The organism is Kitasatospora sp. NPDC090091 (genome assembly GCF_044747365.1).
Lineage (GTDB): Bacteria > Actinomycetota > Actinomycetes > Streptomycetales > Streptomycetaceae > Kitasatospora.
This window is the reverse complement of sequence record NZ_JBIVDY010000001.1, coordinates 502,219-559,889: the sequence shown is the minus strand read 5'-3', so window position 1 is coordinate 559,889 and position 57,671 is coordinate 502,219. Positions and strand designations below refer to the sequence as shown.

At 74.1% G+C, this 57,671-nt stretch carries 47 protein-coding genes and 1 pseudogene (1 of these 48 running past the window's edge); 35 read left to right on the top strand and 13 right to left on the bottom strand.

Going from position 1 to position 57,671, the window contains the following annotated elements; translation table 11 throughout:
- On the bottom strand, positions 1-564 hold the 5' portion of the coding sequence (locus tag ACIPSC_RS02515; RefSeq protein WP_400822495.1) for a cation diffusion facilitator family transporter. The gene continues 537 nt to the left of window position 1, outside the view; the window shows 564 of its 1,101 coding nt (coding positions 1-564); its start codon is at positions 562-564; the stop codon falls past the left edge of the window.
- A 187-nt stretch (positions 565-751) separates the two neighbouring features.
- Here ACIPSC_RS02515 and chrA point away from each other — a divergent pair, with 187 nt between their 5' ends.
- A complete protein-coding gene (gene chrA / locus ACIPSC_RS02510; RefSeq protein WP_400822373.1) occupies positions 752-1,900 on the top strand; it encodes a chromate efflux transporter in 1,149 nt (382 codons plus the stop codon).
- A 131-nt stretch (positions 1,901-2,031) separates the two neighbouring features.
- Here chrA and ACIPSC_RS02505 read toward each other — a convergent pair whose 3' ends face one another.
- Positions 2,032-2,775, bottom strand: a complete 744-nt coding sequence (locus ACIPSC_RS02505; protein ID WP_400822372.1) for a gamma-glutamyl-gamma-aminobutyrate hydrolase family protein — start codon at positions 2,773-2,775, stop codon at positions 2,032-2,034.
- Positions 2,776-2,929: 154 nt separating this feature from the next.
- Here ACIPSC_RS02505 and ACIPSC_RS02500 point away from each other — a divergent pair, with 154 nt between their 5' ends.
- The 3 genes from ACIPSC_RS02500 to ACIPSC_RS02490 all read left to right on the top strand — a co-directional run bounded on the left by ACIPSC_RS02500 (position 2,930) and on the right by ACIPSC_RS02490 (position 6,552).
- Positions 2,930-4,411, top strand: coding sequence for a glutamine synthetase family protein (locus ACIPSC_RS02500; protein ID WP_400822371.1), 1,482 nt, complete (start codon positions 2,930-2,932; stop codon positions 4,409-4,411).
- 73 nt (positions 4,412-4,484) lie between these two features.
- Entirely contained in the window at positions 4,485-5,312 is an 828-nt protein-coding gene (locus ACIPSC_RS02495) for a 3-oxoacyl-ACP reductase (RefSeq protein WP_400822370.1), read from the top strand.
- Positions 5,313-5,439: 127 nt separating this feature from the next.
- Complete coding sequence (locus ACIPSC_RS02490) at positions 5,440-6,552, top strand: DUF2510 domain-containing protein (RefSeq protein WP_400822369.1); 1,113 nt, start codon at positions 5,440-5,442, stop codon at positions 6,550-6,552.
- A 189-nt stretch (positions 6,553-6,741) separates the two neighbouring features.
- On the opposite strand, the gene ACIPSC_RS02485 is transcribed toward ACIPSC_RS02490, so the two are convergent.
- The 3 genes from ACIPSC_RS02485 to ACIPSC_RS02475 form a co-directional block, all read right to left on the bottom strand.
- Entirely contained in the window at positions 6,742-7,662 is a 921-nt protein-coding gene (locus ACIPSC_RS02485; protein ID WP_400822367.1) for a lytic polysaccharide monooxygenase, read from the bottom strand.
- Between the two features lie 249 nt (positions 7,663-7,911).
- A complete protein-coding gene (locus ACIPSC_RS02480) occupies positions 7,912-8,343 on the bottom strand; it encodes a hypothetical protein (protein WP_400822366.1) in 432 nt (143 codons plus the stop codon).
- 122 nt (positions 8,344-8,465) lie between these two features.
- Positions 8,466-9,692, bottom strand: coding sequence for an alanine racemase (locus tag ACIPSC_RS02475; protein ID WP_400822494.1), 1,227 nt, complete (start codon positions 9,690-9,692; stop codon positions 8,466-8,468).
- Between the two features lie 114 nt (positions 9,693-9,806).
- Here ACIPSC_RS02475 and ACIPSC_RS02470 point away from each other — a divergent pair, with 114 nt between their 5' ends.
- Complete coding sequence (locus ACIPSC_RS02470) at positions 9,807-10,550, top strand: SseB family protein (protein WP_400822363.1); 744 nt, start codon at positions 9,807-9,809, stop codon at positions 10,548-10,550.
- A gap of 100 nt (positions 10,551-10,650) precedes the next feature.
- On the opposite strand, the gene ACIPSC_RS02465 is transcribed toward ACIPSC_RS02470, so the two are convergent.
- Positions 10,651-11,028, bottom strand: coding sequence for a DUF1844 domain-containing protein (locus tag ACIPSC_RS02465; RefSeq protein WP_400822362.1), 378 nt, complete (start codon positions 11,026-11,028; stop codon positions 10,651-10,653).
- A 451-nt stretch (positions 11,029-11,479) separates the two neighbouring features.
- Here ACIPSC_RS02465 and infC point away from each other — a divergent pair, with 451 nt between their 5' ends.
- The 9 genes from infC to ACIPSC_RS02420 all read left to right on the top strand — a co-directional run bounded on the left by infC (position 11,480) and on the right by ACIPSC_RS02420 (position 21,669).
- On the top strand, positions 11,480-12,211 hold the full coding sequence (gene infC / locus ACIPSC_RS02460) for a translation initiation factor IF-3 (protein ID WP_400822493.1): 732 nt from the start codon (positions 11,480-11,482) through the stop codon (positions 12,209-12,211).
- Positions 12,212-12,351: 140 nt separating this feature from the next.
- Positions 12,352-12,546: a 50S ribosomal protein L35 gene (rpmI, locus tag ACIPSC_RS02455; protein WP_030286227.1), complete on the top strand. Its 195-nt coding sequence runs from the start codon at positions 12,352-12,354 to the stop codon at positions 12,544-12,546.
- A gap of 108 nt (positions 12,547-12,654) precedes the next feature.
- Positions 12,655-13,050, top strand: a complete 396-nt coding sequence (rplT, locus tag ACIPSC_RS02450; RefSeq protein WP_030055649.1) for a 50S ribosomal protein L20 — start codon at positions 12,655-12,657, stop codon at positions 13,048-13,050.
- Positions 13,051-13,200: 150 nt separating this feature from the next.
- On the top strand, positions 13,201-14,070 hold the full coding sequence (locus ACIPSC_RS02445; protein ID WP_400822359.1) for a TrmH family RNA methyltransferase: 870 nt from the start codon (positions 13,201-13,203) through the stop codon (positions 14,068-14,070).
- Between the two features lie 212 nt (positions 14,071-14,282).
- Positions 14,283-15,386 (top strand): ATP-binding protein, encoded by a 1,104-nt coding sequence (locus ACIPSC_RS02440; protein WP_400822357.1) that lies wholly within the window; start codon positions 14,283-14,285, stop codon positions 15,384-15,386.
- A 304-nt stretch (positions 15,387-15,690) separates the two neighbouring features.
- Positions 15,691-16,812 (top strand): phenylalanine--tRNA ligase subunit alpha, encoded by a 1,122-nt coding sequence (pheS, locus tag ACIPSC_RS02435; RefSeq protein ID WP_400822355.1) that lies wholly within the window; start codon positions 15,691-15,693, stop codon positions 16,810-16,812.
- Entirely contained in the window at positions 16,812-19,313 is a 2,502-nt protein-coding gene (gene pheT, locus ACIPSC_RS02430; protein WP_400822354.1) for a phenylalanine--tRNA ligase subunit beta, read from the top strand. Before pheS ends, pheT begins: the two co-directional genes overlap by 1 nt.
- Before the next feature lie 186 nt (positions 19,314-19,499).
- Complete coding sequence (locus ACIPSC_RS02425; RefSeq protein ID WP_400822352.1) at positions 19,500-20,336, top strand: chitosanase; 837 nt, start codon at positions 19,500-19,502, stop codon at positions 20,334-20,336.
- A 241-nt stretch (positions 20,337-20,577) separates the two neighbouring features.
- On the top strand, positions 20,578-21,669 hold the full coding sequence (locus ACIPSC_RS02420) for a sugar ABC transporter substrate-binding protein (protein WP_400822351.1): 1,092 nt from the start codon (positions 20,578-20,580) through the stop codon (positions 21,667-21,669).
- A gap of 108 nt (positions 21,670-21,777) precedes the next feature.
- Here the strand turns inward: ACIPSC_RS02420 and ACIPSC_RS02415 are convergent, their stop codons facing one another.
- Positions 21,778-22,647, bottom strand: a complete 870-nt coding sequence (locus ACIPSC_RS02415; RefSeq protein ID WP_400822349.1) for a 3-hydroxybutyryl-CoA dehydrogenase — start codon at positions 22,645-22,647, stop codon at positions 21,778-21,780.
- A 280-nt stretch (positions 22,648-22,927) separates the two neighbouring features.
- On the opposite strand from ACIPSC_RS02415, the gene ACIPSC_RS02410 reads away from it, so the two are divergent.
- Positions 22,928-23,746, top strand: a complete 819-nt coding sequence (locus tag ACIPSC_RS02410) for an SDR family NAD(P)-dependent oxidoreductase (RefSeq protein WP_400822347.1) — start codon at positions 22,928-22,930, stop codon at positions 23,744-23,746.
- Between the two features lie 63 nt (positions 23,747-23,809).
- Here the strand turns inward: ACIPSC_RS02410 and ACIPSC_RS02405 are convergent, their stop codons facing one another.
- Both ACIPSC_RS02405 and ACIPSC_RS02400 read right to left on the bottom strand, forming a co-directional pair.
- A complete protein-coding gene (locus ACIPSC_RS02405) occupies positions 23,810-24,808 on the bottom strand; it encodes a ketopantoate reductase family protein (RefSeq protein WP_400822346.1) in 999 nt (332 codons plus the stop codon).
- A gap of 133 nt (positions 24,809-24,941) precedes the next feature.
- Positions 24,942-25,883 (bottom strand): polysaccharide deacetylase family protein, encoded by a 942-nt coding sequence (locus tag ACIPSC_RS02400; protein WP_400822345.1) that lies wholly within the window; start codon positions 25,881-25,883, stop codon positions 24,942-24,944.
- Between the two features lie 254 nt (positions 25,884-26,137).
- Between ACIPSC_RS02400 and ACIPSC_RS02395 the strand changes: the two genes are divergently transcribed.
- Positions 26,138-27,031 carry an SAM-dependent methyltransferase gene (locus ACIPSC_RS02395; RefSeq protein ID WP_400822344.1) on the top strand — a complete coding sequence of 298 codons (894 nt, stop codon included), beginning with the start codon at positions 26,138-26,140 and terminating at the stop codon, positions 27,029-27,031.
- A 209-nt stretch (positions 27,032-27,240) separates the two neighbouring features.
- On the opposite strand, the gene ACIPSC_RS02390 is transcribed toward ACIPSC_RS02395, so the two are convergent.
- Both ACIPSC_RS02390 and ACIPSC_RS02385 read right to left on the bottom strand, forming a co-directional pair.
- Positions 27,241-27,615: an RNA-binding S4 domain-containing protein gene (locus ACIPSC_RS02390; RefSeq protein WP_400822342.1), complete on the bottom strand. Its 375-nt coding sequence runs from the start codon at positions 27,613-27,615 to the stop codon at positions 27,241-27,243.
- A 117-nt stretch (positions 27,616-27,732) separates the two neighbouring features.
- The gene (locus tag ACIPSC_RS02385; RefSeq protein ID WP_238739856.1) at positions 27,733-28,134 is read right to left on the bottom strand and encodes a VOC family protein; all 402 of its coding nucleotides are present in this window, start codon (positions 28,132-28,134) and stop codon (positions 27,733-27,735) included.
- Between the two features lie 97 nt (positions 28,135-28,231).
- Here ACIPSC_RS02385 and ACIPSC_RS02380 point away from each other — a divergent pair, with 97 nt between their 5' ends.
- The 17 genes from ACIPSC_RS02380 (at position 28,232) to cobA (ending at position 50,273) form a co-directional block, all read left to right on the top strand.
- Positions 28,232-29,434, top strand: a complete 1,203-nt coding sequence (locus ACIPSC_RS02380) for a methyltransferase (RefSeq protein WP_400822341.1) — start codon at positions 28,232-28,234, stop codon at positions 29,432-29,434.
- A 198-nt stretch (positions 29,435-29,632) separates the two neighbouring features.
- Entirely contained in the window at positions 29,633-30,661 is a 1,029-nt protein-coding gene (gene argC / locus ACIPSC_RS02375; RefSeq protein WP_400822338.1) for an N-acetyl-gamma-glutamyl-phosphate reductase, read from the top strand.
- The gene (argJ, locus tag ACIPSC_RS02370; protein WP_400822337.1) at positions 30,658-31,830 is read left to right on the top strand and encodes a bifunctional glutamate N-acetyltransferase/amino-acid acetyltransferase ArgJ; all 1,173 of its coding nucleotides are present in this window, start codon (positions 30,658-30,660) and stop codon (positions 31,828-31,830) included. The genes argC and argJ overlap by 4 nt, the downstream gene beginning before the upstream one ends.
- Before the next feature lie 58 nt (positions 31,831-31,888).
- On the top strand, positions 31,889-32,821 hold the full coding sequence (argB, locus tag ACIPSC_RS02365) for an acetylglutamate kinase (protein ID WP_400822336.1): 933 nt from the start codon (positions 31,889-31,891) through the stop codon (positions 32,819-32,821).
- Entirely contained in the window at positions 32,818-34,026 is a 1,209-nt protein-coding gene (locus tag ACIPSC_RS02360; RefSeq protein ID WP_400822335.1) for an acetylornithine transaminase, read from the top strand. Before argB ends, ACIPSC_RS02360 begins: the two co-directional genes overlap by 4 nt.
- Before the next feature lie 17 nt (positions 34,027-34,043).
- Positions 34,044-34,592, top strand: coding sequence for an arginine repressor (locus tag ACIPSC_RS02355; protein WP_238739850.1), 549 nt, complete (start codon positions 34,044-34,046; stop codon positions 34,590-34,592).
- A 276-nt stretch (positions 34,593-34,868) separates the two neighbouring features.
- Positions 34,869-36,062 (top strand): argininosuccinate synthase, encoded by a 1,194-nt coding sequence (locus ACIPSC_RS02350; protein WP_400822333.1) that lies wholly within the window; start codon positions 34,869-34,871, stop codon positions 36,060-36,062.
- Positions 36,063-36,149: 87 nt separating this feature from the next.
- On the top strand, positions 36,150-37,589 hold the full coding sequence (gene argH, locus ACIPSC_RS02345; protein WP_400822331.1) for an argininosuccinate lyase: 1,440 nt from the start codon (positions 36,150-36,152) through the stop codon (positions 37,587-37,589).
- Between the two features lie 112 nt (positions 37,590-37,701).
- Positions 37,702-37,959: a hypothetical protein gene (locus tag ACIPSC_RS02340; RefSeq protein ID WP_400822329.1), complete on the top strand. Its 258-nt coding sequence runs from the start codon at positions 37,702-37,704 to the stop codon at positions 37,957-37,959.
- Between the two features lie 368 nt (positions 37,960-38,327).
- Positions 38,328-38,831 carry a GNAT family N-acetyltransferase gene (locus ACIPSC_RS02335; RefSeq protein ID WP_400822328.1) on the top strand — a complete coding sequence of 168 codons (504 nt, stop codon included), beginning with the start codon at positions 38,328-38,330 and terminating at the stop codon, positions 38,829-38,831.
- Between the two features lie 557 nt (positions 38,832-39,388).
- Positions 39,389-40,429 (top strand): methionine ABC transporter ATP-binding protein, encoded by a 1,041-nt coding sequence (locus tag ACIPSC_RS02330; RefSeq protein ID WP_400822327.1) that lies wholly within the window; start codon positions 39,389-39,391, stop codon positions 40,427-40,429.
- Entirely contained in the window at positions 40,426-41,163 is a 738-nt protein-coding gene (locus ACIPSC_RS02325; protein WP_400822326.1) for a methionine ABC transporter permease, read from the top strand. The genes ACIPSC_RS02330 and ACIPSC_RS02325 overlap by 4 nt, the downstream gene beginning before the upstream one ends.
- Positions 41,164-41,221: 58 nt before the next feature.
- Positions 41,222-42,049, top strand: a complete 828-nt coding sequence (locus tag ACIPSC_RS02320; protein ID WP_400822325.1) for a MetQ/NlpA family ABC transporter substrate-binding protein — start codon at positions 41,222-41,224, stop codon at positions 42,047-42,049.
- A 197-nt stretch (positions 42,050-42,246) separates the two neighbouring features.
- Positions 42,247-42,912, top strand: a complete 666-nt coding sequence (locus ACIPSC_RS02315; protein ID WP_400822324.1) for a GNAT family N-acetyltransferase — start codon at positions 42,247-42,249, stop codon at positions 42,910-42,912.
- Between the two features lie 215 nt (positions 42,913-43,127).
- Positions 43,128-44,414, top strand: a complete 1,287-nt coding sequence (gene cbiE / locus ACIPSC_RS02310) for a precorrin-6y C5,15-methyltransferase (decarboxylating) subunit CbiE (protein ID WP_400822323.1) — start codon at positions 43,128-43,130, stop codon at positions 44,412-44,414.
- Positions 44,415-45,288: 874 nt separating this feature from the next.
- Positions 45,289-48,861, top strand: a complete 3,573-nt coding sequence (gene cobT, locus ACIPSC_RS02305) for a nicotinate-nucleotide--dimethylbenzimidazole phosphoribosyltransferase (protein ID WP_400822492.1) — start codon at positions 45,289-45,291, stop codon at positions 48,859-48,861.
- A 101-nt stretch (positions 48,862-48,962) separates the two neighbouring features.
- On the top strand, positions 48,963-50,273 hold the full coding sequence (gene cobA, locus ACIPSC_RS02300; RefSeq protein ID WP_400822321.1) for a uroporphyrinogen-III C-methyltransferase: 1,311 nt from the start codon (positions 48,963-48,965) through the stop codon (positions 50,271-50,273).
- Positions 50,274-50,429: 156 nt separating this feature from the next.
- Here the strand turns inward: cobA and ACIPSC_RS02295 are convergent, their stop codons facing one another.
- Positions 50,430-53,198, bottom strand: coding sequence for a SpoIIE family protein phosphatase (locus ACIPSC_RS02295; protein WP_400822320.1), 2,769 nt, complete (start codon positions 53,196-53,198; stop codon positions 50,430-50,432).
- A gap of 99 nt (positions 53,199-53,297) precedes the next feature.
- On the opposite strand from ACIPSC_RS02295, the gene ACIPSC_RS02290 reads away from it, so the two are divergent.
- A complete protein-coding gene (locus ACIPSC_RS02290; protein WP_400822319.1) occupies positions 53,298-54,107 on the top strand; it encodes a TrmH family RNA methyltransferase in 810 nt (269 codons plus the stop codon).
- 1,318 nt (positions 54,108-55,425) lie between these two features.
- Here the strand turns inward: ACIPSC_RS02290 and ACIPSC_RS02285 are convergent.
- Positions 55,426-56,640: pseudogene (locus ACIPSC_RS02285) on the bottom strand (serine/threonine-protein kinase); the annotation flags it as partial.
- 432 nt (positions 56,641-57,072) lie between these two features.
- Between ACIPSC_RS02285 and ACIPSC_RS02280 the strand changes: the two are divergent.
- Entirely contained in the window at positions 57,073-57,270 is a 198-nt protein-coding gene (locus ACIPSC_RS02280; protein WP_400822317.1) for a hypothetical protein, read from the top strand.
- The last annotated feature ends 401 nt before the right edge of the window (positions 57,271-57,671 follow it).

Genomic DNA, 57,671 nt, shown 5'->3' with positions numbered 1-57,671 from the left:
CGCGCCCTCGACGTTCAGCGAGCTGCGGTTGGCCTTGGACATGCACCACGCCGCGGCCAGATTGACCACGATCCCGACCAGCGCGGTGACCAGCACCAGCGAACCGGTCACGTCCGGCGGCTCGATCAGCCGGGTGACCGCCTCGTAGGCGAGCCAGGCCGAGAGCACCAGTAGCGTCACCCCGTTGGCCTGGGCGGAGAGGATCTCGGCGCGCTTGAGGCCGTAGGTGTAGCCGCCGCGGGCCGGGCGGGCCGCGAGCCGCATGGCGACCAGCGCCAGCACGATCGAAGCGGCGTCGGTGAGCATGTGCGCGGCGTCGGAGATCAGGGCCAGCGACTGGGCGGCGAAGCCGACCACGACCTCGCCGGCCATGAACACCACGATGAGCGCGAGCGCGCTCAGCAGCCACCGGCGGTCGGCGTCGGCGGCGACGCCGTGGCTGTGCCCGCCGTGCCCGCCATGGCCGCCGTGGCCGTGGCTGTGCCCGCCGTGGCCGTCGCGGCCGCTGCGCCCGTGCTGCTGGTCATGCGCATGATCATCGTGCGAGTGCTCGTGCCCGGCCATCGAAGTCCTCTCCTGGACGCGCGGGGGTCTGGACATGCGGGGATCGCGGAAGGGGCGCAACTGCCCTGCACCCGAAGTGAACCTCAGATCGGACGAAGATCCAAAGGCTGCATTGGAGACCGTTGTCATTGCCGTCGCGACACCCGGCTCCGGTATCGTCGCGCCGCCGTCGAACAGGGGAGCAGCCGTGCTGGAGCAGCGGGTCGGACTGGGGGAGATCGCCCGGGAGTGGGGCCGGATCGGGCTGCTCGGCTTCGGCGGCCCGCCCGCGCACATCCTGCTGCTGCGCCGGCTCTGCGTGGAGCGGCGCAAGTGGATGGAGCCCGGCGAGTTCGAGGACGGCATCGCGGCGACCAACCTGCTGCCCGGCCCTGCCTCCACCCAGCTGGCGATCTTCACCGCCTGGCGGCTGCGCGGCACCGCCGGCGCGCTGGTCGGCGGAGCCTGCTTCATCTCGCCCGGACTGGTGCTGATCCTCGCCCTCTCAGTGCTCTTCCTGGCCGGCGACCCGCCGCTCTGGGTGCTGGGCGCGGCGGCGGGCGCGGGCGCGGCCGTCCCGGCGGTCGCGGTGCAGGCCGCGACCTCACTGGTCCCCGGCAGCTTCGCCCGGGTGGGGCGCGAGCGCGCCGCCCGGGCCCGCTGGGTCGGGTACGCGCTGGCCGGCGCGGTCGCCGCGATCCTCACCGGGCCGTGGCTGGTGCTGGTCCTGGTCGCGGCCGGGCTGGCCGAGGTCGCCGTCCGGGCCCGCGGCCGGCGGGTCGCGCTGCCGGCGGCGGTCGCGCTGCCCGCCCTGCCCGTCCTCGGCGGGCTGGGTGCGGTGGCCTGGGTGGCGTTCAAGGTGGGGGCGCTCTCGTACGGGGGCGGCTTCGTGATCATCCCGTTGATGCAGGACGACGCGGTGCACCGCTACCACTGGATGACGGACGGACAGTTCCTCAACGCCGTCGCCCTCGGCCAGGTCACCCCCGGCCCGGTGGTGCACACCGTCGCCGCAGTCGGCTACGCGGCGGCCGGGCTCGGTGGCGGACTGCTGGCGGCCGCGGTCGCCTTCGCGCCGTCCTTCCTGTTCGTCGTCCTCGGCGCCCGCCACTTCGACCGGCTCCGGGCGGACCGGCGGGTGCAGGACTTCCTCACCGGCGCCGGCCCGGCGGTGGTCGGCGCCATCGCCGGCTCGGCCGTACCGCTGGCCGCCTCGCTGGGGGAGGGCTGGCAGTGGGGCGTGCTGGCCGCCGCCCTGCTCTGGCTGGTCGCGGCCCGCCGGGGCGTCGTGCTCACCCTGCTCGCGGCCGGCGCGGCCGGCGTGATCGCCGCGGCGGCCGGGCTGCCGGTGTCCTGAGACCGGCCGCGACGAGGCCCCGTCCGGCCCGGGCGGCAGAGGGGGCGCCCCGGCCCGCCGGCGGAGGGGCCGCCCCGGTGGCCGCCCCGGTGGACGGCCCGCGGGCCCGGCCCGCGGGCCGGTGCCCCGGATCAGCCCAGGGCCGACTCGACCGCCTCCAGCGGGACGGTGCGGGCCGCCGTCGCCGCGCGGACCAGGGCCTGCATGACCCGCAGGTCGTCGCCCTGCTCCGGGTGCCACTGCACCCCGAGGGTGAAACCGGGCCCCTCCACCGCCTCGACCGTGCCGTCCGGCGCGTGCGCGCTCACCCGCAGGCCCGCGCCGAGCCGGTCCACCGCCTGGTGGTGGAAGGTCGGCACCGTCAGCTCGCTCTCCGGCAGCAGCCCGCCGAGCAGCGTCCCGGGCACCGGCCGCACCAGGTGCCGGCCGTACGTGCCGGGGGTGCCGGCGTGCATGTCCGGGTCGACCACGTCCGGCAGGTGCTGGATGAGCGTGCCGCCGCAGACCACGTTCAGCACCTGCATGCCGCGGCAGATCCCCAGCAGCGGGATGCCGGCCGCCAGCGCCGCCCGGATCAGCGCCGACTCCCAGTGGTCCCGCTCCGGGCAGCTCGCCTCGGTCAGCGGGTGCGGCGGCTGGCCGTAGTACGCCGGGTCGATGTCCGGCCCGCCTGCGATGACCAGTGCGTCCAGCCGGGCCAGCACCTCGGGGGCGCGCTCGGGGGCATCCGGCGGCAGCAGTACCGCGATCCCGCCCGAGTCCCGCACGTAGGCGGTGTACCGCTCGGGCACCAGTGCCACCGGGCGGGCCCGCCAGTCGCTCCAACTCGCGTCCACCTGGTAGGTGCTGACGCCGATGAAAGGCCTGCGATCCATGGCGGGCATTCTCCTCCCGTCCCACCTGATACCCCGTCAATCACGCCTCTCGGCGCGCCACACCCGCCCGCCCTCTTCCGCGCTGTCGGTGGCAGGCCGTACGGTTCGCTGTGACCGCTTGATCTCGCTGCGTGATCGAGGAGGAGGTTCCGCCATGCCCGACGCCACGCCGCCCGGTGCCACGCCGCCCGGTGCCACGCCGCCCGGTGTCGCCGCCGCGCCCGACGACACCGCGTCCGACGACACCGCGGGCGCGCCCCGGCGCGCACCGCTCACCCTGGACGAGCTCCGCACCCTGGTCGACGCCGGCGAGATCCACACCGTCGCACTGGCCTTCACGGACATGCAGGGGCGGCTCCAGGGCAAGCGGTTCGCCGCCCGGTTCTTCCTCGACGAGGTGGCCGAGCACGGCGCCGAGGCCTGCGACTACCTGCTCGCCGTCGATGTCGACCTCAACACCGTGGACGGCTACGCCCTCTCCTCCTGGCAGACCGGGTACGGCGACTTCGCCATGCGCCCCGACCTCGCCACCCTCCGGCTCACCCCCTGGCAGCCCGGTACCGCCCAGGTCACCGCCGATCTGACCCGGCACGGCGGCCACCCGGTGGACGCCGCGCCGCGGCAGCTGCTGCGCCGCCAGATCGAGCGCCTCGCCGAGTACGGCTTCGCCGCCGACATCGGCACCGAGCTGGAGTTCCTGGTCTTCCGCGACACCTACGAGCAGGCCTGGTCGGGCGGCTACCGCGGGCTCACCCCGGCCAACCAGTACAACGTCGACTACTCCATGCTCGGCACCGCCCGGGTCGAGCCGCTGCTCTCCCGGATCCGTCTGGAGATGGCCGGCGCCGGCCTGGTCGTGGAGTCGGCCAAGGGCGAGTGCAACCTCGGCCAGCACGAGATCGCCTTCCGCTACTCCGACGCGCTCACCACCTGTGACCAGCACAGCGTCTACAAGACCGGGGCGAAGGAGATCGCCGCCCAGCAGGGCTGCGCGCTCACCTTCATGGCCAAGTACAACGAGCGCGAGGGCAACAGCTGCCACATCCACCTCTCGCTGCGCGACCTGCGGGACCGCTCGGCCGGCCCCGGCGGCGTCCCCGCCTTCGCCGACCACGGCGGTCGGATGACCGACACCATGCGGCACTTCCTGGCCGGCCAGCTGGTCGCGCTGCGCGAGTTCAGCCTGCTCTACGCGCCGAACATCAACTCCTACAAGCGCTTCCGTCCCGGCTCGTTCGCGCCGACCGCCGTCGCCTGGGGCCGGGACAACCGGACCTGCGCCTACCGCGTGGTCGGCCGCGGCCCCGGGCTGCGGATGGAGAACCGGATGCCCGGCGGCGACGTCAACCCGTACCTCGCCGTGGCCGGCATGATCGCGGCCGGGCTGCACGGCCTCCAGCAGAAGCTGGAGCTGCCCGCGCCCTGTCTCGGCAACGCCTACGCGGCCGACGAGTACGCCAGGGTGCCCGGCTCGCTGCGCGAGGCCGCCGACCTCTGGGCCGGGAGCGAACTGGCGCGGGAGGCCTTCGGCGCCGACGTGGTCGAGCACTACCTGCACACCGCCCGGATCGAGCAGGCCGCGTACGACAGCGCCGTCACCGACTGGGAGCGCTACCGCTCGTTCGAGCGGATGTGAGCCCGGCGCGCGGTCCGCGACCGGGGCCGTCGTCACCCGCCGTCCCACGAAGAGCGAGGAGCAGGAGCCGGCCATGACAGAGAAGCCCCCGGCCCGGGAGAAGCCCCCGGCCCGGGAGAAGCCTTCGGCCCGGGACCACGGCGGACCGGTCTGCCGCCGCCTGGTCGGCCGCACCGCCGTGGTCACCGGCGCGGGCAGCGGCATCGGCCTGGCCGCCGCCCGTCGGCTGGCGTCCGAGGGCGCGAGGGTGGTCTGCGCCGATCTCGACGAGACCACCGGGAAAGCGGCCGCCAAGGACGTCGGCGGACTCTTCGTGCACACCGACGTCACCGACCCGTACATGGTCGAGGCGCTGTTCGATGAGGCCTACGAGACGTACGGCAGCGTGGACGTCGCCTTCAACAACGCCGGCATCTCGCCGCCGGAGGACGACTCCATCCTGACCACCGGACTGGAGGCCTGGAAGCGGGTCCAGGAGATCAACCTGACCTCGGTCTACCTCTGCTGCAAGGCGGCGCTGCCGTACATGCGCCGGCACGGGCGGGGTTCGATCATCAACACCGCCGGCCTCGTGGCCCGGATGGGCGCGGCCACCTCGCAGATCTCCTGCACCGCCTCCAAGGGCGGGGTGCTGGCGATGTCGCGCGAGCTGGGTGTGCAGTTCGCCCGCGAGGGCATCCGGGTCAACGCCCTCTCGCCCGGCCCGGTGGACACCCCGCTGCTGCGGGAGCTGTTGGCCAAGGACCCGGAACGGGCCGCCCGCGGCCTGGTGCACATCCCGCTCGGCCGTTTCGCCCGGCCCGAGGAGATCGCTGCCGCGGTCGCCTTCCTGGCCAGCGACGACTCCTCCTTCATCACGGCGAGCGAATTCCTGGTCGACGGCGGCATCTCGGGGGCGTAGGTGACACCGGTCCAAGAAGGGCACTGACGGGGCGCTCGCGGCTTCTCACCGTAATCTCATGGAGAATGCCGGGAATTGTGGGCTCCACTGATATCGCGTTTATCCGAGTGCCTTTAGATTCACTGGTGTGAGTGAGCAGATTCCCGCCGGGTGGTACCCGGACCCCAAGGACACCAGCGAGCCGAGACCGCAGCGCTGGTGGGACGGCAAGGGCTGGACGGCCAGCACCCGGCCCGCACCCCTGGACGCCCCGCCGCCGGAGCCCCCGGCCGCGCCGGCTCCGGGGCCGGAGGCGACCGACGAGACCCGGGTGCTGGAGGGGGAGGTGCTGGAGAGCGGCCCGACCGTCCGCTACCCCGAGCCGCCCCCGTTCGGCACCGTCTACGGATCGCCCATGCCGCCGGCGCCGAAGCCGCGCCGCCGTCCGTCCCGGCTGGTGGTTGCGGCCACCGTGGCCGCCCTGGCCGGGCTGCTCGTCGGCTCCGGGGTCACCTACCTCGCCATGGACGGCCACGGGGAGAAGCGGGCTTCGCACCGTGCCGCCCCCAAGGCCCCGCCGTACGGCGAGAACGGCCCCTGGGGCGGCCTGCCCGACCTCGGCGGCCCGGACGCCGGCGACGGCAACGGCAAGAACGGCGGCAACGGCGGCAACGGCAATGGGAACGGCGGGAACGGCAACGGCGGCCGGGGCAACGGCAGGAACAGCAGCACCGCGGCCGACCTGGTGAACCGGATCACCCTGCCGGTCCCGGCCGGCTGGAAGGGCGGCACCACACAGGACGGCTTCGCCGGGCTGACCGTGGGCTCCTACGAGTGCGAGGGCGGCGGCGACTGCTCGCTCGGCGGTGCCAACACCGGCCGGATCACCGGCGCCGGCACCGACGTCCAGGCGGCGGCCAAGGCCGACATCGAGAAGGCGGCCAAGGCCTCCTACAACGACATCAACTCCCACGAGGAGCTGAAGTCGGAGGCGGTCAAGGTCGACGGCCGGGACGGCTACCTGGTCCGCTGGAAGGTCGACGCGGCCAAGGGCAACGACGGCTACGTGCAGACCGTGGTCTTCCCCTCCGCCGACGGCAAGGCGCTGATCTCCCTGCACCTGGGCTTCGACATCGCCGACAAGGCGCCCGATGTCGCCGTGATGGACACGATCGTCAAGGGCGTCGCCGACTACAAGGGGAAGCTGCCGCCGATCCCGGGCGCCCCCGACGGCCCGGACGGCGGGACGTCGAACACCTGACGCGCTGCTCCGCTCACGTACGGCGGGCCACCCGGAGGCGCTCCGGGTGGCCCGCCGTACGTGTCGGTCGCGGCCCCGGGGTGTCCGGCGTCCGAGGCGTGCCGGCGCGCGGCGCCCGCCGCCGTACGTGGCGTGTGCCGGGGCCGGACCGAACGGGGGTGTGCTCGGTCCGGCCCCGGCCTCCGGCGGTCAGGAGTCGCGTCGAACAGCCTCGAAGCGACGGCGCCGGAGCACCATGCCGGCCCAGCCCACGCCGATGGCGGCGGCGCCGGCCAGCAGCAGCGGGCCGGTGGGCGAGCCGCCGCCGACGGCGGCGCTGGCGGTCGGCACCACGGCGCCGGCCGGCTCGTTGGCGTTGCCGCCGTGCCCGTGGTGGGCCACGGTCGACTTGGACAGGCCCGCGGTGATCTGCTCCTCGCTCGGCGCGGCCGGTGCCTGTGCGGCGAGCGCGGCGGCGGGCTGGGCGGCGGCGGTCTTCCCGAAGTCGATGTCGGAGCAGCTGTAGAAGGCCTCGGGGCTGTCGCTGCGCTGCCAGATCGTGTAGAGCAGCTGGCGGCCGGTGCGCTGCGGCAGCGTGCCGGCGTAGTTGTAGTAGCCGTCCGTGGCGGTCCGGGTGACCGGCACCTGGGCGACTGGGGCCGGGTCCAGGTCCGACCACTTCAGCGGCTGGGTCGGGTCCCAGCTCTGCTTGGTGATGTAGACGGTCTGGGTGCCGAGGTGCGGTGCGGTGGTGCGGAACTTGAAGTTGAACGCGCCGGAGCTCACCGGGGTGGCCGGCCAGTCGGCGCGGGGGAGGTCGAGCGCCTTGTACTTGTCGCGGTTGGCGGAGCAGAGCTTGCCGTCCGGGATCAGCGCCTGGTGGTGGCCGTCCGCGTTGGCGATGTTGACCTCGTTCCAGTCGTACAGCGGCTGGGTGCCGCTCATCGCCACCAGGTCCTTGCAGATCTGGGACTTGGGGTTCTCCGGCCCCTCGGCGTAGCAGGCCGCGATCCGGCTGACGGGGTTGGTCATGGTGCCGTGGGCGGCGGCGGTGCCGGCGGTGGTGGCCGCCACGGCGAGGACCGCGGCGCCGATCACGCCGACGGACAGGGCACTTCGCTTGATGGACATGGGGTGGGGACTCCTTGGCCGTGTGCCGGGCCGAGAACGTGGGGGACGGGCACGCCTGCCCGGGGGCCGCCGACCCGGCGCGCGGACCCCGGCCAGAGCGTATGATTGGACTAGACCAACTGGCAATAGCCGTTCCCGGCGTACTTTCTGACGGACAGTAGCCGTACGCGCAGCACAAAGGCCCGACGGGAAGCCGGAGTTAGGCTTCCCATCGGGCCCGCTTAAGGTTCTGCTCCCGGACGCGTCCGGTCAGCGCGGCCGCGGCTCCTGCGGGAGCACGCCGTTCACCGTGGAGGTGTGCGCCTGGATCACGATGCCGCTGCCGAACGTGCCGCCGTGGATGTTGTTGGTCAGCACCGTGGTCCGCTGCGGCAGGTGGTGCTTGAACTCGTCCAGGATCTCCTGGAGTTCGGCTGCCGCGGCCGGGTCCTGGCGGACCAGCCGGCGGATCCGGCCGCGCACCTCGGCGGTGCTGTCCTCGACCAGCCCGGCATCGTGGTCGGCGCGCATCACCTCGACCCGGATCTCCTCCAGTTCGGCGGACACCTCCTCGGCGCCCCGGCCCCGCGCGAACAGCGCCGCCAGGCGCGCCCGGACCTGCGTCCAGGCGTCGGTGGCCATCAGCCCGACCACGGTGGTGGCGCCCGACGCCATCACCTGCTGCACGATCTCGCCCTCCACGGCGCCCCCTCAGGGTTGTTGCGAAGCCTCCGCCCACCACGCTAGAGCACCCGGGTGCGACGGCGGGCGGAAGTGGCGCAGGTGCCGGTCGGTCAGACCGCCTGCGCCGCCGCCCCGGAGGCTCAGAGGAAGGTCTTCCGCTCACCCCGGTAGGTCGGGACGGTGCGCACCACCGCGTCGCCCTCGATCAGGTGCAGTTCGGCGAAGCGCTCGCAGAGTTCGCCGGCCTTGGCGTGCCGGAACCAGACCCGGTCGCCGATCAGCAGGTCGTCGGCGGCCGGGCCGAGCAGCGGCGTCTGAACCTCGCCGGCGCCCTCCATCGGGTCGTAGCGCAGGCCCGGCGGCAGGTACGGCACCGGCGAGCGGTCCTGCCCGGCCGCGCCCGAGGCGGGGTAGCCGCCGCCCAGCACCGTGACCACGCCGACCCCGGGGCGGCGTACCACCGGCTGCCCGAAGAGCGCGGCCGGGCGGCCCCGGAACGCCCGGTAGTTGTCGAAGAGCCGGGGCAGGTACAGCCCGGAGCCGGCCGCCACCTCGGTGACCACCCGCTCCGCCGCGGTGGACTCGACGCTGCCGGTGCCCCCGCCGTTGACGAACTCCAGCTCGGCCACCTGCCGCAGCCGGCGCACCACGGCGGCGCGCCGCTCGGCCAGCTCGGCCCGGGCCTTCGCCTGCATCAGCCGGATCATCCGCGAGCGGACCGGCCGGCCGGGCACGTCGTCGCCCACCCCGGCGACGTGGCCCTCGTACGCCATCAGCCCGACCACCCGGAACCCCCGGCGGCGCTGGACCAGTTCGGCGAAGGCGCCGAGGTCCTCGGGCGTGCGCAGCGGCGACCGCCGGGCGCCGACCCGTACCCGCCCGCCGAACAGGTGCAGCGAGGTGTCCAGCTCCAGGCAGACCCGGACCTCCGCGGAGCCGGCCCGGGCCGCGTCGATCAGGTCGAGCTGGGCCGGGTCGTCCAGCAGCACGGTGACGTCGGCGGCGAGCTCCGGGTCGGCGGTGAGCTCGGCGAAGCCGGCCCGGTCGGCCGAGGGGTAGGCGAGCAGGATGTCGCGCAGGCCCGTGCGGGCCAGCCAGATCGACTCGTCCAGGGTGAAGCTCATCACCCCGGCGAAGCCGTCCGTCGCCAGCGCGCGCTCCAGCAGCGCCCGGCAGCGCACCGACTTGCTCGCCACCCGGACCGGCTTGCCGGCCGCCCGGCGTGCCAGGTCGGCGGCGTTGGCGTCGAAGGCGGCGAGGTCGACGACGGCCACCGGGCCGTCCAGGTGGGCGGTGGCCCGGTCGTACCGGGCGCGGTCGGCCGCCGGGGAGGGGGCGGCGGCGGTACGGGCAGCAGCTTCGAGCATGGCCATGGCCGCAGATTGCCACACGGCACTACCGGTCGGTAAGGCATCGGCGGCGACCTTCTGGGGACCTTCGGTCCGTGTGGCCACGGCCGGCCGTGGCATAGGGTCGGCCGGGTGGAGCGCAAGAACATTCCCGACCCAGGATTCGCCGGCGACGACGGCACCGCCGACCCGGCCCTCGCCGCGGCACTCGACCGCTGGTCGCAGGACCGCAGCGCCGAACCGGAGGTGCTGGCGGCGCTGCGGCCGACCCGGCTGATGGTCCCGATCGTCGCCGTCCTCGGCGAGGTCGAGGTGGACGAGCACGGGCACAAGCACGAGAAGACCAGCGACATGGCCGTGCCGGTGGTCGAGGCCGCCGACGGCCGCCGGGCCCTGCCGGCCTTCACCTCGCTGGAGACGCTGGCCCGCTGGCGCGCCGACGCCCGCCCGGCGCCGGTGGCCGCTCCGCAGGCCGCCATGGTCGCCTTCTCCGAGCGTGCCGACACCCTGCTGATCGACCCGGCCGGCCCGGTCGCCTACCAGTTGTCCGGCGCCCGGCTGCGCGCGCTGGCGGAGAACCGGCCGTACCTGCCGCCGCTGGCCGACCCGGACGTGCAGGAGGCCGTCCGGGCGCTGCTGGCGGCCGAGCCGCAGGTGGTGGCGGGCCTGCTGGCGCCGTACCAGGACGGCGACGGGCTGCTCGCGGTGGTGCTGGACGCGGAGCTGGACCAGGCGGGACTGCAGGCGGCCGTCCAGCGGGTCGGGCAGGCGGTCGCCGCCGATCCGGTGCTGCGGGTCCGGCTCGACCGGGGCCTGAGCCTGGCCGTGCTGCCGGCCAGTGCCCAGCTGCCCGGCGAGCCGCTCTACCGGCGCTGAACGCACGGGTGCCCCCGCGGATCGCCGATCCGCGGGGGCACCCGTGCGGCCGCCGGACGCGCGAGGGCGTCCGGCGCGCGGGTCTCAGGCGTGCGGGGTCTCAGGCGTAGACGGGGCCGGTGAACTTCTCGCCCGGGCCGGCGCCCGGCGCGTCCGGGACGACGGACGCCTCGCGGAAGGCCAGCTGGAGCGAGCGCAGGCCGTCCCGCAGCGGGGCGGCGTGGAAGTTGCTGATCTCCGGGGCACCGGCGGTGACCAGCCCGGCCAGCGCGGTGATCAGCTTGCGCGCCTCGTCCAGGTCCTTGTCCGCCTCGCCGCCCTCGGCCAGACCGCACTTCACGGCGGCGGCGCTCATCAGGTGCACCGCCACGGTGGTGATCACCTCGACGGCCGGGACCTCGGCGATGTCCCGGGTGAGGTCGTCGAAACCGATCGTCTCGTCGTCCGCGGCGGGGTTCTGGGTGGGCTCGCTGCTCAAGGGGGGCTCGTTCCGTCGTGCCGGTGTCCGTACACAGGGAGCGTACAAGGGCCTGTCCGGCGGGGCGGAATGGCGTTCGACCCCGGGGAGCCTGTATGCTTCGAGACTGACCGGCCAGGTGCCTGCGAGGGTGCCCGGCCAGCAAGTGGAGGCTCCACCCAGGAGGCCCGAGAGGGCAACCGCGAAAGTCTCCCACCTGATCGGCCTCGCGGTCGACGGGTCCGGTCCGCGACGGGCGCCCAGCGCCGAGTCGCCCGCAGCACCCCTCACCGGGTGCCGCCCCCGGTTGTGTGGAGCCCCGCTTGTACCGAGCGGGGCTTTTTTCGTGTCGCGGTGCAGGCCTGCCGGCCAGGCAGCGCAGCACGAATGAAGCCCCGCCCAGTGGTCGAGTCCACTACGTGCGACCGCCGTCCGACGGCCGCATCGCAGAAGGTGCAACCGAGGAGGCCCCATCAGCACCGAGCCCCGCATCAACGACCGGATTCGCGTCCCCGAGGTGCGACTCGTCGGTCCCAGCGGCGAGCAGGTCGGCATCGTGCCGCTTGCCAAGGCGCTGGAGCTTGCGCAGGAGTACGACCTCGACCTGGTCGAGGTCGCGGCGACCGCCCGGCCGCCGGTGTGCAAGCTCATGGACTACGGCAAGTTCAAGTACGAGTCGGCCATGAAGGCCCGTGAGGCGCGCAAGAACCAGGCGCACACGGTCATCAAGGAGATGAAGCTCCGGCCGAAGATCGACCCGCACGACTATGACACCAAGAAGGGTCACGTCGTCCGGTTCCTCAAGCAGGGCGACAAGGTCAAGATCACGATCATGTTCCGCGGTCGTGAGCAGTCCCGCCCCGAGCTGGGCTTCCGACTGCTGCAGCGGCTGGCGAACGACGTCCAGGACCTGGGCTTCGTGGAGTCCTCGGCCAAGCAGGACGGCCGGAACATGATCATGGTTCTGGGCCCGCACAAGAAGAAGACCGAGGCGATGGCCGAGGCCCGCGCCGCCGCCGACGCCCGCAAGGCCGAGCGCCAGGGCCGGACCACCGGTCCGGACGCCGCCGAGGAGTCCGAGGCCGAGCAGGCCGTCGAGGCCTCCGAAGCCCCCGAGGCCGTCGAGGCCGTCGAGGCCCCCGAGGCGCCGGCCGCCGAGGCCGCCGAGGTCGAGCAGCCGGCCGAGGCCTCCCAGGACGCCTGAGCCCCCAGGGGTCAGGGCGGTCCGGGAGACCGGCCACCAAGGTGACGGGGCGTCCTGCCCGGTCATCGCAGATCCATCCTTCACGCCCGCGCGGCGAACACCGCGCGGGCGTGGACGGACCGACGAGGAGATACGGCGAAATGCCGAAGCAGAAGACGCACAGTGGCGCCAGCAAGCGCTTCAAGATCAGTGGCTCTGGCAAGGTGCTGCGCGAGCGCGCCGGCCGCCGCCACCTCCTGGAGCACAAGCCCTCGACGCTGACCCGCAAGCTGGCCGGCACCGTCGAGATGGCCCCCGCCGACGCCAAGAAGATCAAGAAGCTTCTCGGCAAGTGATCGCCCTCCCGCCCGGCGCGAGCCGTGGCGGGGCAGCTGATCCTTCCCGACCCATTCGAATGACGGACCACGTGAAGTAGTCCGTGGTCCTACCCAAGGAGTAATCAAGTGGCACGCGTCAAGCGGGCAGTCAACGCCCACAAGAAGCGCCGGGTCATCCTGGAGCGCGCCAGCGGCTACCGCGGCCAGCGCTCGCGCCTGTACCGCAAGGCCAAGGAGCAGGTCACCCACTCGCTGGTCTACAACTTCAACGACCGCAAGAAGCGCAAGGGCGACTTCCGTCAGCTGTGGATCCAGCGCATCAACGCTGCGGCCCGTGCCAACGGCATCACCTACAACCGCTTCGTGCAGGGTCTGAAGGCCGCGAGCGTCGAGATCGACCGCAAGATGCTGGCCGACCTCGCCGTCAACGACCCGGGTGCCTTCGCCTCCCTGGTCGAGGTGGCGCAGAAGGCGCTGCCGGCCGACGTGAACGCCCCGAAGGCCGCCGCCGACGCCGCCTGATCCACTCCCTGGATCAGTTGATCTGACACGGACCCGCAGGATTGCCTGCGGGTCCGTGTGTTTCCCCCGGCAACCGCCCGGCACCCGGCTCCCGCCACCCGGCTTCCGCTCCCGCCACCCGGCCCCGGCACCCCGCCCAGAGACGAGACCATGCAGAGCACCGACACCCCCCTGCTCACCTCCCTGCGCTCGCCCCGAGTCGTCGCCGCCCGTCGGCTCGCCAAGCGGAACCAGCGCACCAAGGAGCGCCGCTTCCTCGCCGAGGGTCCGCAGGCCGTCCGCGAGGCCGTCGCGTTCGGGAAGCTGCCGGGCTCGGCCGACCACGCCGTGGTCGAGGTGTACGCCACCCCGGAGGCCGCCGAGCGGCACGCCGGGATCGTGGCCGCGGCCCGGGCCGAGGGGATCGCGGTGCTCACCGCCACCGACGAGGTCATCGCGGAGATCTGCGACACCGTGACCCCGCAGGGCATCGTGGCGCTCTGCCGCTTCATCGACACCCCGTTCGACGAGGTGCTCAAGGCCCGGCCCAAGCTGGTCGCCGTGCTGGCGCACGTCCGCGACCCCGGCAACGCCGGTACCGTGCTGCGCACCGCCGACGCGGCCGGCGCGGATGCCGTGGTGCTCACCGACGCCTCGGTGGACCTCTACAACCCGAAGGCGGTCCGGGCCTCGGTCGGCAGCCTGTTCCACCTCCCGGTCGCCGTCGGCGTCCCGGTCGAGGAGGCCGTCGCCCGGCTGCGCGAGGCCGGGGTGCGGGTGCTGGCCGCGGACGGCGCGGGGGAGCGCGACCTCGACCAGGAGCTGGACGAGGGCACCCTCGGCGCGCCCGGCGCCTGGGTGTTCGGCAACGAGGCGTGGGGGCTTCCGGAGGAGACCCGCGCTCTCGCCGACGAGGTGGTGCGCGTGCCGATCCACGGACACGCCGAGAGCCTCAACCTGGCCACGGCCGCCGCGGTCTGCCTCTACGCCTCCGCGCGGGCGCAGCGCTCGCCCGGCGGGTGCCGCGCGGCGCGGCCGTAGGGCGGGTCCGACGCTCCCCGGGCCCGTCCCGGGGACGCTCGTGCGCCGGTCCGGGCGTTCGCGCCGCAGGCCCGCAGGGGCGGCCGGACGCGCCCCGGCCGCCCCCGGAAGTCGCGTTCGCCACGCCGCGGGCCCTACTGCGGGGGGCTGCGAGACGCTAGGGTCTGCCTCGGTGGGGGGAAAGACACGGTGGGTAATCGGGGAGGACACCCATGGTCGGCAGCGGGCCAGAGCTCGACCCGGACGACCTGCCGGACGGCCTGGTGGTCGCCGACGCGCTGGGCCGGGTGGTCTGCTTCAACCGCGCCGCCGCGCGGCTGACCGGCATCCGCCCGGCGGCCGTCCTCGGCAGCCGGTTAACGGACGCGCTGCCGCTGGAGGACCTCGACGGCCGCCGCTGGTGGCAGCTGACCGATCCGTACGGCGGCCTGGCGATCCGCACCAGCCAGCCGGAGCGCAACCTGCTGCTGCCGGGCGGCCGCGAGGTGCTGGTGTCCGCCCGCTACGTCCGCCCGTACCCGCAGGGGCCGCTGGAGCGGCTGGTGATCGCGCTGCGCGGCACCGAGGCGCGGCGGCGCACCGAGCGAAGCCACGCCGAGCTGATCGCCACCGTCGCGCACGAGCTGCGCTCGCCGCTCACCAGCGTCAAGGGGTTCACGGCGACCCTGCTGGCCAAGTGGGAGCGGTTCACCGACGGGCAGAAGCGGCTGATGCTGGAGACCGTCGACGCGGACGCCGACCGGGTCACCCGGCTGATCGCCGAGCTGCTGGACATCTCCCGGATCGACGCCGGCCGGCTGGAGCTGCGCAAGCAGGTGGTCGACCTCGCGTCGGCGGTGCGCCGGCACGTGGAGCGCACGGTCGCCACCGGCATCCCCGAGGACCGCTTCGACATCCGGATCGGCGAGCCGCTCACCGTGCTCTGGGCCGACCCCGACAAGGTCGACCAGGTGCTGGCCAACCTGCTGGAAAATGCCGTGCGCCACGGCGAGGGAACTGTCACGATCGAGGTGGCACCGGCCAAGGAGGTCGTCGAGGCACCCGTCTGGGAGCGCTCCGGCACCCCGCCCCGCATCGTGGAAGGCACAGCTGTCACCGTGAGCGACGAAGGAAGCGGCATCCCCGAGGAGTCGATGCCGCGCGTCTTCACCCGCTTCTGGCGGGGCTCCAAGCGCGGCGGCACCGGCCTGGGCCTCTACATCGTCAAGGGCATCGTCGAGGCCCACGGCGGCTCGATCCGCGTCGACCGCGCACCCGGCGGCGGCGCCCGGTTCCGATTTATCCTGCCCGCCGGGATCCCCGACTTCATGCTCTGAGCGAGCAGGAACGGCAGGCAGCACACGCTGCCGAGCCCGGGACCGGCGGGCGGAGCACCGCCCGGCCGCCGTCGTGCGGCCTTTCGGAGTCGTCGCCCGACGGGGCTTGACGACGGTCGCGCTACGCGCTGCGACTACACTCGACCTTTGGCGTTGCGCAACGCCCTGCGCGGCCGTGCCGCGGACAACCCCCCTGACCGTCGAGGAGGGGGCTGCCCGTGCCCCGGCCACGCAGGGCGTGACGCGAAAGGCGTTGGCCCCCCTTCACCTGAGCACGGACGAGCAGGAGCACGGGAAGATAGAGATGTCGGCACCCAACAAGTCGTACGACCCGGTCGAGGTCGAGGCCCTCAAGCCCGAGGCGGTGGAGCAGGCCCGGGACGAGGCGATCGCCGCGTTCGCCGCCGCCGGCTCCCTCGACGAGCTGAAGCAGGCCAAGGTCGCCCACACCGGCGACCGTTCCGCGCTCTCCCTCGCCAACCGCGAGATCGGCGCCCTGCCCCCGCACGCCAAGGCCGCCGCCGGCAAGCTGATCGGCCAGGCCCGCGGCGCCGTCAACCAGGCCCTCGCCAAGCGCCAGGCCGAGCTGGAGGCGGAGCGGGACGCCCGCGTGCTGGTCGAGGAGGCGGTGGACGTCACGCTGCCCTACGACCGTGCGCCGCGCGGCGCCCGCCACCCGCTGACCACGCTGGCCGAGCGCATCGAGGACACCTTCGTCGCGATGGGCTACCAGGTCGCCGAGGGCCCCGAGGTCGAGGCCGAGTGGCTGAACTTCGACGCCCTCAACCTGGGCCCGGACCACCCGGCCCGCTCGATGCAGGACACCTTCTTCGTCCAGGCCCCGGACGGCACCGCCGACTCCGGCGTCGTGCTGCGCACCCAGACCTCCCCGGTCCAGGCCCGCACCATGCTCGACCGCGAGCCCCCCATCTACGTCGTCTGCCCCGGCCGGGTCTACCGGACCGACGAGCTGGACGCCACCCACACCCCGGTCTTCCGGCAGGTCGAGGGCCTGGCCGTGGACGAGGGCATCACCTTCGCCGACCTCAAGGGCACCATCGAGCTGCTGGTCTCCAAGCTGATCGGTGACGGCCTGGAGCTGCGCTGGCGGCCCTCGTACTTCCCGTTCACGGAGCCGAGCGCCGAGATCGACCTGCAGTGCTTCGTCTGCCGCGGCGAGTCCGTCGGCAACCCGGACAAGCCCTGCCGGACCTGCTCCTCGGAGGGCTGGATCGAGCTCGGCGGCTGCGGCGTCGTCAACCCGCGGGTGCTGGTCGCCTGCGGTGTCGACCCGAACCGCTACAGCGGGTTCGCCTTCGGCCTGGGCCTGGAGCGAATCCTGATGAACCGCCACAACGTCGCCGACATGCGCGACATGGTCGAGGGTGACGTCCGCTTCACCCTCCCGTTCGGGATGGAGATCTGATGCGCGTCCCGCTTTCCTGGCTGCGCGAGTACGTCGACCTGCCGGCCGGCGAGACCGGTCGCGACGTGGCCGAGCGCCTGGTGCGCGCCGGCCTGGAGGTCGAGACGGTCGAGCAGCTCGGCGGAGACCTCAAGGGTCCGCTGGTGGTCGGCGAGGTGCTCTCCATCGAGGAGCTGAGCGGCTTCAAGAAGCCGATCCGGCACTGCTTCGTCAACGTCGGCGACGCCAACGGCACCGGCGAGCCGCAGGAGATCGTCTGCGGCGCGACCAACTTCGCCGTCGGCGACAAGGTCGTCGTGGTGCTCCCCGGCGCCGTGCTGCCCGGCCCGTTCCCGATCGCCGCGCGCAAGACCTACGGCCAGACCTCGGCCGGCATGATCTGCTCGGCGCGCGAGCTGGGCATGGGCGACGACCACAACGGCATCATCGTGCTGCCGCCCGAGTACGAGCCCGGCACCGACGCGATCGAGCTGCTCCAGCTGGTCGACGAGGTGCTGGACATCGCCGTCACCCCGGACCGCGGCTACTGCCTCTCGATGCGCGGCGTCGCCCGTGAGGCCGCCGCCGCGTACGGGCTGCCGCTGGCCGACCCGGCGCTGCTCGACGTGCCGCCGGCCAACTCCTTCGGCTACCTGGTCAAGGTCAGCGACCCGGCCGGCTGCGACCGCTTCGTCGCCCGCACCGTGGTCGGCCTGGACCCGAACGCCAAGTCGCCGATCTGGCTGCAGCGCCGCCTCCAGAAGGCGGGCATCCGCCCGATCTCGCTGGCCGTCGACATCACCAACTACGTGATGCTGGAGGTCGGCCAGCCGCTGCACGCGTACGACAAGCAGCGCGTCGACGGCCCGATCACCGTCCGCCGGGCGGAGCAGGGCGAGACCCTCACCACCCTCGACGGCGTGCAGCGCAAACTGTCCCCCGAGGACCTGCTGATCTGCGACAACAGCGGCCCGATCGGCCTGGCCGGCGTCATGGGCGGCGCCTCCACCGAGATCCTCGACCCGGCCGCCGGCCCGGGCACCACCGAGGTGATCATCGAGGCGGCGCACTTCGACCCGGTCGCCATCGCCCGCGGCGCCAAGCGGCACAAGCTGCCGTCCGAGGCGTCCAAGCGCTTCGAGCGCGGCGTCGACCCGGAGGCCGCCCGCGCCGCCGCGCAGCGCGCCGTCGACCTGCTGGTGCTGATCGCCGGCGGCACCGCCGAGGCGGGCGTCACCGACATCGCCGCCCCGCACCCGGTGCGCACCATCACCATCGCCGCCGACCTGCCCGACCGGGTGGCCGGCACCGAGTACGGCCGCGAGACCGTCACCCGGCGCCTGCAGGAGATCGGCTGCTCGGTCGCGGGCGCCGACGTCCTGGAGGTCACCCCGCCGACCTGGCGCCCCGACCTCACCGACCCGTACGACCTCGCCGAGGAGGTCATCCGGCTGGAGGGCTACGACAACGTCCCCGCCCGGATGCCCACCGTGCCGCCGGGCAAGGGCCTGACCGAGGCCCAGCGCACCCACCGCCGGGTGGGCGTGGCGCTGGCCGGCGCCGGCTACGTCGAGGTCAACAACTACCCGTTCGTCGGCGGGGCCGCCTTCGACGGGCTGGGCCTGGAGGCGGACGACCGCCGCCGCCGCACCGTCAAGCTGGTCAACCCGCTCAACGACGAGGAGCCGGCGCTGCGCACCACGCTGCTGCCGGGCCTGCTCGGGGCGCTGCGCCGCAACATCGGCCGCGGCAACACCGACCTGGCGGTCTTCGAGACCGGCACGGTCTTCCTGCCGAAGGACGAGCTGTCGGTCGCGCCGCGCCCGGCGGTCGACCGGCGGCCGAGCGCCGAGGAGCTGGCCGCGCTGGACGCCGCGCTGCCGCACCAGCCGCGCCGGGTCGCCGTCGCCCTCGCGGGCGAGCGGCTGCCGTCCGGCTGGTGGGGCAAGGGCGGGCAGGCGAGCTGGGCCGACGCCGTCGAGGCCGCCCGGACGGTCGCCCGCGCGGCCGGTGTGGAGCTGACCGTGCGCCAGGGCCAGCTGGCCCCGTGGCACCCGGGCCGCTGCGCCGAGCTGGTGGTGGCCGGCACCGACCGCGTGGTCGGTCACGCCGGTGAGCTGCACCCGCGGGTGGTCAAGGCGCTGGGTCTGCCGGAGCGCACCGGCGCGATGGAGATCGACCTGGACCTGCTCACCGAGGACGGCGCCGAGCGGGTCTCCGGCCCGTCGGTCTCCGCCTTCCCGGTGGCCACCCAGGACGTCGCGCTGATCGTGGACACCGCCGTCCCGGCCGCTCAGGTGGAGGCCGCGCTGAAGGCCGGCGCCGGCGATCTGCTGGAGGGCATCCGGCTGTTCGACGTCTTCACCGGCGAGCAGGTCGGCGAGGGCAAGAAGTCGCTGGCGTACGCGCTGCGCTTCCGCGCCGCCGACCGGACGCTGACCGCCGACGAGGCGAGCGGTGCCCGTGAGGCGGCCGTCGCCGAGGCCGTGGCCCGTACGGGCGCGGTGCTGCGCGGCGCCTGACGCAGCGTCGAAGGGCCCCGACCGGGAAGGCCGGTCGGGGCCCTTTCACATGCCTTTAGGGGCAGACCGCTGCAGACCCCTTGCGCCGGGCTGGGCGTGTTCGCTTCAATCTCGTTAGGAAAGTTTCCTAACACCCCAGCGCCGGGTACCCCCTGCCCGCGCGCCACGGAAACCACGGAGCGTCAGATGCAATCCAAGCACCGCACCGTCCGCGTCGCCCTCGCGGCCCTGCTGATCGCCGCCCCCGCCGCCCTGGCGGCGGCCAACGTCGCGGCAGCCGCGCCGGCCCCGGCCGCCGTGCAGGCCAAGGCCGTCGGCCTCGACGACCCGCACAAGAAGGACATCGCGATGCAGCTGGTGTCCAGCGCCGAGAACTCCTCGCTGGACTGGAAGGCCCAGTACAAGTACATCGAGGACATCAAGGACGGCCGCGGCTACACCGCCGGCATCATAGGCTTCTGCTCCGGCACCGGCGACATGCTGGAGCTGGTCGAGCACTACACCGACCTCAAGCCCGGCAACGTCCTGGCCAAGTACCTCCCGGCGCTGCGCAAGGTCAACGGCACCGACTCGCACTCCGGCCTCGGCTCCGCCTTCGAGCGCGACTGGGCCACCGCCGCCAAGGACGACGTCTTCCAGAAGGCGCAGAACGACGAGCGCGACCGCGTCTACTTCAACCCGGCGGTCAGCCAGGCCAAGGCCGACGGCCTGCGCGCGCTCGGCCAGTTCGCCTACTACGACGCCATCGTCATGCACGGCCCCGGCACCAGCTCGGACAGCTTCGGCGGCATCCGCAAGGCCGCCATGAAGAAGGCCAAGACCCCGGCCCAGGGCGGCGACGAGGCCACCTACCTGAAGGCGTTCCTGGAGGCCCGCAAGGTGATCATGAAGCAGGAGGAGGCCCACGCCGACACCAGCCGGGTCGACACCGAGCAGACGGTCTTCCTGAACGCGAAGAACTTCGACCTCAACCCGCCGCTGAAGTGGAAGGTCTACGGCGACAGTTACGCCATCAACAGCTGAGGCCGGACGGCCGCCGAAGGGGCGGGAGGGTGTGGGCCTTCCCGCCCCTTCGGCATGTGGAGAACGGGGCAGCAGCGGTTGAACGCCGAGCTGCGAGGATGTGCACGCTTCCTTCACTCCATAACGAATCGAGCAGAACAGATCTCGAAGAAGCCTTCACTTATTGACGGCGCGGTGTAGTGGCACGGAGACTCCGTCCTCTGCCGTATGACGCGGCGCAGTACAGGAGGCATCACCCACCATGAACAGACCAACCCGTCGAGCGGCCGCAGGCACGGCGGCCGCGCTGTCGCTGGCGCTCACCCTCGCGGCCTGCGGCCAGGACGACGGAGCGCAGAAGCCGTCCGCCGGCGGCAACAAGACCATCGGCCTGCTGCTGCCGGAGAACGCCTCCTCCACCCGGTACGAGGCCTTCGACCGGCCGCTGATCGAGTCCACGATCACCGGCCTCTGCCCCAAGTGCACGGTCGACTACGCCAACGCCAACGGCAGCGAGACCGCGCAGAAGAGCCAGTTCGACCAGCTGCTGGCCAAGGGCGTCAAGGTGATCCTGCTCGACCCGGTCAACGCCAAGGTCACCGCTCCGTGGGTCGAGGCCGCCGCCGCCAAGGGCGTGCAGGTCGTCGCCTACGACCGGCTCGCCGAGGGCAAGGTCTCCGCGTACGTCTCCTTCGACAACCAGCGCACCGGCGAGCTCCAGGGGCAGGCCCTGCTGGACGCCCTCGGGCCGAAGGCCGCCGCCGCGAACGTGGTGATGATCAACGGCGCCGAGACGGACCCCAACGCCGCGATGTTCAAGGCCGGCGCGCACCGGGCGCTGGACGGGCGGGTCAAGAAGATCGCCTACGAGCAGTCCGGCGAGTGGAAGCCGGAGGTGGCCACCGCGAAGATGAACGAGGCCATCAAGGCGCTCGGCAAGGACGGCATCCAGGCCGTCTACGCGGCCAACGACGGCATGGCCGCCGCGGTCGTCGACGCCCTCAAGGCGGCCGGCCTCAAGAACGTGCCGGTGGGTGGCCAGGACGCGTCCATCGACGCAGTGCGCCGGGTGCTCACCGGCGAGCAGACCTACACCATCTACAAGCCCTACAAGCCCGAGGCCGAGGCGGCGGGCAGCATCGCCGTCCAGCTGCTGGAGGGCATGGACATCAGCTCCTCCGCGAGCTCGCTCACCGAGAGCGGCGGGCAGCGCATCCCCTCGCTGCTGCTCACCCCGATCGTGGTGACCAAGCCGAAGGTCCAGGTGACCGTGGTCGGCGGCGGCCTCTACAAGGCGGCCGACATCTGCACCCCGGAGTACGCGGACGCCTGCGCGGCGGCCGGCCTCAAGTAGCGGCGGCCGGCGCCGAGCAGCCGTGGCCGCTGCCGCGGATCTGTGGCCGGCGCCGAGCGTCTGTGGCCGGTGCCCCTCCCGGCCGACCGGGGAGGGGCACCGCAGCCGTCAGGCGCTCGCGGTGTAGTCGTAGAAGCCGCGGCCGGACTTGCGGCCCAGCAGGCCCGCGTCGACCATCCGGGACAGCAGCGGGGGAGCGGCGTACAGCGGCTCCTTGTACTCGTCGTACATCGACTCCGCGATCGACACGATGGTGTCCAGGCCGATCAGGTCGCACAGGCGCAGCGGGCCCATCGGGTGGGCGCAGCCGGCCTCCATGCCCTTGTCGATGTCGGAGGCGGTGGCCACGCCCGACTCGAACATCCGCACCGCCGAGAGCAGGTACGGCACCAGCAGGGCGTTCACCACGAAGCCGGCACGGTCGCGGGCACGGATCGGCTCCTTGCCGAGCACCTCGGTGGCGAACGCCTCCGCCCGCTCGGTGGTGGTGGCCGAGGTGGTCAGGGTGGGGATCACCTCGACCAGCTTCTGCACCGGCGCCGGGTTGAAGAAGTGCAGGCCGATGACCTGCTCCGGGCGCGTGGTGGCGGCGGCCAGCTTCACGATCGGGATCGACGAGGTGTTGGAGGCGAGGATCGCGTCCCGGCGCTCGATCACCTGGTCCAGCGTCTGGAAGATCTGGACCTTGATGTCCTCGCGCTCGGCGACCGCCTCGACCACCAGGTCACGGTCGGCGAAGTCGGCGAGGTCGGTGGTGAAGGTCAGCCGGGCCAGCGCCTCGTCGCGCCGCTCCACCGTCAGCTTGCCCCGCTTGACGGCCGTCTCCAGGGAGTTGGTCACCCGGGTGCGGCCGAACTCCAGGGCTTCCCCGCTGGCCTCCGACACCAGGACGTCCAGCCCGGCCCGGGCGAACACCTCCGCGATGCCCGACCCCATCAGACCGCAGCCGATCACTCCGACGCGCGCGATGTCACTCACTCAGTTGCCCTTCGATGGTGCTGGGGTGTGCGGCCCCAGCGACAGGTGGCCCAGCAAGCTGCTGTTCAGCGGTGGGGAGCACCGGAATCCGGGCACCCGTGAACCGCCTCGACGACGTTACTACTCCGTACCGGCCGGTAGGTCATCCCCTCCCCGGGTGGGCCGGACGGGTGAGGCGGCCGATCCCGCCCGTGCGCCCGGGTCCCGCCCCGCCCCCGGGCGGACAGAATGCGGGACGGCCGCCCGGCGGCGGGCGGGCCGCAGGCGAAGGGAGCACGGGATGCCGACGGGATCGCTCACGGGGCAGGTCGCCCTGGTCACCGGAGCCGGCCGCGGGATCGGGCGGGAGACCGCCATCGGCCTCGCCGCCGAGGGCATGGCCGTCGGCCTCGTCGGCCGCACCCACGAGACCCTCACCGAGACCCTGCGGGAGTGCGCCCGGCACGGCGCCCGGGGCGTCGCCGTCGCCGCCGACGTCACCCGGCCCGCCTCGGTGCGCGAGGCCGTCCGCGTCGTCCAGCACGACCTCGGCCCGGTCGACCTGCTGGTCAACAACGCCGGCCAGGTCGACGCGAGCGAGGCCCCGCTCTGGGAGACCGACCCGAACCAGTGGTGGCAGGTCGTCGAGACCAACCTGCGCGGCCCCTACAACCTGCTGCGCTCCGTCCTGCCCGGCATGGTCGAACGCGGCCGCGGGCGGGTGGTCAACCTCAACTCCGGCTTCGCGCTGCGCCCGGACCCGCACTACACCGCGTACGCCACCTCGAAGGCCGCGCTGCTGCGGCTCTCCGACAACCTCGCCGATCCGCTCGCCGAGCACCACGTGGTCGTCCTCGACATCAGCCCGGGTGCGGTCGCCACCGACATGACCGCCGGGATGCCGATGTTCCGCGACATGAAGTCCTGGGGCTCCATCCCGTACGTGGTCGCGGTCGTCGTCGACGCCGCCCGCGGGCGCTTCGACGCCCTGCACGGCCGCTTCATCCACGCCGGGCGGGACAACCTGGAGGAGCTGGTCGGGCGGGCCGATGCCATCCGCGAGGCGGACGCCCGCACGCTGCGGCTGCGCCCGTACGGGCCGGAGGACCCGATGGGCTGACGGCGGGGTGGTGCGGGAGCTGCGGCGCGTCGCGGCGGTCCGATGGCGGCGGCCCGGCGCGCGTCAGAGCTCCAGCAGCGCCTGCCGCTCCCCGGCGGTGAGCGAACCGGGCGCGCGCCCGGCCCGGGCGAAGGCGTTGGCCAGCCGCTGCAGCGCCTCGTTGAACGGCGTCGGCACCCCGTGCAGCCGGCCGAGCAGCACGATCTCGCCGTTGAGGTGGTCCGCCTCGATCGAGCCGGTGCCGCGCGCCAGGCTCTGCCAGGACGAGCTGCCGCTGCGCCCGACCCCCGGCACCGGTCCCATCGTCATCGCCTTCGCGGCCAGCGCGGCCTGCTCCTGCGGGTCGTGGTGCGCGATGCCCGCCGCGGCCAGCACCGCCGCCCCCTCGGCCGTCACCCGGTGGCGCAGGTCGTCGAGCGGATCGCCCTCGACCGGGCCGGCCACCGCGTCCAGCGCGTTGCCGAGGTTGCCCAGCAGCTTGGTGTACTTCCAGTCCATCGTGGCGGCGTCGACGGGCGCACTGAACGCGGACGCCGCCAGGTCGGCCGCCACGGCCGCGGCCGTCGCGCCGCCGTCGCCCGCGGGGTAGCCGCCGATCCGCAGCACCCCGCTCACCGGCGTCCCGGCGGCGGTGACCAGGCCCGGCTCCACGAACCCCGACGGCAGCCAGACGCACACCGCCAGCACCCGGCGGAAGAGCCGCAGCGCGAGCCGCTCGTTCTCCACCCCGTTCTGCGCGCAGAGCACCGGCAGCCGCTCGCCGGCCGTGCCGCCGCCGGCCACCGGACGCGGCGCCCACGCGGCCAGCGCGGCGGCGCTGTCCTGTGTCTTCACGGCCAGCACCAGGGCGTCGTCGGGGCGCAGCGCCACGCCCTCGGGGCCGTCCGCCACCGGGATGCGCAGCGTCCGCACGCCCTCCGGGGTGCCGAACCGCAGACCGTCCTCGCGCAGCGCGGCGAGCTGCGCGCCGCGTGCCACCAGGACCACCTCGTGCCCGCCCTCGTGCAGCCGGGCACCGATCGTGCCGCCCACCGCACCCGCCCCGACGATGATGTAGCGCATGGCGGAAGCATGGCACGGCGGCGGGCGCCGGGTCAGGCGCTCCCGGGACGCCCGGCGCTCCGGCCCCGGGCCGGCGTGGGGCCCGGGCCGGCGTGGGGCCCGGGCCGGCGTGAGGCCCGGGCCGGCGCCCGGCCTAGGCCGGAGTGAACAGCCGGCTGGCCGTGACCGGCTTCAGCCCGGCCTTGGCGAGGCCGTCCAGGATGCCGGGCAGCGCGTCGACCGTGCACTGGTGGCCCATGTGCAGGGCGACCACCGAGCCGCCCTTGGCCGACGTCAGCACCCGGCGCTGCAGCTCCGCCGCGCTCGGGTCGCTGTAGTCGCGCGGGTCGACGTCGAAGGAGAGCACGTGCTCGTAGCCGACCGCCTTGGCCTGCTCGCGCACCATCGGCGTGGCGTACTGGGCGGCGGAGGGGCGGAACCAGCGGCCGATCGAGCCGGTCAGGCGCTGCAGCCGCTCCGCGCACTGGGCGATCTCGGCCCGCGCCTGGTCGGGGCTCATCGCCGAGATGTTCTGGTGGTTCTGGGTGTGGTTGCCCAGCTCGTGGCCGCCGTCCAGGATGCGCCGGGCCATCTGCGGCTGCTGGTCCAGCCAGCTGCCGACGACCATCACGGTCAGCCCGGCGCCGCGCTGCTCGGCGATCTCCAGCAGGGCGGTGGCCAGCTTCGGGTCGCCGCTGCCGTGGACGGTGAGCGCGACGTTCTTGCCGGTGCGCGGACCGTACACGACCTCCAGCGGGGTACCGGGGGGCAGCGGCGGCAGCACCGGTGGGCTCGGCGGCGCGGACGCCGTGGCGGCGGCAGCCGCGGCGCCGGGCTGCGGGTCCGCGGAGGGGGAGGCGGTCGGTACGGGGGAGGCCGGCCCCTCGCCGCCCGGCCAGGCCGGGTCCACCGCGGCCGGGTCCCCGCCCGCCGGGTCGACGGTGCCGGGGTGCACGGCGAGCGCCCCCGGGTCGGCCCGGCGCGGGCCGGTGCTCCCGCACGCGGCGAGCAGCCCGCCCCCGGCGGTCAGCACGGCGAGCCTGGCGGTGGTGCGCAGCAGGGTGCGGCGGTCGGCGATCATCCGGTCGGCAGTCATCGGCAGCCAGCATAGAGACGGCTCAGGTCCGGGGGCGATTCGACGGCGCGGCCCCCCGGTCGGCCGTCGGCGTTCACACACATCGTGCACACACGCGCGCCGTGCGGCACCGGACAAACCCCGAACTCTCACTGTTTCCGGGGCAGGCCGTCGGATACGATCACGGCGCGCCGCGTGCTTCGGGGGAGTTGTGCCGCGGCGGCAGCCCGATCCGGCAGTGGATTCCGGAAGTGAGCACAGGGGGACGGAACAGGATGCACGAGGACAGCACCGCTTCGGCGGCCACCGGTACGGACATCGGCAGCGACTGGGACTGGGCCAGGGCCGACGACTGGGAGCCGCCGACCGAGCTCGACACCGGCGTTCCGCACACCGCCCGGATGTACGACTACTACCTCGGCGGCAAGGACAACTTCGAGGCCGACCGCAAGGCGGCCGAGGCCGCCATCGCCGCCTACCCGGCTCTGCCGCTGCTGGCCCGCACCAACCGCGAATTCCTCGGCCGCGCCGTCGAGTACGCGGCCGGCCGGGGCATCCGCCAGTACGTCGACATCGGCACCGGCATCCCCTCCGTCGGCTCCACCAGCGAGGTGGCCCGCCAGGTCGTCCCGGACGCCCGGGTCGTCTACGTCGACAACGACCCGATCGTCGCCACCCACGCCCGCGCCCTGCTGGCGAGTCACAAGGCGGGCCACACCTCGGTGATCGAGGCCGACCTGCGCGACCCGGCCTCGATCCTCGACCACCCCGGCCTGCGCACCGCCGTCGACCTGGACCAGCCGGTCGCCCTGATGCTCGTCGCCGTGCTGCACTTCATCCGGGACGAGGACGGCGCCGAGGCGATCGTCCGCACCCTGCGCGACGCGCTCGCGCCCGGCAGCGCGCTGATCCTCTCCCACGGCAGCCCCGACTTCGCCTCGCGGGAGAGCGCGGCCGAGGGCGCCCGGATCTACAAGAGCGCGAGCGCCCCGCTGGTGCTGCGCCCGCGCGCCGCGGTGGAGCCGTTCTTCGGCGACTTCGAGTTCGCCGGCCCCGGCCTGGTCCAACTCCCGCTCTGGCGACCGGAGGCAGGCCACGTCCCCACCACCGACCTGCCCGAGGGCTGGCAGGACGTCTCCGCCTACGCCGGCGTGGCCGTCAAGCGCTGACGACACCTCGCGGCGCGCTTGTGGCCTGCTCGTCCGTTCGTCCGCTCGTGCGGCCGGTGAGGAGACGCCGGGGCACGGCGAACCGGCCCCGGCGCCTCCCTCCGAGCGCCGGGACCGGGCCGTCCCCCGTCCACTCATGACGCTAGCCCCCGCCACTGACAACCGGTCAGTGGCGGGGGCTAGCGTCATGAGTGGACCCGGCCCGCGCGCTACGACCGCCGCAGCTGGTCCAGCTCGCGGCGGTCCCGCTTGGTGGGGCGCCCGGTGCCCCGGTCCCGCACACCGGCGGCCGGCGTCAACTCGCGCGGCGGCCTCGGCGGGCTGTTGTCCACCAGGCACTCCGCGGCGACCCCGGCCCCGACCCGCTTGCGGATCAGCCGCTTCACCACGACGACCCGCTCGTACCCCTCCTCGCGGACCCGGACCTCGTCCCCGGGCTTCAACGCCTGCGCGGGCTTGGCCCGCTCCCCGTTCACCCGCACGTGCCCGGCCCGGCAGGCGGCCGCGGCCAGCGCGCGCGTCTTGGCGAGCCGGACCGACCAGATCCAGCTGTCGACCCGGACGCTTCCCTCGTCTTCGACCATCCTCCGAGCCTACCGAGGCCGTGCCCGGCCGTGCGCGGCTGCGCGGCCGTGTGCGGCCCACCAAAGTCCGGCGGGTACGGGCACGAACCGGGTTCGCATCCGGGCCTGCCGGCCGCCCTACCTGGCCGGCGACTCCTGGACCGCCCAGCCGTTGCCGTCCGGATCGTTGAAGAAGACGAACGAGTTCCAGTCCCCGCCGCGCCCGTCCACCCGGGCGCCGGCCTCGAAGTGCTGCACCGGGCTCACCTCCACGCCCCGCGCGACCAGCTCGCCGTGCGCCTTGTCGATGTCCGGCACCACCAGCTGCAGCCCCTTCAGGGAGCCCGGCGGCGCTTCCGTGACCCCGGTCCCCACCACGATCGAGCACCCCGAGCCCGGCGGCGTCAGCTGCACCACCCGGACCCCGTCACGGATCCGGGTGTCGTGGTCCACCGTGAAACCGGTCTGTTCCTCGTAGAACACCTTGGCCCGGTCCACGTCCGAAACCGGCACCACCACGACTTCGAGCTTCCAGTCCATGCCCAAACCCCTTCCGGTCAGTCCCTTCCGGTCGGGCTCCTCCAGTATCGGCCGCCCGGGCGGCCCCCGCCCGGCGGTCGGCTAGCCTGAGATCACGATGAACCGCCTCAGCACGCCCGCCGCCGCCACCCCCTTCACCACCTCGTGGGGCACCTTCGACCTCACCCGTTACCCGGAGGATCCGCGCGAGCGGCTGCGCGCCTGGGACGCCGCCGACGAGTACCTGCTGCGCCACCTCGCCGGCGAGGCCGACAGCGCCGAGGGCGCCGCCACCGACCTCGCCGGCCGCACCGTCGCCGTCCTCGGTGACCGCTGGGGCGCCCTCACCACGGCGCTCGCCGCCCACGGGCCGACCCAGATCAGCGACTCCCACCTCGGCCGGCAGGCCACCCTGGCCAACCTGGCCCGGGCCGGCGCCGCCCCCGGCGCGGCGCGACTGCTCACCACCCGGGACACCCCGCCCGAGCGCATCGACGTCCTGCTGGTCCGGGTGCCCAAGAGCCTTGCGCTGCTGGAGGACCAGCTGCACCGGCTGGCCCCGGCGCTCCACCCGGGCACCGTGGTGGTCGGCACCGGCATGGTCACCGAGATCCACACCTCCACGCTCCAGCTCTTCGAGCGCATCCTCGGCCCGACCCGCACCTCGCTCGCGGTCCGCAAGGCCCGGCTGATCTTCTGCACGCCCGACCCGGCGCTCGACCCCGGCCCCAACCCCTGGCCGCACACCTACGCCCTGCCCGGCGACATCGGCCCGGCCTCCGGGCACACCGTGGTCAACCACGCCGGCACCTTCTGCGCCGAGCGCCTCGACATCGGCACCCGCTTCTTCCTCGGCCACCTGCCGGCCGCCGCCCCCGGCGCCCGCGTGGTCGACCTCGGCTGCGGCAACGGCGTGGTCGGCACCGCGACGGCGCTGGCGAGCCCCGGCGCGGAGCTGGTCTTCATCGACGAGTCCCACCAGGCGGTGGCCTCGGCCGAGGCCACCTTCCGGGCAAACCTGGGCCCGGACGCCCCGGCCGAGTTCCTCACCGCCGACGCGCTCGCCGAGGGCACCGTCGCCCCCGGCTCGGTCGACCTGGTGCTCAACAATCCGCCGTTCCACTCGCACCAGGCCACCACCGACGCCACGTCCTGGCGGATGTTCACCGGCGCCCGCCGCGCGCTGCGCCCCGGCGGCGAGCTCTGGGTGGTCGGCAACCGGCACCTCGGCTACCACGTCAAGCTGCGCCGCCTCTTCGGCAACTGCCAACTCGTGGCCGGTAACCCGAAGTTCGTCGTCCTCAAGGCCGTCAAGCGCTGAGGGCTCCTGCTTCGCCCCGGCTTGCCGGGGGCCCATCCTTCAGCCACCGGCCCACCCTTCAGCCACCGGCGCGCCCCTTCGGCCCGCTCGGCGCGGCCCCACCGCTTCCGGCCGCATCGGTCGGGCCGCTTCGTCGCAGACTCCTTGCATGAATGTTCCGTACTGCGTATATTCATGCCAAGACCAAGGAGGAATGCCATGGCATTGCGAGTCGCCGTCGCCGGTGCGAGCGGTTACGCGGGCGGCGAGGTGCTGCGTCTGCTGCTCGGCCACCCGGAGGTGGAGATCGGGGCGCTCACGGGCGGCTCGAACGCGGGCACCAGGCTCGGCGCCCTGCAGCCGCACCTGATCCCGCTGGCCGACCGCGTCCTGGAGCCGACCACCCCCGAGGTGCTGGCCGACCACGACGTGGTGTTCCTCGCGCTGCCGCACGGCCAGTCCGCCGAGGTGGCCGAGGCCCTCGGCCAGAACGTGCTGATCGTCGACTGCGGCGCGGACTTCCGGCTCAAGGCCGCCGCCGACTGGGAGCAGTTCTACGGCTCGGCGCACGCCGGTACCTGGCCCTACGGCCTGCCCGAACTGCCCGGCCACCGGACCGCGTTGAAGGGCGTCAACCGGATCGCCGTCCCCGGCTGCTACCCGACCGCCGTCTCGCTCGCGCTCTTCCCGGCCTACGCCGCGCAGCTCGCCGAGCCCGAGGCCGTGATCGTCGCCGCCTCCGGCACCTCCGGCGCCGGCAAGGCCGCCAAGACCCACCTGCTCGGCAGCGAGGTCATGGGCAGTGTCAGCGCCTACGGCGTCGGCGGCGTCCACCGGCACACGCCGGAGATGTCGCAGAACCTCACCCCGCTCGCCGGGGAGCCGGTCACCGTCTCCTTCACGCCCACCCTCGTCCCGATGCCGCGCGGCATCCTCGCCACCTGCTCCGCCAAGGCCCGGCCCGGTGTGACCGGCGAGAGCCTGCGCGCCGCCTACGCCGAGGCGTTCGCCGGCGAGCCCTTCGTCCACCTGCTGCCCGAGGGGCACTGGCCGCAGACCAGCAGCGTCTACGGCTCCAACGCCGCCCTCGTCCAGGTCGCCCTGGACGAGACCGCCGGGCGGATCGTCGCGATCAGCGCGATCGACAACCTGGTCAAGGGCACCGCCGGCGGCGCGGTGCAGAGCATGAACATCGCCCTCGGCCTCCCCGAGGAGCTCGGCCTTCCCGTGAACGGAGTCGCACCGTGACCGACGACCAGAACCTCGGAGTGACGGCCGCCAAGGGCTTCCGCGCCGCCGGTATCACCGCCGGCATCAAGGCCTCCGGCACCCCGGACCTCGCGCTGGTCGTCAACGACGGCCCGTCGCTCGCCGCGGCCGGCGTCTTCACCGCCAACCGGGTCAAGGCCGCCCCCGTCCTCTGGTCCGAGCAGGTCCTCAAGGGCGGCCTGGTCTCCGCCGTCGTCCTCAACTCCGGTGGCGCCAACGCCTGCACCGGCCCGCTCGGCTTCCAGGACACCCACGCCACCGCCGAGAAGGCCGCGGAGGAGCTGAAGCTGAACGCCGGCGAGGTCGCCGTCGCCTCCACCGGCCTGATCGGCGTCCGCCTGCCGATGGACGTCCTGCTGCCCGGCGTCGCCACCGCCGCCGCCGAGCTCAGCGCCACCGGCGGCGAGGCCGCCGCGATCGCCATCAAGACCACCGACACCGTCCACAAGACCGCCCAGGTCACCAGCCCGGCCGGCTGGACGGTCGGCGGCATGGCCAAGGGCGCCGGCATGCTGGCGCCGAGCCTCGCCACCATGCTGGTCGTCCTCACCACCGACGCCGACCTCGACGCACCCGCGCTGGACGGGGCGCTGCGCGGCGCCACCCGCACCACCTTCGACCGGATCGACTCCGACGGCTGCATGTCCACCAACGACACGGTGCTGCTGCTCGCCTCCGCCGCCTCCGGGATCGCCCCCGACCGGGCGGAGTTCGACGAGGCCGTCCGCACCGTCTGCGCCGACCTCGCCCGCCAGCTGATCGGCGACGCCGAGGGCGCGAGCAAGGAGATCCGGATCGACGTCACCGACGCCGCCACCGAGGAGGAGGCCGTCGACGTCGCCCGCGTCATCAGCCGCAACAACCTGCTCAAGTGCGCGCTCCACGGCGAGGACCCGAACTGGGGCCGGGTGCTGGCCGCCATCGGCACCACCGCCGCCGCGTTCGACCCGAACCGTCTCGACGTGGCCATCAACGGCGTCTGGGTCTGCCGGGACGGCGGCGTGGGGGAGGACCGCGACCTGGTCGACATGACCGGCCGCGAGATCGTCATCACCGCCCGGCTCAACGCCGGCGAGGCCTCCGCCACCCTGTGGACCAACGACCTCACCGCCGACTACGTGCACGAGAACAGCGCCTACTCCACCTGAGCGCCCACTCCACCTGACCGCTCACTCCACCCGAAGCCGGATCCGACAAGGGACACCCGTGCAGATCGCACCCAAGGGCGAACAGGCCCGCAACAACACCGCGTTGCCCAAGGCCCTGACCCTCATCGAGGCGCTGCCCTGGCTGGAGCGCTTCCACGGCAAGACCGTCGTGATCAAGTTCGGCGGCAACGCCATGGTCGACGACAGCCTCAAGGCGGCCTTCGCCCAGGACGTGGTCTTCCTGCGCTACGCCGGCCTGCACCCCGTCGTCGTGCACGGCGGCGGCCCGCAGATCAGCGCCCAACTGGACAAGCTGGGCCTGGAGTCGAACTTCACCAATGGTCTGCGGGTCACCACCCCCGAGACCATGGACGTGGTCCGGATGGTGCTGGCCGGCCAGGTCCAGCGCGAGCTGGTCGGCCTGCTCAACGAGCACGGCCCGTTCGCGGTCGGCATGACCGGCGAGGACGCCCACACCATGACCGCGGTCAAGCGCTTCGCGGTCGTCGACGGCGAGCAGGTCGACATCGGCCTGGTCGGCGACATCGTCAACATCGAGGCCGGCGCCGTGAAGGCGCTCATCGCCGACGGCCGCATCCCGGTGATCTCCTCGATCGCCCGCGGCGCCGACGGCCACGTCTACAACATCAACGCCGACACCGCCGCCTCCGCCCTCGCGGTCGCGCTCGGCGCCGAGATGCTCGTGATCCTCACCGACGTCGAGGGCCTCTACAAGGACTGGCCGAACTCCGACGACGTGATCAGCCAGCTCGGCGCGAGCGAGCTGGAGGAGCTGCTGCCGGGCCTCGCCAGCGGCATGCTCCCCAAGATGGAGGGCTGCCTGCGCGCCGTCCGCTCCGGCGTCGGCACCGCCCGCGTCCTGGACGGCCGGGTGCAGCACAGCCTGCTGCTGGAAATCTTCACCGACGAGGGCATCGGCACGATGGTCGTGCCGGACGACGAACCGACCGTGACCGGGGGACTCGCATGACGTCGAACGACCAGCTCACCGACCGGTGGCAGCACGCCTTCACCGACAACTACGGCACCCCGCGGATCCCGCTGGTCCGCGGTGAGGGCGCGAAGCTCTGGGACGCCGACGGCAAGGAGTACACCGACCTGCTCGGCGGGATCGCCGTCAACGCCCTCGGCACCGCCCACCCGGCCGTCGTCGAGGCCGTCACGCGGCAGATCGCCGGCCTCGGCCACGTCTCCAACCTCTTCATGGCCGAGCCGACCATCGCCCTCGCCGAGCGGCTGATCGCGCTCTCCGGCCGGGCCGGCCGGGTGTTCTTCTGCAACTCCGGCGCCGAGGCCAACGAAGCCGCGTTCAAGATCAGCAGGCGGACCGGCCGCACCCACCTCGTGGCGCTGGAGGGCGGCTTCCACGGCCGGACCATGGGCGCCCTCGCGCTCACCGGCCAGCCCGCCAAGCAGGCCCCGTTCCTGCCGCTGCCCGGCGACGTCACGCACGTCCCGTTCGGCGACGTCGAGGCGCTGCGCGCCGCCGTCACCACCGAGACCGCCGCCGTCTTCCTGGAGCCGATCCAGGGCGAGAACGGCGCGATCCCGCTGCCCGACGGCTACCTCGTGGCCGCCCGCGAGATCACCCGGGCCACCGGCACCCTGCTGGTCCTGGACGAGATCCAGACCGGCATCGGCCGCACCGGCCACTGGTACGCCCACCAGGCCTTCGAGGGCGTCGACCCGGACGTGGTCACCCTCGCCAAGGCGCTCGGCGGCGGGCTGCCGATCGGTGCCGTCCTCGCCTTCGGGGAGGCCGCGGACCTGCTCACCCCCGGCCAGCACGGCACCACCTTCGGCGGCAACCCGGTGGTCGCCGCGGCGGCCCTGGCGGTGCTCGACACCATCGAGTCCGAGGGCCTGCTGGAGCACACCCGCAAGCTCGGCGAGCGGCTGCGCAAGGGCATCGAGGCGATCGGCGACCCGCTGGTCTCGCACGTGCGCGGCGCCGGGCTGCTGCTCGGCATCGTGCTCACCGAGCCGGTCTCGGCCCAGGTGCAGGCCGTCGCCCAGGAGGCCGGCTTCCTGGTGAACGCCGCCGTCCCGGACGCCGTGCGGCTCGCCCCGCCGCTGGTGCTCACCGAGCAGGAGGCGGACGCCTTCCTGGCCGCGCTGCCGGAGATCCTCCGGACGGTGCGGGAGAACGCCCCGGCCGATGCGATTCGAGCGTAGTCCGGGAGAATAATCACATGACCGTTCCCAACTCCGGCCAGTCCTCCGCCGGCCCGACGCCGCAGGTCCCGCAGACCCGCACCGCGCGCCACCGGCGGATCGTGGACCTGCTCACCCGCCAGCCCGTGCGTTCGCAGAGCCAGCTCGCCAAGCTGCTCGCCGATGACGGACTGGTGGTCACCCAGGCCACCCTCTCCCGGGACCTGGACGAGCTGGGCGCGGTGAAGATCCGCAACCGGGACGGCGCACTGATCTACGCCGTCCCCGCCGAGGGCGGCGACCGCACGCCGCGGGCACCGATGGGGGAGTCGGCCACCGAGGGCCGGATGGCCCGGCTGGCCGGCGAGCTCATGGTCTCCGCCACCGCGTCCGGCAACCTCGTGGTGCTGCGCACCCCTCCGGGCGCGGCGCAGTTCCTCGCCTCGGCGATCGACCAGGCCGAGGTCTTCGAGATCATCGGCACCATCGCCGGCGACGACACCGTACTGCTGATCAGCCGCGACCCGGTCGGCGGCCAGGCGCTCGCCGACCACCTGATGCAACTCGCCCAGGCAAAGGCGCAATAGCGCCGCGCCCGGGCGTTCGTGACGCCGGGGCCGAAGCGTCGGCCCCGGCCGAGGCACAAGGAGCAGCAGACCGCACAGCCCGTCCCCGCGTGGGCCCGGAGCCGGTCCCCTCGGGGGCCGGAGCCGGGCCCACGGTCGTTCCCGCAGCCGTTCCCGCGGCCGCTCGCGGACCCGCTCCGGCGGTCACCGCGGTTCGGGTTTTGAGATTCATACGGAGTAGTGCATACTTATGCCTATCGCCGTAAGCCTGTTCGCACAGTTGTGAAGGAGAAAGCCGTGACCGAGCGCGTCGTACTCGCCTACTCGGGCGGTCTGGACACGTCCGTCTGCATCGGCTGGATCGCCGAGGAGACGGGCGCCGAGGTCATCGCCGTCGCCGTCGACGTCGGCCAGGGCGGCGAGGACCTGGACGTCATCCGCCAGCGTGCGCTGGACTGCGGTGCCGTCGAGGCCGAGGTCGCGGACGCCCGTGAGGAGTTCGCCGACGAGTACTGCCTCCCGGCCCTCAAGGCCAACGCCCTCTACCAGGGCGAGTACCCCCTGGTGTCCGCCCTGTCCCGGCCGGTCATCGTCAAGCACCTGGTCGCCGCCGCGCAGAAGCACGGCGCCACCACGGTCGCCCACGGCTGCACCGGCAAGGGCAACGACCAGGTCCGCTTCGAGGTCGGCATCAACTCCCTGGCCCCCGGCCTGAAGTGCATCGCCCCGGTCCGCGACTACGCGATGACCCGGGACAAGGCGATCGCCTTCGCCGAGTCCAAGGGCCTGCCGATCGCCACCACCAAGAAGTCGCCCTACTCGATCGACCAGAACGTCTTCGGACGCGCCGTCGAGACCGGCTTCCTGGAGGACATCTGGAACGCCCCGATCGAGGACGTCTACGAGTACACCCAGGACCCGGCCGTCCCGCGCGAGGCCGACGAGGTGATCATCACCTTCGAGGCCGGCGTCCCGGTCGCCGTCGACGGCCGCAAGGTCACCGTCCTGCAGGCCATCGAGGAGCTGAACCGGCGGGCCGGTGCCCAGGGTGTCGGCCGCCTCGACATGGTCGAGGACCGGCTGGTCGGCATCAAGTCCCGGGAGATCTACGAGGCTCCCGGCGCGATCGCCCTGATCACCGCCCACCAGGCGCTGGAGAACGTCACCGTCGAGCGCGAGCTCGCCCGCTACAAGCGGCAGGTGGAGCAGCGCTGGGCCGAGCTGGTCTACGACGGCCTCTGGTTCTCCCCGCTCAAGCGGGCCCTGGACGGCTTCGTCAACGAGGCCAACCAGCACGTCTCCGGCGACATCCGGATGGTCCTGCACGGCGGCCGGGCCGTCGTCAACGGCCGCAAGTCGGACCAGTCGCTGTACGACTTCAACCTCGCCACCTACGACACCGGCGACACCTTCGACCAGTCGATGTCCAAGGGCTTCATCGAGATCTTCGGCCTCTCCTCGAAGATCGCCGCCCGGCGCGACCTGGCCTGATCAGCCCGTCCCGGGCCCCGGCCGAACCACCGCACGGCCGGGGCCCACCCCCAACCAACCCCCCTCCACGTGCAAGGAGCCCGAGCGATGCCTGCCGACCGGACCGCCGCCAGTAACAGTCCTGAGCTGCGCCTCTGGGGCGCGCGCTTCGCCGACGGCCCGTCCGAGGCGCTGGCCAGGCTCTCCGCGTCGGTGCACTTCGACTGGCGCCTGGCGCCGTACGACATCGCCGGCTCCAAGGCCCACGCCCGGGTCCTGCACCGGGCCGGCCTGCTCGGCGACGCCGAGCTCGACGCCATGCTCGCCGGGCTGGACCAGCTGCTCGCCGACGTCGAGGCCGGCACCTTCACCGGCACCGTCGCCGACGAGGACGTCCACACCGCCCTGGAGCGCGGCCTGCTGGAGCGGCTCGGTGCCGACCTCGGCGGCAAGCTCCGGGCCGGCCGTTCGCGCAACGACCAGATCGCCACCCTGTTCCGGATGTACCTGCGGGACCACGCCCGGATCATCGGCGCCCTGGTGCTCGACCTCCAGCACGCCCTGGTCGGCCTGGCCGAGGCGCACCCCGACACCGCCATGCCGGGCCGCACCCACCTCCAGCACGCCCAGCCGGTGCTCTTCGCCCACCACGTCCTCGCGCACGTGCAGGCCCTCGGCCGGGACGCCGAGCGGCTGCGCCAGTGGGACGCCCGCACCGCCGTCTCGCCGTACGGCTCCGGAGCCCTGGCCGGCTCCTCGCTCGGCCTCGACCCGCAGGCCGTCGCCGCCGACCTCGGCTTCGAGGGCGGCTCGGTCGGCAACTCCATCGACGGCACGGCCTCGCGCGACTTCGTCGCCGAGTTCGCCTTCGTCACCGCGATGATCGGGATCAACCTCTCCCGGATCGCGGAGGAGGTGATCATCTGGAACACCAAGGAGTTCGGCTTCATCACGCTGCACGACGCCTTCTCCACCGGCTCCTCGATCATGCCGCAGAAGAAGAACCCGGACATCGCCGAGCTGGCCCGCGGCAAGTCCGGCCGCCTGATCGGCAACCTGACCGGCCTGCTCGCCACCCTCAAGGCGCTGCCGCTCGCCTACAACCGGGACCTCCAGGAGGACAAGGAGCCGGTCTTCGACTCCTGCGACACACTGGAGGTGCTGCTGCCCGCCTTCACCGGCATGATGGCCACCCTCACCGTGCACCGGGAGCGGCTGGAGGAGCTCGCCCCGGCCGGCTTCTCGCTCGCCACCGACATCGCCGAGTGGCTGGTCAAGCAGGGCGTGCCGTTCCGCGTCGCGCACGAGGTGGCCGGCGCCTGCGTCAAGGTCTGCGAGCAGCAGGGCATCGAGCTGGGCGACCTGACGGACGAGCAGTTCGCCGCCATCTCCGAGCACCTCACGCCCGAGGTGCGCTCGGTGCTCAGCGTCCACGGCGCGATCGCCTCGCGCAACGGGCGCGGCGGCACCGCCCCCTCGGCGGTCGCCGTCCAGCTCGCCGAGGTCAAGGCCGACCTGGCCGTCCAGCAGGAGTGGGTCCAGGGCTGACCCCTCGGCAGCACCCGGGGGAGGGGCGCGGCGGGCCGACCGCCGCGCCCCTCCCGCGTGCACGCCACCGCCCGCCCGTAACCGGTGCCGCCCGTGCCCGGTCATCCACGGTATGTGCACCAACCTTCCCTTCGCCCGCTCCGCCGAGGACGAGGTTTTCGCCGAGCTCCGGCGCCGCCTCGTCCGCGAGGCGGTGGCCGCGCTGCCCGGCCGCTGCCCCGAACTCGTCACGGCCCTCACCGAGGACCCGCCGCCCACCTACCGGGAGATCGCCGAACGCCTGGGCATGGCCCGCGGCTCCATCGGCCCCACCCGCGCCCGCTGCCTCGCCTGTCTGCGCGTCCTCCTCCATGCCGAGCGCTACGCCTGATCCGCAGCGTCCGACGTCGGCGTCGCCCGATGCCGGCCTCCGACCCGTCCCACCCGCCCGCCCGGGCGACGTGACCCCCACCCGTCGGACGACGTGACCCTCGCCACGTCCGGCGGCTGGAAGGTTGAGAGCAGCTGACACGCGGGTAGAGCGCTGGCGAACGTAGCTCTTGACGGCGGAGCGAGCACTCGGATACTGAGCGTGAACGCGCTGTCGGCGCCGTCGGCCCCACCAGGGCCCCGCGGCTGGTACGTTCGTGCGCCACCCCCGGCCAGGGCCGATCCCCGGCCGGGACACCTCCGGCAGGGCATCCGGTGCGACACCCTCACATCCGCGCGCCGGGCACGACGATGGGGAGGCCCCAGCACATGGGCATGAGCGTGATCATCTCGGCGGCCGCCGCCGAGGACGCCGAGCAGATCCTCAAGCTCCAGTACCTCGGCTACCAGGGCGAGGCCGAGCTGTACGGCGACTGGACCCTGGACCCGCTGACGCAGAGCCTGGAGAGCCTGCGCGCCGAACTGGCCGAGCAGCAGTTCCTCGTCGCCCGGCTCGGCGACGAGGTGGTCGGCACCGTCCGCGGCCGGATCGGCGCCGACGGCGTCGCCCGGATAGGGCGTCTGGTGGTCCACCCCCGGATGCAGCGGCACGGCCTCGGCGGACGCCTGCTGGAGGCGCTGGAGCGCCGCCTCGCCGAGGACGGCCGCCCGGTGACCGCCTTCCGCCTCTTCACCGGCCACCGGAGCCTCGGCAACCTGCGCCTCTACGCCCGCCAGGGCTACCGCCAGACCGCCGTCGAGCAGATCAGCGGGCGGCTCACCCTGGTCCACCTGGAGAAGCCCGCCGCGGCCCCGCTCGCCGCCACCGCCTGACCTCGCGCGGCCGTCCCACCAGGCCCGGCACCGCCATCATCCGGACGCTCCGGAGGCGGTGCCGGGCCGTATCGTTGCAGGTGGAAGCGGTGTGTGTCCGCATTGCGGACACCGGATGCCGGGAATTGGGCGCAAATCCGCCCATCTGATTTACTGGCTCACATGACTGCGACGACGAACTGCACCCCCACCGGCACCATGCCGGCAGGTGAGCGTGCCATGTGTCGTCGAATGTGTCACTGCTGAGGGCCACCGCCTCCCTCCTCGCGCCCCGAAGCGAGACCCCGCCGCCCGCGCCCCGCGTGAGCGCCACGCCTGCCTCCGGCACAACCCCCCTCCCTCCGCCTGCCCGTCCACGGGCCGGTGGCGCTTCCTGACGACCCGTCGGTGCCGCGCCGTCGCGCGGCCCGCCCGTCCGGCGGTGGCGAACGAGGGGTGGCAGGTCCCGATCCCCCCCCCGGCACAACGCCGTCCGCCGGCGCAACGCCGTCCTCGCCGTCGACCGCAACCCGGTCCGGCGGCCGCACGCCGCCCGCCCCCGACCAACGGAAACAGCTGTGATCACCACCACGGACCTCACCAAGGTCTACCGCTCCCGCGGCCGCGAGGTGACCGCCCTCGCCGGCGTCGACCTCCACGTCCGACCCGGCGAGGTCTACGGAGTCGTCGGCACCAGCGGTGCCGGCAAGTCCACCCTCATCCGCTGCGTCAACTTGCTGGAGCGCCCCAGCTCCGGCACCGTCACGGTGGACGGCGTCGAACTCACCGCGCTCTCCGGCGGCGAGAACCGCGCCGGCCGCGAACTGCGCGAGGCCCGCCGCCGCATCGGCATGGTCTTCCAGCACTTCAACCTGCTGTCCTCCCGCACCGTGCAGGACAACGTCGAGCTCCCGCTGGAGATCATCGGCCTGGACCGCACCGAGCGCCGCCGCAAGGCCGCCGAACTGCTCGACCTGGTCGGCCTCGCCGACAAGGCCCGCAGCTACCCGAGCCAGCTCTCCGGTGGCCAGAAGCAGCGCGTCGGCATCGCCCGCGCCCTCGCCGGCGACCCCAAGGTGCTGCTCTCCGACGAGGCCACCTCCGCGCTCGACCCCGAGACCACCCGCTCCATCCTCAAGCTGCTGCGCGACCTCAACCAGCAGCTCGGCCTCACCGTCCTGCTGATCACCCACGAGATGGACGTCATCAAGTCCGTCTGCGACTCCGCCGCCCTGATGCGCGGCGGCAAGGTGGTCGAGTCCGGCGAGCTCACCGACCTGCTCACCACGACCGGCTCCGAACTGGCCCGCGAACTCTTCCCGCTCAGCGAGTTCGGCACCGGCCACCCCGGCGCCACCGTGCTGGAGATCACCTTCCAGGGCGACACCTCCGCCCGGCCCTTCGTCTCCCAGCTCGCCCGCACCTACCAGATCGACATCAACATCCTCGGCGCAGCCGTCGAGACCATCGCCGGCCGGACGGTCGGCCGGATGCGGGTCGAACTGCCCGGCAACCGGGCGGACAACGTGGTGCCGATCGGCTTCCTGCGCGAGCAGGGCCTGCAGGTGGACGTGATCGAGGCGAACGGCAACGACAAGGCGAGCGGAGCAGCGGCATGACCTGGGACCAGATGCAGGCACTGTTGTGGCCCGCCACCTGGGAGACCTTCCAGATGGTCGGCGTCTCCACCCTCGGCAGCGTGCTGCTCGGCCTCCCGCTCGGCATCCTGCTGGTGCTCACCGCCAAGGGCGGCGCACTGGAGAACACGCTGGTCAACCGGGTGATCGGCACCGTCGTGAACATCGCGCGCTCGCTGCCGTTCCTGGTCCTGATGGTCGCGCTGTTCTCCTTCACCAAGCTGATCGTCGGCACCTCGCTGGGCTGGCAGGCGGCGACCGTCCCGCTCACCATCGGAGCCATCCCGTTCTTCGCCCGCCTGGTCGAGACCTCCGTGCGCGAGGTGGACGGCGGCCTGATCGAGGCGGTCCGCGCCATGGGCGGCGACACCTGGACCATCGTCCGCAAGACGATGATCCCGGAGGCCCTGCCCGGCCTCACCGCCTCGCTCACCACCACGGTCATCACGCTGATCAGCTACTCCGCGATGGCCGGCACCGTCGGCGGCGGCGGCCTCGGCAACCTCGCCATCACCTACGGCTACCTGCGCTTCGAGACCACCTTCATGTGGGTCATCGTCGCCGAGCTGGCGATCATCGTCACCGTCGTCCAGCTGATCGGCGACTACGCCGTCCGCCGCCTCTCCCACCGCGGCAGCGGCGGCGGCCGCACCCGGCTGCTCCGCGGGCGCCGCACCCCCGCGGCGGCACTCGACGAGGACCTCGTCACCTCCTAGACCTCCCGCGCCCGACCCCGGGCCGCGGCTCCCCGCACCATGCAGAAAGGCACTTTTCGTGCGCAACGCCCTGAAGTTCACCAGCGTCCTCGCCACCGCCGGCATCGCCCTCTCCCTGGCCGCCTGCGGCAGCTCCGGCTCGTCCGGCTCCTCCGACCCGAACGCGCCGCTCACCGTCGCCGCCAGCCCCACCCCGCACGGCCAGATCCTCAAGTTCGTCAAGGACAACCTGGCGGAGAAGGCCGGCCTCAAGCTCGACATCAAGGAGGTCACCGACTACGTGACCCCCAACACCGCGGTGCAGGACGGCTCGGCCGACGCCAACTACTTCCAGCACGTCCCGTACCTGGAGGACTTCAACAAGAAGCACGGCACCAGCATCGTCTCGGTCGCGCCGGTGCACCTGGAGCCGCTGGGCGTCTACTCCAAGAAGGTCAAGTCCGTCACCGAGCTCCCCGACGGCGCCACCGTCGGCCTGCCCAACGACGCCACCAACGAGGGCCGCGCGCTCAAGCTGCTCGCCGACAACAAGCTGATCACCCTCAAGGACGGCGCCGGCACCGCGGCCACCCCGGCCGACATCACCGCCAACCCCAAGAACCTCAAGTGGAAGGAGCTGGAGGCCGCCCAGCTGCCCCGCTCCGTCTCCGACCTCGACGCCGCCGTCATCAACGGCAACTACGCGCTCGACTCCGGCCTCAAGCCGGCCACCGACGCGATCGTCCTGGAGAAGGCCGAGGGCAACCCGTACGCCAACATCCTCGCCGTCAAGAAGGGCAAGGAGAACGACCCGCGGGTCAAGAAGCTCGCCGAGCTGCTGCACTCCGCCGAGGTCAAGAAGTTCATCGACGACACCTTCCAGGGTTCCGTCGTCCCGGCCTTCTGACCGGACCCGCGACCGCGCACCGCACCCCTGGACCGGGCCCCCGCCGCACCTCGGCGGGGGCCCGGTCGGGCAGTATGCACGAGTGACGCCCTGACAGACCGTGTTCTGACGTACCGTCGTCCGGTTCGCGCACCGCGTGACACCGGGGGCACCGGCGAGGCGTACGGTGTGTCCACGACCCGGCGAGGAGAGACGGCATGGCAGCGAGCTTCCCCGAGACCGCCATCAGCACCGAGCGGCTGCTGCTGCGCCCCCTTGCGGAGCACGACGCCCCCGGCCTGGTCGCGATGATGGCCGACGACCTCGTCCTGGCCTGGACCGACCAGCCGCAGCCCTTCACCGAGGCACACGCGCGCGAGCTCGCCCGCACCCTCGCCCCCGACCACCGCGCGGCCGGCCGCGGCATCGTCTTCGCCGTCGTCGAGCACCTGACCCAGCGTCTGGTCGGCCTGGTCGAACTTCGGAACACCGAGTGGCGGCTGCGCTCCACCGAGATCGCCTACGTCACCGCCGCCTGGGCGCGCGGCGAGGGCTACGCGCCGGAGGCCGTCCTCGGCGTCGCGCAGTGGCTCTTCGAGGACCGCGGCTTCCTGCGCCTGGAGATGCGCACCGCCGCCGGCAACACCGCCGCCCAGCAGGTCGCCCAGAAGATCGGCGGCATCAGCGAGGGCGTGCTGCGCAGCGCCTGGATAGTGCGCGGCGAGGCCGGCGAGGCGGTGGGCGCACCGGCCGACCGCCGGGCGGGGGGAGAGAGCCGCAGCGACCTCATCCTGTGGAGCCTCCTGCCGGAGGACCTGGAGCAGCCGGCCGACCGGGAGATCGGCTGGCACGGCGACCACCACCGCTACGTCCTGCGCGACTGACCCGCCCGCCGCGGCTGCGGCCGCCGGTGCCGGGCCGCCGGCCCACCGCGCCGCAACGGGGCCGCCGGGCCCGCGGAGCCGCCCGTGCGCCGGCGTGCGCCGGACAGGTGTACGAGATGTCGGCCGCAGCGGGGATCACACCCGGTAACCTCTCCACCGGCGCCGAACGCGGGCGCAGCATGTCGGCGCACCGAGGCGAGGGAGAACGGCCGCAGATGGCTGACCGGATCACGGTCATCGGGTGGGACGGCACCCCGCTGACCGAGGCCGCCGGCGCGGCCCTCGCCGCCGCGACCCTGGTGGCCGGCGCGCCCTACCAGCTCAACGCCCTCCCGGTCCCCGGCGCCGCCGAACGGCTCGTCCTCGGCAACGTCCAGCTCGCCGCCCGGCGGATCGCCGAGCACCGCGGAGCCGCCGTCGTCGTGGCCGAGGGCGACCCCGGCTTCTTCGGCGTCGTCCGCACCCTGCGCCGCCCCGAGTACGGCCTCGAACTGGAGGTCCTGCCGGCGGTCTCCTCGGTCGCCGCCGCCTTCGCCCGCGCGGGCATGCCCTGGGAGGACGCCCAGGTGGTCAGCGCGCACGGCGGCCGGCTGCGCCGTGCGGCCAACATCTGCCGGGCCCACCAGAAGGTCGCCGTGCTCACCGCGCCCGGCGCGGGGCCGAGCGAGCTCGCCCTCATGCTCCGCGGGGTGCACCGCACCTTCGTCGTCTGCGAGGCGCTCGGCACCGACGACGAGGACGTCACCGTCCTCACCTCCGACCGGGTCGCCGACCACGACTGGCGCGACCCCAACGTGGTGCTGGTGATCGGCGGCAACAGTGGCGGCCCGCAGAACGGCGCGGTCTCCGAGGCGGCCGGCTGGCTGGCCGGGCGCCCGGTCGGCTACCCCGGCCCGGAGCGCGGCTGGGCGCTACCGGCAGAGGCATACGCGGGCGCCGGGAGCGCGGCGGACGCGCCGGGCGCATCCGACACGCTCCCGGCGCACGTCCGCGCCCTGGTGCTGGCCCGTCTGGGTGCCCGGCCAGGCGACCTGGTCTGGTCGGTCGGCGCCGGCAACGGGGCCCTCGCGGTCGAGGCGGCCCGGTTCGGCGCGGCCGTGGTCGCCGTCGAGGCCGACCGCTCGGCCTGCGCCCGGCTGGCCGTCAACGCCCGCCGCTACGGCGTCGAGGTGGAGACCGTCCACGGCGGCGGCCCCGAGGTGCTCGGCGGCCTGCCGGAGCCGGACGCCGTCGTCGTCGAGTCGGGCGGCCCGGCCGTGGTGCGCGCGGCCCTCGCCCGCCGCCCCGAGCGGTTCGTGGCGGTGGCCCGCACGTTCGCCGAGGCGGAGGACGTCCGCCGCGCCGTCGCCGAGGCCGGCTACCGGGCGGACGGCGCGCTGCTGCAGTCCACGCCGCTGGAGACCGCGCCGGCCGAGCCGGCGGGCGCGGGCGCAGGCGCGGGCCTGCGGCTCGGGGCGGGCGCCGACGGCGTGCTGCTGCTCTGGGGTGAGCAGATCGTGTGAAGGCACGGTGCCGCCGACGGTGGTCCGCTGGCGAATCCGGTGAGGGTTCCGCCGTCGGACCGCGGTTGCGGCGCGGCGCGAGCCGCGGGCACGCGCCGCCGCGAAGCGGTGATCCAGGTCGCATCCGGACACTGATTCGAGAGGCGGCGCCGCCGGGCCGGTAGTGTGGCGTCCGGGACGCAGGCGGCGTCCGGCAGCCCGCCCGATCCGGTCGGTTTGTCGCCTTTCCTGACGCGACGCAACCCGGTCCGGCTCGGAGTGTGGGCGATTCGACGGGCCGCCCGCCGGACCGGGAGAATGCCGTAGGGTCCGGTGCGGTCGTGCCGGTTGCCCCGGCCTGTCGTTGTTTCAGTTGACGCGCCGCCCCCGTCGGGCGGTGCGCGGGCCGGGGTGCCGCAGCGCGCCGGAAGGACTTCGGCCGCAGCGCCTCGGCGCGGCGGCCGCGTGTGGTTGAGGGACGGGCCGGTGCAGGCCCGACCCGTGCGGATGGGCGCTGCGGTCGGTGATCGCGTCGCCGAGGGCGCGGCAGCGGCCTGGAAGGAGCTTTGACATGACCGATGGCGGCCACGTCCCGAACGAGGGACTTCCGGAGCACCTGCTCGCCGGGCCCGACCCGCTCGGCGGCCCGGGGGGCGTCGCGGCCGTCGCCCCCGCGCAGGGCGTCGTACCCGTGCAGGGTGCCGCGGTGGACGGCGGCGTGGTCCCGAACCCGGCGATGCCCAACCCCGTGATGCCCAACCCCATGATGCAGAGCCCCGTGATGCCGAACCCGGGCGTGCCGGACGGCGGCCTGACCGGCGGGGTGCCGCCGCAGGACTTCCAGAGCCACGGCCGGCCGATCGGCGTGCCCGGCCAGTTCGTCCCGGCCGCCGACATGCCCGGTGCGGGCGTGCCCGGTGCCCCGGGCATGGCCGGTGTCGCCGGCGTTCCCGCCGAGGGCTGGGCCGTCGACCCGGGCGCGCCGCGCCCCGCCTTCCACTTCCTCGACCAGCCCGACGACGACCAGCCGGACCCGCTGGACGACGAGGACGACGTCCTGCTGATGCCCGGCCCGCAGGGCTCCTGGGGCGAGCCGGTCGCCGCTCCCGCCGAGCAGGGTGCCGAGCAGGGCGTGCCCGGCACCCCGGTCGAGCCGTCCTGGCCGCCGCTGGACCCGCCGGCCCTCGGCGCCGACCAGGCCGCCCAGCCGGTGCCGGGCCAGTCGATGCCCGGCCAGCCGATGGTCCAGCCCCTCCAGACCCAGGGTCACGGCATCCAGGTCCCGGTCCAGCCGCAGGGCCAGGATCCGGTGACGGCGGCTCAGCCGCCGCGCCGCCCGCTGCACGCCGGTCCGCCGATCCCGGACCCGTCGCTGATGACCGGCCAGGTGCCGGTCCGCTCGCTCGCCGACCGCGGCCCCTCGCTGGGTGGCACGCCCGCGCACGGCATCCCGGTCGTCGTCGGCCAGCCCGAGCCGCAGGCCGCCGTGCCGGTGCAGGCCCAGCCGATCGCGGTCGCCCAGCCGATCCCCGTCGAGCAGCCGGTCCAGGACGTTCCGCAGGCCGCGCAGCCGGTCGAGGGCGTGCAGGCCGACGGCCCGCAGGTCGTCGAGGGCGTGCCGGGTGTGCAGCCCGTGGCCGCCGAGGCCGTGCCCGCCGCCGAGGCGCCGGTGGCCCCGGAGGCGGTCGTGGCCGAGCCGGTCGCCGCTCCGGTCGCCGCCGCTCCGGTCGCCGTCGAGCAGCTCGCGGTGGCCGCGGAGGCCGCCGTCGCGCAGGCCGAGCCGGTCGTCGTCGACCCGTCGGCCGCCCCCGTCGAGGCCGTTCCCGCCGAGGCCGTCGTCGAGTCGACCTCCGTCGAGGCCGTGCCCGGTGACGCCCAGGGTGCTCCCGCCGCCGCGGAGGAGGCGCCGGCCGAGGCCGCCGCCCAGGCCGAGCAGCAGCCCGCCGCCCAGGCCGGCCAGCCCCGTCGGATCGCCGCCTTCCTGGCCGCGCCCACCCCGCACGGCCTCCCGCAGGTCGAGGCCACCGAGCCGGTCCCGTCCGGCGAGGACCCGGCGGTCGAGCAGTCCGTCCCCATAGCGCCCGCGGCCCAGCCCGAGGTCGTGACCGCCGAGGCGGTCCAGCCGGCCGAGGCCGTGCAGGACGACCCGTCCGCGCAGCCCGACCCCGGTGCCGAGCCCGTCGCCGAAGCCGTCGTCGAGCCGGTGGAGGCCGTGGTCGTGGAGCAGCCCGCGGAGCAGTCCGAGGCCCTGCCCGAGGCCGCCGCCGAGACGGCCGCCGCCGAGACGGCGGTCGGTACCGGCGAGATGCCGTCCGGCCAGGTCGTCGCCGGCCCGGAGGCCGAGCAGGCGCAGCAGGCTCCGGTCGACGCCGCCGTCCCGGCCCCGGAGGCGCCGGAGACCGCGGAGACGCCGGAGACCACCGATCCCGCCGGGCAGCCCGAGGCACCGGCCGGCGAGGTGGCCGGCGAGCCGGCCGTCGCGCCCGAGCCCGAGCCTGCCACCGAGCCCGTCGCCACCGAGCCCGCGGCCGAGGCCGTCGCCGAGGCCGCCCCGGCGGACCAGGCCGATGGAACCGACGCCCCCGTCGGGCCGTCCGCGAACGAGGCCGTCGGCGAGCCCGCCGCCTCCGCCGACGAGGCCACCGGCGCCGAGGCCGGCGCCGACGTGCCCGCCGCCGAGGACGCCGCGCCCGAGGAGCCCGCCGAGCCGCGCGGCCCCGCCGCCGTCGGCTTCGACGACGCCGGCCGCGAGGCCGTCCACCAGGTCATCCGCGAGCGCCGCGACATCCGCAACGGCTTCCGCCCGGACCCGATCCCGCACGAGGTGCTGATCCGCGTCCTGGAGGCCGCCCACACCGCGCCCAGCGTCGGCTTCTCCCAGCCGTGGGACTTCGTGGTGATCCGCTCGGCCAAGACCCGCCGCAAGATGCACGAACTGGCCGAGCGCCAGCGCGAGGCGTACGCGGACACGCTCCCCAAGGGCCGGGCCAAGCAGTTCAAGGAAATCAAGATCGAGGCCATCCTCGAAACCCCGGTCAACATCGTGGTGACCGCCGACCGCACCCGCGGCGGCCGCCACACGCTGGGCCGCCACACCCAGCCCCAGATGGCCCCGTACTCGGCCGCCCTCGCGGTCGAGAACCTCTGGCTGGCCGCCCGCGCCGAGGGCCTCGGCGTCGGCTGGGTGAGCTTCTTCGACGAGGACGAGATGGTCCGCGAGCTCGGCCTGCCCGAGCACCTGGAGGTCGTCGCGTACCTGTGCGTCGGCTACGTCGACGCCTTCCCGGACGAGCCCGAGCTCCAGCAGCAGGGCTGGGCCAAGAAGCGCCCGCTCTCCTGGGTCGTCCACGAGGAGCAGTACGGCAACCGCGCGCTGCCCGGCGAGGAGCCGCACAGCCTGCTCGCCGAGACCCTGCGCGGCATCCGCCCGCTGGACGCCAAGGCGCTCGGCGAGGCCTGGGACCGCCAGAAGCGGATGACCAAGCCGGCCGGCTCGCTCGGCATGCTGGAGATCATCTCCGCCCAGCTCTCCGGCCTCTCCCGCAAGTGCCCGCCGCCGATCCCGGAGCCCGCCTGCGTCGCGATCTTCGCCGGCGACCACGGCGTGCACGCCCAGGGCGTCACGCCCTGGCCGCAGGAGGTCACCGCCCAGATGGTCGGCAACTTCCTGGCCGGGGGAGCGGTGGTCAACTCCTTCGCCAAGCAGATCGGCACCGAGGTCTGCGTGGTCGACGTCGGCGTGGCCGCCGAGCTGCCCGACGCGATCCAGCAGGGCCGCACCACCGGCCTGCTGCCCCGCAAGGTCCGCCCCGGCACCGGCGACATGACCCAGGGCCCGGCGATGACCCGTGAGGAGGCCCTCAAGGCCATCGAGGTCGGCATCGAGACCGCCCGCGACCTGGTCGCCGCCGGCAACAAGGCCCTGGTCACCGGCGACATGGGCATCGCCAACACCACCGCCTCCGCCGCGCTGATCTCCGTCTTCACCGGCCTGGACCCGGCCGAGGTCACCGGCCGCGGCACCGGCATCGACGACGAGACGCACGCCCGCAAGATCGAGGTGATCCGCGCCGCGCTCGCGCTGCACCAGCCGGACCCGGCCGACCCGATCGGCGTCCTCGCCGCCGTCGGCGGCCTGGAGCACGCCGCCATCGCCGGCTTCCTGCTCGGCGCCGCCTCGCTGCGCACCCCGGTCATCCTGGACGGCGTCATCGCCGGCTCGGCGGCCCTGGCCGCCAAGGCCATCGCCCCCGAGGTGCTGGCCGCCTGCATCGCCGGCCACCGCTCCGCCGAGCCCGGGCACCAGGCCGCGCTCGCCAAGCTCGGCCTGCGTCCGCTGATCGACCTCGACCTGCGGCTCGGCGAGGGCACCGGCGCCCTGCTGGCCCTGCCGCTGGTGCAGAGTGCGGCCCGCGCGATGCACGATGTAGCCACGTTCGACTCCGCCGGGGTCACCGAGAAGTCCTGACGCCCGCCCGCACCGCTCCGTGTACCGGCCCGAGGGCGCGCCGGCACACGGAGCGGTGCCGCGTACCCCCACCACCCTCACCCGACCCAGGAGCACCGCCCATGACCGCGCCCAACCCGCCCTCCGTGCCCGCCGACCGGCCGGACGGGCCCCACCCCCACCCCGGCACCGAGGGCCGCACGCCCTACCCGGTCGGGCTGCTGCTCGCCGGCCGCCGGGTGGTGGTGGTCGGAGGTGGCCAGGTCGCCCAGCGCCGGCTGCCCGCCCTGATCGCCACCGGTGCGGACCTGCACCTGATATCGCCGGCCACCACCCCCGCCGTCCAGGCCATGGCCGACGCGGGCGAGCTGACCTGGCACGAGCGCCCGTACCGGGACGGCGACCTCGCCGACACCTGGTACGCCCTGGTCGCCACCGACGACCCGGCGGTCAACACCGCGGTCAGCGCCGAGGCCGAGCGCGAGCGGGTGTTCTGCGCCCGCAGCGACGACGCGGCCGCCGCCACCGCCTGGACCCCGGCCAGCGGGCGCGACGCCGGCGCCACCGTGGCGGTGCTCACCGGCGACCCGCGGCACTCCGCCGCGCTGCGCGACTCCATCGTGAACGGCCTGCGGGACGGCTCGCTGGCGGCCCGCCGGCACCGTACCGGGGACGCCTCCGGGGCGTCGGGCCCGGGGCGGGTCGCCCTGGTCGGCGGCGGCCCGGGCGACCCGGACCTGATCACCGTGCGGGGCCGCCGGCTGCTGGCCGACGCGGACGTGGTGGTCGCGGACCGGCTGGCCCCGCGGGAGCTGCTGGCCGAGCTGCCCGAGCACGTCGAGGTGATCGACGCGTCGAAGATCCCGTACGGGCGGTTCATGGCCCAGGAGGCGATCAACCGGACGCTCGTCGAGCACGCCAAGGCCGGCAAGTTCGTGGTCCGGCTCAAGGGCGGCGACCCGTACGTCTTCGGGCGCGGCGGCGAGGAGCTGCTGGCCTGTGCCGAGGCCGGCCTGCCGGTGACGGTGGTCCCGGGGATCTCCAGCTCGATCAGCGTGCCGGCGGCGGTCGGCGTGCCGGTCACCCACCGGGGCATGACGCACGAGTTCACCGTGATCTCCGGCCATGTCGGGCCGGACGACGAGCGCTCGCTGACCAACTGGGAGGCCGCCGCCCGGATGAGCGGCACCCTGGTGCTGCTGATGGCCGTGGACAAGATCGGCGCGATCGCGGCGAAGCTGGTGGAGTGCGGCCGCCCGGCCGACACCCCGGTGGCCGTGGTCCAGGAGGGCACCACCGCGGCCCAGCGCCGGGTGGACGCCACCCTGGCGACCGTCGCGGCCACGGTCGAGGCCGAGCGGATCAAGCCCCCGGCCGTGATCGTCATCGGCGACGTCGTCAACGTGCTGGCCCCGGCTTTCACCGGCGCCTGAGCCCACCGCACTTTGCGAAGTCCGGCCGGCGCCTGAGCCCACCGCACTCTGCAAAGTGCCACAGCCACGCGCACCCGATCCCGTGAAGCACCCAGGAGTGGGAAGTCGGCCCCGCCGACTTCCCACTCCGACCCCCGCGGCGCCCGCGGCCCCGGCTCACTCCAGCGGCTGCTCCGTCCAGATCACCTTCCCGGTCGCCGTGTACCGCGTCCCCCAGCGGTCCGCGAACTGCGCGACCAGGAACAGCCCGCGCCCGCCCTCGTCCGTGGTGGCCGCGTACTTCAGATGCGGCGAGGTGCTGCTGGCATCGGACACCTCGCAGATCAGCGCCCGGTCGCGGAGCAGTCGCACCCGGATCGGCTCCGACCCGTACCGGATCGCATTCGTCACCAGCTCGCTGAGGATCAGCTCGGTGACGAACGCAGTCTCGTCCAGCCCCCACTGCGCCAGCCGCTCCGCCACCGCCGCCCGCACCGCACCCACCGCGGCCGGGTCGGACGGCACGTCCCACTCCGCCACCTGGTCCGGCACGAGCACCCGGGTGCGCGCCACCAGCAGCGCGATGTCGTCCTGCGGATGCGCGGGCAGCATCGCGCCCAGGACGTCCGCGCAGGTCTGCTCCGGCGTCCGCGGCGGCCCGCTCAGCGCCGTCCGCAGCCGCTCCAGCCCCTCGTCGATGTCCCGCTCGCGGTCCTCCACCAACCCGTCCGTGTAGAGCACCAGCCGGCTGTCCTCCGCCACCTCCAGCTCCACCGTCTCGAACGGCAGCACTGCCAGGCCCAGCGGCGGTCCCGTCGGCAGCTCCGGGAACACCACCTGCCCGTCCGGCGAGACCAGTGCCGGCGGCGGGTGCCCCGCACTGGCCAGGGTGCAGCGCCGCGACACCGGGTCGTAGATCGCGTACAGGCAGGTCGCGCCGGTCACCGCTCCTGAACCGCCGGTCGCGGACTCCTCCTGGTCGATCCGGTTCACCAGGTCGTCCAGGTGCCCGAGCAGCTCGTCCGGCGGGAGGTCCAGCGTCGAGAAGTTGTGGATCGCCGTCCGCAGCCGCCCCATGGTCGCCGCCGCGTGCAGCCCGTGGCCCACCACGTCCCCGACCACCAGTGCCACCCGGGCACCCGGCAGCGGGATCACGTCGAACCAGTCCCCGCCGACCCCCGCCTGCGCCGGCAGGTACCGGTGCGCCACGTCCAGCGCGTTCTGCGCCGGCAGGCTCCGCGGCAGCAGGCTGTGCTGCAGCGTCACCGCCATCGCGTGCTCCCGGGTGTACCGGCGCGCGTTGTCGATGCACACCGCCGCGTGCGCGACCAGCTCCTCGGCCAGCGCGAGGTCCTCCTCCTCGAACGGCTCCGGCCGGTCCGCCCGCCAGAACCGCGCCACCCCCAGCAGCACCCCGCGCGCCTTCAGCGGCACCCGCACCAGCGAGTGCACCCCGAACCGCAGCGCGTGCGCCGCGCCCTCCGGGTCCTGCTCCCGCCACGCCGTGCTCTCCGCCAGCCGCGGCTCCACCGCCGGCTTCCCGGTGTTCAGCGCACCCGCCAGCGGCGTCGACGGCACCACGTCCAGCACCGTGCCCACCGGGTAGAACGGCGAGTCCTCCCGCACCCCGGCGAACGCCGCCCGGCGCACCCGGCCCAGCGCCACGCCCGCCGGCGGCTCGTCGCCGTCGAGCACCTGTTCGGCCAGGTCGACCGTGACGAAGTCCGCGAACCGAGGCACCGCCACCTGCGCCAGCTCCTCCGCCGTGCGCGTCACGTCCAGCGAGCTGCCCACCGCGACACCCGCGTCGTACAGCAGCCGCAGCCGCCGCTGCGCCACCTCGGCCCGGCCGGAGAGCGCCAGCAGTTCGGTGGAGTCACGCAGTGTGGCGACCAGGCCGGGCGGGCCGCCGTCGCGGTCGGTGAGCCGGATGTTCACCGCCAGCAGCCGCTCCCCGGACAGCACCACCTCGTCGGTGACCGGCCGGTCGGCGGTCAGCAACTCCTCGGGCGCGTGGTCCAGGCCCAGCTCCGTCACCAGTCGGCCCTCGGCGTCGGCCGGCAGGTCCAGCAGCCGGCGGGCCTCGTCGTTGCAGAGCAGCAGCCGCCCGTCGCCCTCGACGATCAGCACGCCCTCGCGCACGGCGTGCAGCACGGCCGCGTGGTGCTCGTACATCCGCGTCATCTCGGCCGGCCCGAGCCCGTGCGTCTGCCGCCGCAGCCGACGGCTGATCAGTGCCGTCCCGCAGGTGGCCAGCCCCAGCGCCATCGCCGCGGCGCCGAGCACCACGGGCAGCTGCCGCTCGCTGGCACTGCTCACGTTCTCGATCGTGATCCCGGACGACACCGCACCGATCACCTGGCCGTCCGGCGCGCGCACCGGCACGGTCGCCTGGACCAACGGCCCGAGTGTGCCGTCGATCTGCTCGGTCACCACCTGCCCGTCGAGGGCGGGCTCGTAGTTACCTACGAACTTCTGGCCGATCCGGTCCGGATTGGGGTGCGTGTAGCGGATGCCGTCGGTGTTCAGCACCACGATGAAGTCCACGCCCGCGTTGATCCGCGCCGCCTGCGCCTTGGGCTGCAGGATCGCGGTCGGATCGGGGGACTGCATGGCGGCGACGATGCCGGGCGAGTTGGCGAAGGTCTGCGCCACCGCCACCGACCGGTTGGTCGCCTCCTGCCGGGCGTCGTTGCGCGACTGCACCACCAGGGCCACCACGGCCGCGGCGACCAGAAGCAGCACCACCAGGACCTGGAGTGCGAAGAACTGCCCAGCCACCGAGCGGCGCTTCACCGACTTCGGCCACGCCGCCCGCGGCTGCTGTAGCCGACCGCGTGGGCGCCCACCGGAGGAGCCGGCGGTTCCGGTGGCGAGAGAGGAGGCGGTGGAGCCAGAAGCACCAGAGCCCGACGGAGCCCAGGATCGGCCCGGAAAACGGGCCATACGCCATATTTGCACTCCGTGTGCCGAGGGGCCAAGACCAGCCACACCCGACCGTTCGGCCGTTTGGCCTTCTCCACCCCGACTTGGCAAGATCGCAGGGTGTCCGAGCCCAGCATCATCACCGATCCCGCCGACCCGCGCCTCGCCGACTACACCGGCCTGACCGACGTGGAACTGCGCCGCCGACGCGAGCCCGCGGAGGGCCTGTTCATCGCCGAGGGCGAGAAGGTGATCCGCCGCGCCCTCGCGGCCGGCTACCGGATGCGGTCGATGCTGCTGACGGCCAAGTGGCTCGACGTGATGGCCGACGTGATCGCCGAGGCCGACGCCCCCGTCCACGTCGTGGAGCCCGCGCTGGCCGAGGCCGTCACCGGCTACCACGTCCACCGGGGCGCGCTCGCCTCGATGGAGCGCAAGCCGCTGCCGGACGCCGCCGAGGTACTGGCCGGCGCCCGCCGGGTGGCCGTGCTGGAGGGCCTGGTCGACCACACCAACCTGGGTGCCATCTTCCGCAGCGCCGCCGCGCTCGGGATGGACGCCGTCCTGCTCTCGCCCGACTGCGCGGACCCGCTGTACCGGCGCGCGGTCAAGGTCTCGATGGGCGCCGTCTTCGCCGTCCCCTACGCCCGGCTGGACCCGTGGCCGGCCGCCCTGGACACGGTCCGCGAGGCGGGCTTCAGCCTGCTCGCGCTCACCCCGGCCGAGGGCGCCGTCGCCCTGGCCGCCCTGGCCCCGCACCGGCTGCCCAAGGCCGCGCTCATGCTCGGCGCCGAGGGCGACGGCCTCACCCGGCGCGCCATCGACGCCGCCGACCACCCCGTACGCATCCCCATGGCCCACGGCATCGACTCCCTGAACGTCGGCGCCGCCGCAGCCGTGGCCTTCTACGCCGTCACCGCCGCGGCCTGACCTACCCCGGGCGGAGTGGGAGGTCGGCCTGCCCGACTTCCTGTGCGGGCCGGTGGGGGCTGCTGGCAGCGCGTGCCGCTGCCCTCGGACGACGTGGCGACGTGGCGACGTGAGAAGTCGGCCCGTCCGACTTCCTGCGTGGCGCGGAGCGCGGCGGCTCCGGGGGTCAGCCTGCCGGTGCCGTGGGCGGGGCGGGGGCTGCTGCGGGGGGCGGGGTCACGGTCACCGTGGGGGCGCCGGGCCAGGACTCCTCGATGCTCCCGTCCGGCCGCACCGTGTAGCGGGTGGACGCGGTCGCGCCCGTCTGGCTGCTCCGCTCCTCGCGGACCAGCGCGCCGTTGTCGAGCCGCCAGGCGGCCGCCGCCTGCGGGTCCGCGGCCGAGGACCGCGCGGCGAGCGCCACGGGCGTGTCCCCGTTGAAGCCGAAGAGCTGGACCAGGTCGGTCGGCACCGAGCCCTCCGTGCGGCGCAGCACCACCAGGCCGGCCGGTGCCCCCCTGTAGCGGGCGGAGAGGACGGTGCTCAGCGCGACCTGCGGTCCCGCGCCTGCAGAGCGGCCGTCCCGCAGCGCGATCGGCGGTCCGCCGGCCGGGTCGGGGTAGCTGCGGTTGGGCCAGTCCACCGCCGGGTTCGCCCCCTGCGCGGGCGCCAGCGCGCCCTCGCCGGCCGGGCCGCCCGTACGGGCCGTTGCCACGGGGGGCGTCGGGGACTGCGGCAGGGCCGACGGCGCCGCGCCGTCCACCGACTGCCCGGCCGCGCCGGGCGGCACGGCTGGGCCGCCCGTGCCCGGCCGGTCCGCGGACGCGGTGGTGACCGTCGTCGCGCCCACCGGGCCGAGGCCCTGGTTGCTCCGGTTCTCGCACCCCTGCGCCGCCGCGATCGCCAGGGCGACGCCGACCGTGACGGTGACGAAGACGATCAGGCGCTGCCGCAGCAGTCGCTGCCGGGCGCTGCCGGGACGGCCGCCGGGTACGGGCGTGTGCTGCCGGTCCCGGCTCCGCCCGCGCGGGCGGACGGGCCGCTGCCCGCCCTCGCGCGGACCGGGCTGCGCCGCCGGCGCGCCGCCCCGGCCGGGGGCCGGGGTCTGCTGCCGCTCGCGCATCGGCCGGGTGGCCTGGACGGCCTCGGCCCGGGGCATCGGTCTGGTGGTGGGCTGGCCGGCCGTGCCGTGCGGGCGCCGCTGCGCCGCCGCCCCGGCCCGGGCGCCGGGGTGCCCCGCGGGGTGGACGCCGGGGTGACCGGCCGCGCGACCGCCCGCCGTTCCGTTCCCGGGGCCGCCCGCAGGGCCGCCCGCGACCCTGCCCGCAGCACCACTGTCGGGGCCGCCGGGAGCGCCGTGCCCCCCGGGAGGAGCACTGTGCTGCCCTCCGGCGAGCCCCGCGCCGGAACCGGCCGCGCCGGCGTGCCCGCCTGCCCGGCCCGCGGCCGCCCGGGCCCGTGCCACGCCCGCCGGATCCGGAGCACGCCCGGGCGCGGGGACCCCACGGCCTGCGGCCGGCGGCACCGGCGCTGCCGCCGCACCGCGTCCGGGAACGCCCGGACGCGCCCCGCCGGCCGGTCGCCGGCCCGCCGGACGGGCCGCGCGCTCCGCGGCCGTACCGTCGAACCCGACCCCGCCGACGGGCCCACCGACGACCCCGCCGGCGACCGCACCGCCCGGCACCGTCCGACCGGACGCCGGACCGCCGGCCACCGCCCCGCCGGCCCCGCCCGCACCACGCGCCGCCAGCTCGCTGAGCCGCTCGTGCAGCGCGGCCGCGCCGGGCCGTTCGGCGGGCTCCTTGGCCAGGCAGGCCCGGATCAGCGGCGCCAGCTGAGGCGGCACCTCCGAGAGGTCGGGCTCCTCGTGCACGACCCGGTACAGCATCACCTCGGAGGAGGCCCCCGAGCCGAACGGGGTGTCCCCGGTGAGCGCGTACGCCAGCGTCGCCCCGAAGGCGAAGACGTCCGTCGCGGGCGTCACGGCCACGCCGCGCACCTGCTCGGGCGCCAGGAATCCGGGCGAGCCGACGGCGGTGCCGACGTGGGTGAGCGTGCTGGCACCGCGCGACCACGCGATGCCGAAGTCGATGATCCGCGGCCCGCGCGGCGACAGCAGGATGTTGGAGGGCTTGAGGTCCCGGTGGACGACGCCCGCCTCGTGCACCTTGACCAGCCCGTCGGCCAGCGCGGCACCGATCCGGGCGACCTCCGTCCACGCCAGCGGCCCCTCGTCGCCGACCCGCTTGTAGAGCGAGGGCCCGGGGACGTACGCGGTGGCCAGCCAGGGGCGGTCCGCCTCGATGTCGGAGCCCACCACCCGGGCCGTGCAGCCGCCGCGGATCCGGGAGGCGGCGGCGATCTCGCGGGCGAAACGCGTGCGGAACTCCATGTCCTCGGCCAGCTCGGCGCGGATCAGCTTGAGCGCCACCCGCTGCCCGCGGCGGTCGGAACCGAGGTAGACCACGCCCATGCCGCCGGCCCCCAGCCGCCGGTGCAGTCGGTACGGCCCGACGATGCGGGGGTCCTCACGCCTCAGCCGCATCATCGCCATGTTCGCTTCCCCGTCAGCCCGTGGGTGAGGCCCCGTCGGTTTGGGGCATCGTCAGTTCCTGTCTGGCACAGCTTACGGACTGGCCGCTGCGGTGTGCTGATACGCAACACCCGAACCCTCCGTGCGATTGTCCGATCTTGCGCTGACCTGCAGGTCACAGGCGTGCCGAAACGATTCTCGGGGTCGGCTCTCAGGGTTCCCCCGGGGGCGCGGAGGAAGCCGCCTCCCCCTCCGGTAGTACACCGCAAGTCGGAGGCTCATCCTCGGGGAGGCCCGCAGAACAATACGACGGCATGACGTCCGTCCACCCCCTCCCGCCATAGCGTTGTCCTCAGCGGTGGACGGGGAGCTCGTCCCCCGAGGTAATCCGTCCACCGCGTCCGCGTCGAGCGACCAGCAGGCACCGGCAGTACACGAATCAGGAGTAGGGGCATGGCACCGCAGCTCACGGGATCACCCCGCCGCCGTCGGCCGGCCTTCACCCAGCGCCACGCCGCCGAGCCGACCAGGCACCCGGCGGTCGCGCTGGCCATGGCACTGCCCTGCGCCGTGCTGCTGGTGATGCTGTTCGGCGGCTGGGAGCAGATGGCGAACCAGGCCCAGGCCCTCGCCGAACTGATCACGCACTGACCCGAGCGCCGGGCCCGGTCCTCCGGACCCCCGGCACGGGGAGCAATCCGGCTGACAGAGCCGGTCACTGAACGGGCACTGAATCCCCTGGGGACGGGGAGCCAGTGCCGCCGGGGAAGGCCGTGCCCGCGATGACACGCGGACGGGCGAGGAGCGGTGCACAGAGCACCCCGGCAGGCGGAGATGCCGCGTACGGACGTCGGTGAGGGCGACCGTACGCGGCTCTTCATCTCCTGTACGACCCAGCGGCTTTCCCGCGCAGCCGGGGACTCTCCCGCGCGGCCGGGACCTCGTACGACCCACCCCTGTCCCGCGAGCCCGGGCCGCTCCGCGGGCAGCACAAACGGCCGGGGCCGTGACCCTCGCGGATCACGGCCCCGGCCGTTACTGTGCGCGATACT

Coding starts and splice junctions, on each gene's coding strand:
- ACIPSC_RS02335 (WP_400822328.1), top strand. CDS start 38,328: ATGGGCATGAGCGTGATCATCTCGGCGGCCGCCGCCGAGGACGCCGAG.
- ACIPSC_RS02425 (WP_400822352.1), top strand. CDS start 19,500: ATGCAATCCAAGCACCGCACCGTCCGCGTCGCCCTCGCGGCCCTGCTG.
- ACIPSC_RS02475 (WP_400822494.1), bottom strand. CDS start 9,692: ATGCTCGAAGCTGCTGCCCGTACCGCCGCCGCCCCCTCCCCGGCGGCC.
- pheS (WP_400822355.1), top strand. CDS start 15,691: ATGTCGGCACCCAACAAGTCGTACGACCCGGTCGAGGTCGAGGCCCTC.
- ACIPSC_RS02445 (WP_400822359.1), top strand. CDS start 13,201: ATGCAGAGCACCGACACCCCCCTGCTCACCTCCCTGCGCTCGCCCCGA.
- ACIPSC_RS02440 (WP_400822357.1), top strand. CDS start 14,283: ATGGTCGGCAGCGGGCCAGAGCTCGACCCGGACGACCTGCCGGACGGC.
- argC (WP_400822338.1), top strand. CDS start 29,633: ATGGCATTGCGAGTCGCCGTCGCCGGTGCGAGCGGTTACGCGGGCGGC.
- ACIPSC_RS02360 (WP_400822335.1), top strand. CDS start 32,818: ATGACGTCGAACGACCAGCTCACCGACCGGTGGCAGCACGCCTTCACC.
- ACIPSC_RS02410 (WP_400822347.1), top strand. CDS start 22,928: ATGCCGACGGGATCGCTCACGGGGCAGGTCGCCCTGGTCACCGGAGCC.
- ACIPSC_RS02505 (WP_400822372.1), bottom strand. CDS start 2,775: ATGGATCGCAGGCCTTTCATCGGCGTCAGCACCTACCAGGTGGACGCG.
- ACIPSC_RS02325 (WP_400822326.1), top strand. CDS start 40,426: ATGACCTGGGACCAGATGCAGGCACTGTTGTGGCCCGCCACCTGGGAG.
- ACIPSC_RS02500 (WP_400822371.1), top strand. CDS start 2,930: ATGCCCGACGCCACGCCGCCCGGTGCCACGCCGCCCGGTGCCACGCCG.
- cbiE (WP_400822323.1), top strand. CDS start 43,128: ATGGCTGACCGGATCACGGTCATCGGGTGGGACGGCACCCCGCTGACC.
- argH (WP_400822331.1), top strand. CDS start 36,150: ATGCCTGCCGACCGGACCGCCGCCAGTAACAGTCCTGAGCTGCGCCTC.
- ACIPSC_RS02380 (WP_400822341.1), top strand. CDS start 28,232: ATGAACCGCCTCAGCACGCCCGCCGCCGCCACCCCCTTCACCACCTCG.
- ACIPSC_RS02420 (WP_400822351.1), top strand. CDS start 20,578: ATGAACAGACCAACCCGTCGAGCGGCCGCAGGCACGGCGGCCGCGCTG.
- ACIPSC_RS02355 (WP_238739850.1), top strand. CDS start 34,044: ATGACCGTTCCCAACTCCGGCCAGTCCTCCGCCGGCCCGACGCCGCAG.
- ACIPSC_RS02340 (WP_400822329.1), top strand. CDS start 37,702: ATGTGCACCAACCTTCCCTTCGCCCGCTCCGCCGAGGACGAGGTTTTC.
- cobA (WP_400822321.1), top strand. CDS start 48,963: ATGACCGCGCCCAACCCGCCCTCCGTGCCCGCCGACCGGCCGGACGGG.
- ACIPSC_RS02385 (WP_238739856.1), bottom strand. CDS start 28,134: ATGGACTGGAAGCTCGAAGTCGTGGTGGTGCCGGTTTCGGACGTGGAC.
- rpmI (WP_030286227.1), top strand. CDS start 12,352: ATGCCGAAGCAGAAGACGCACAGTGGCGCCAGCAAGCGCTTCAAGATC.
- cobT (WP_400822492.1), top strand. CDS start 45,289: ATGCCCGGTGCGGGCGTGCCCGGTGCCCCGGGCATGGCCGGTGTCGCC.
- pheT (WP_400822354.1), top strand. CDS start 16,812: ATGCGCGTCCCGCTTTCCTGGCTGCGCGAGTACGTCGACCTGCCGGCC.
- ACIPSC_RS02295 (WP_400822320.1), bottom strand. CDS start 53,198: ATGGCCCGTTTTCCGGGCCGATCCTGGGCTCCGTCGGGCTCTGGTGCT.
- ACIPSC_RS02280 (WP_400822317.1), top strand. CDS start 57,073: ATGGCACCGCAGCTCACGGGATCACCCCGCCGCCGTCGGCCGGCCTTC.
- ACIPSC_RS02405 (WP_400822346.1), bottom strand. CDS start 24,808: ATGCGCTACATCATCGTCGGGGCGGGTGCGGTGGGCGGCACGATCGGT.
- ACIPSC_RS02395 (WP_400822344.1), top strand. CDS start 26,138: ATGCACGAGGACAGCACCGCTTCGGCGGCCACCGGTACGGACATCGGC.
- ACIPSC_RS02495 (WP_400822370.1), top strand. CDS start 4,485: ATGACAGAGAAGCCCCCGGCCCGGGAGAAGCCCCCGGCCCGGGAGAAG.
- ACIPSC_RS02315 (WP_400822324.1), top strand. CDS start 42,247: ATGGCAGCGAGCTTCCCCGAGACCGCCATCAGCACCGAGCGGCTGCTG.
- ACIPSC_RS02485 (WP_400822367.1), bottom strand. CDS start 7,662: ATGTCCATCAAGCGAAGTGCCCTGTCCGTCGGCGTGATCGGCGCCGCG.
- ACIPSC_RS02400 (WP_400822345.1), bottom strand. CDS start 25,883: ATGACTGCCGACCGGATGATCGCCGACCGCCGCACCCTGCTGCGCACC.
- ACIPSC_RS02390 (WP_400822342.1), bottom strand. CDS start 27,615: ATGGTCGAAGACGAGGGAAGCGTCCGGGTCGACAGCTGGATCTGGTCG.